This window comes from Streptomyces sp. NPDC031210 (genome assembly GCF_055570395.1).
The window spans coordinates 105,392-146,905 of record NZ_JBVIHH010000016.1 but is presented as its reverse complement, the minus strand read 5'-3'; the positions used below and the strand labels follow the sequence as shown (position 1 = coordinate 146,905).

Annotated in this window: 40 protein-coding genes and 1 pseudogene; 13 read left to right on the top strand and 28 right to left on the bottom strand. The window is 73.1% G+C overall.

All coding sequences use genetic code 11. From position 1 onward, the window contains the following. Positions 1–113 precede the first annotated feature (113 nt). From ACZ45Z_RS26830 to ACZ45Z_RS26815, 4 genes are all read right to left on the bottom strand, one after another. Positions 114–863 (bottom strand): MIP family channel protein, encoded by a 750-nt coding sequence (locus ACZ45Z_RS26830; protein WP_468367378.1) that lies wholly within the window; start codon positions 861–863, stop codon positions 114–116. 123 nt (positions 864–986) lie between these two features. Then, positions 987–1,721, bottom strand: coding sequence for an SseB family protein (locus ACZ45Z_RS26825; RefSeq protein ID WP_468367375.1), 735 nt, complete (start codon positions 1,719–1,721; stop codon positions 987–989). Positions 1,722–1,780: 59 nt separating this feature from the next. Further along, positions 1,781–2,953 carry a type VII secretion-associated serine protease mycosin gene (gene mycP / locus ACZ45Z_RS26820; RefSeq protein WP_468367372.1) on the bottom strand — a complete coding sequence of 391 codons (1,173 nt, stop codon included), beginning with the start codon at positions 2,951–2,953 and terminating at the stop codon, positions 1,781–1,783. Then, positions 2,950–4,305 carry a hypothetical protein gene (locus ACZ45Z_RS26815; RefSeq protein ID WP_468367369.1) on the bottom strand — a complete coding sequence of 452 codons (1,356 nt, stop codon included), beginning with the start codon at positions 4,303–4,305 and terminating at the stop codon, positions 2,950–2,952. The genes mycP and ACZ45Z_RS26815 overlap by 4 nt, the downstream gene beginning before the upstream one ends. A gap of 203 nt (positions 4,306–4,508) precedes the next feature. Between ACZ45Z_RS26815 and ACZ45Z_RS26810 the strand changes: the two genes are divergently transcribed. After that, complete coding sequence (locus tag ACZ45Z_RS26810) at positions 4,509–5,765, top strand: amino acid deaminase/aldolase (protein ID WP_468367366.1); 1,257 nt, start codon at positions 4,509–4,511, stop codon at positions 5,763–5,765. 52 nt (positions 5,766–5,817) lie between these two features. On the opposite strand, the gene ACZ45Z_RS26805 is transcribed toward ACZ45Z_RS26810, so the two are convergent. From ACZ45Z_RS26805 to ACZ45Z_RS26790, 4 genes are all read right to left on the bottom strand, one after another. Further along, positions 5,818–7,107, bottom strand: a complete 1,290-nt coding sequence (locus ACZ45Z_RS26805) for an HAD family hydrolase (RefSeq protein ID WP_468367362.1) — start codon at positions 7,105–7,107, stop codon at positions 5,818–5,820. 118 nt (positions 7,108–7,225) lie between these two features. Then, positions 7,226–8,011, bottom strand: coding sequence for a 3-oxoacyl-ACP reductase (locus ACZ45Z_RS26800; RefSeq protein ID WP_468367359.1), 786 nt, complete (start codon positions 8,009–8,011; stop codon positions 7,226–7,228). A gap of 1 nt (position 8,012) precedes the next feature. Then, a complete protein-coding gene (locus ACZ45Z_RS26795; RefSeq protein WP_468367357.1) occupies positions 8,013–9,380 on the bottom strand; it encodes an aldehyde dehydrogenase family protein in 1,368 nt (455 codons plus the stop codon). 10 nt (positions 9,381–9,390) lie between these two features. Beyond that, the gene (locus ACZ45Z_RS26790; protein ID WP_468367354.1) at positions 9,391–10,758 is read right to left on the bottom strand and encodes a glutamine synthetase family protein; all 1,368 of its coding nucleotides are present in this window, start codon (positions 10,756–10,758) and stop codon (positions 9,391–9,393) included. Between the two features lie 94 nt (positions 10,759–10,852). Here ACZ45Z_RS26790 and ACZ45Z_RS26785 point away from each other — a divergent pair, with 94 nt between their 5' ends. The 3 genes from ACZ45Z_RS26785 (at position 10,853) to ACZ45Z_RS26775 (ending at position 13,890) form a co-directional block, all read left to right on the top strand. Further along, positions 10,853–11,584, top strand: a complete 732-nt coding sequence (locus ACZ45Z_RS26785) for a FadR/GntR family transcriptional regulator (protein ID WP_468367351.1) — start codon at positions 10,853–10,855, stop codon at positions 11,582–11,584. Between the two features lie 100 nt (positions 11,585–11,684). Then, a complete protein-coding gene (eat, locus tag ACZ45Z_RS26780) occupies positions 11,685–13,157 on the top strand; it encodes an ethanolamine permease (RefSeq protein ID WP_468367349.1) in 1,473 nt (490 codons plus the stop codon). Between the two features lie 37 nt (positions 13,158–13,194). Continuing rightward, a complete protein-coding gene (locus tag ACZ45Z_RS26775; RefSeq protein WP_468367346.1) occupies positions 13,195–13,890 on the top strand; it encodes a gamma-glutamyl-gamma-aminobutyrate hydrolase family protein in 696 nt (231 codons plus the stop codon). Between the two features lie 13 nt (positions 13,891–13,903). Here ACZ45Z_RS26775 and ACZ45Z_RS26770 read toward each other — a convergent pair whose 3' ends face one another. Next, the gene (locus ACZ45Z_RS26770) at positions 13,904–14,269 is read right to left on the bottom strand and encodes a hypothetical protein (protein ID WP_468367344.1); all 366 of its coding nucleotides are present in this window, start codon (positions 14,267–14,269) and stop codon (positions 13,904–13,906) included. A gap of 157 nt (positions 14,270–14,426) precedes the next feature. Between ACZ45Z_RS26770 and ACZ45Z_RS26765 the strand changes: the two genes are divergently transcribed. Further along, positions 14,427–15,479, top strand: a complete 1,053-nt coding sequence (locus ACZ45Z_RS26765; protein WP_468367341.1) for a methyltransferase — start codon at positions 14,427–14,429, stop codon at positions 15,477–15,479. A gap of 10 nt (positions 15,480–15,489) precedes the next feature. On the opposite strand, the gene ACZ45Z_RS26760 is transcribed toward ACZ45Z_RS26765, so the two are convergent. Beyond that, positions 15,490–16,068 carry a helix-turn-helix domain-containing protein gene (locus ACZ45Z_RS26760; protein WP_468367338.1) on the bottom strand — a complete coding sequence of 193 codons (579 nt, stop codon included), beginning with the start codon at positions 16,066–16,068 and terminating at the stop codon, positions 15,490–15,492. Positions 16,069–16,170: 102 nt separating this feature from the next. On the opposite strand from ACZ45Z_RS26760, the gene ACZ45Z_RS26755 reads away from it, so the two are divergent. Both ACZ45Z_RS26755 and ACZ45Z_RS26750 read left to right on the top strand, forming a co-directional pair. Then, a complete protein-coding gene (locus ACZ45Z_RS26755) occupies positions 16,171–17,292 on the top strand; it encodes an arylsulfotransferase family protein (RefSeq protein WP_468367336.1) in 1,122 nt (373 codons plus the stop codon). A 3-nt stretch (positions 17,293–17,295) separates the two neighbouring features. Continuing rightward, complete coding sequence (locus ACZ45Z_RS26750; RefSeq protein WP_468367334.1) at positions 17,296–18,594, top strand: uracil-xanthine permease family protein; 1,299 nt, start codon at positions 17,296–17,298, stop codon at positions 18,592–18,594. 161 nt (positions 18,595–18,755) lie between these two features. Here ACZ45Z_RS26750 and ACZ45Z_RS26745 read toward each other — a convergent pair whose 3' ends face one another. After that, positions 18,756–19,733, bottom strand: coding sequence for a LysR family transcriptional regulator (locus ACZ45Z_RS26745; RefSeq protein ID WP_468367331.1), 978 nt, complete (start codon positions 19,731–19,733; stop codon positions 18,756–18,758). Between the two features lie 111 nt (positions 19,734–19,844). Between ACZ45Z_RS26745 and ACZ45Z_RS26740 the strand changes: the two genes are divergently transcribed. Continuing rightward, a complete protein-coding gene (locus ACZ45Z_RS26740; RefSeq protein ID WP_468367328.1) occupies positions 19,845–21,011 on the top strand; it encodes a TDT family transporter in 1,167 nt (388 codons plus the stop codon). Positions 21,012–21,084: 73 nt separating this feature from the next. Here ACZ45Z_RS26740 and ACZ45Z_RS26735 read toward each other — a convergent pair whose 3' ends face one another. After that, the gene (locus ACZ45Z_RS26735; RefSeq protein WP_468367325.1) at positions 21,085–21,825 is read right to left on the bottom strand and encodes a helical backbone metal receptor; all 741 of its coding nucleotides are present in this window, start codon (positions 21,823–21,825) and stop codon (positions 21,085–21,087) included. Between the two features lie 61 nt (positions 21,826–21,886). Next, entirely contained in the window at positions 21,887–22,333 is a 447-nt protein-coding gene (locus ACZ45Z_RS26730; protein WP_468367322.1) for a hypothetical protein, read from the bottom strand. Between the two features lie 178 nt (positions 22,334–22,511). On the opposite strand from ACZ45Z_RS26730, the gene ACZ45Z_RS26725 reads away from it, so the two are divergent. Both ACZ45Z_RS26725 and ACZ45Z_RS26720 read left to right on the top strand, forming a co-directional pair. Further along, positions 22,512–23,426, top strand: coding sequence for a 5'-3' exonuclease (locus ACZ45Z_RS26725; RefSeq protein ID WP_468367485.1), 915 nt, complete (start codon positions 22,512–22,514; stop codon positions 23,424–23,426). A 55-nt stretch (positions 23,427–23,481) separates the two neighbouring features. Further along, on the top strand, positions 23,482–24,339 hold the full coding sequence (locus ACZ45Z_RS26720) for a siderophore-interacting protein (RefSeq protein WP_468367319.1): 858 nt from the start codon (positions 23,482–23,484) through the stop codon (positions 24,337–24,339). A 77-nt stretch (positions 24,340–24,416) separates the two neighbouring features. Here the strand turns inward: ACZ45Z_RS26720 and ACZ45Z_RS26715 are convergent, their stop codons facing one another. After that, positions 24,417–25,058 (bottom strand): MerR family transcriptional regulator, encoded by a 642-nt coding sequence (locus ACZ45Z_RS26715; RefSeq protein ID WP_468367316.1) that lies wholly within the window; start codon positions 25,056–25,058, stop codon positions 24,417–24,419. Positions 25,059–25,254: 196 nt separating this feature from the next. Between ACZ45Z_RS26715 and ACZ45Z_RS26710 the strand changes: the two genes are divergently transcribed. Both ACZ45Z_RS26710 and ACZ45Z_RS26705 read left to right on the top strand, forming a co-directional pair. Next, positions 25,255–26,178, top strand: a complete 924-nt coding sequence (locus ACZ45Z_RS26710) for a hypothetical protein (protein WP_468367483.1) — start codon at positions 25,255–25,257, stop codon at positions 26,176–26,178. Then, entirely contained in the window at positions 26,175–26,621 is a 447-nt protein-coding gene (locus ACZ45Z_RS26705; RefSeq protein ID WP_468367314.1) for an ABA4-like family protein, read from the top strand. Before ACZ45Z_RS26710 ends, ACZ45Z_RS26705 begins: the two co-directional genes overlap by 4 nt. A gap of 107 nt (positions 26,622–26,728) precedes the next feature. On the opposite strand, the gene ACZ45Z_RS26700 is transcribed toward ACZ45Z_RS26705, so the two are convergent. From ACZ45Z_RS26700 to ACZ45Z_RS26650, 11 genes are all read right to left on the bottom strand, one after another. Then, positions 26,729–29,545: a DEAD/DEAH box helicase gene (locus ACZ45Z_RS26700; protein WP_468367312.1), complete on the bottom strand. Its 2,817-nt coding sequence runs from the start codon at positions 29,543–29,545 to the stop codon at positions 26,729–26,731. 177 nt (positions 29,546–29,722) lie between these two features. Continuing rightward, positions 29,723–30,685: a twin-arginine translocase subunit TatC gene (tatC, locus tag ACZ45Z_RS26695; RefSeq protein ID WP_468367309.1), complete on the bottom strand. Its 963-nt coding sequence runs from the start codon at positions 30,683–30,685 to the stop codon at positions 29,723–29,725. Positions 30,686–30,751: 66 nt separating this feature from the next. Then, a complete protein-coding gene (gene tatA / locus ACZ45Z_RS26690; protein WP_468367306.1) occupies positions 30,752–31,048 on the bottom strand; it encodes a Sec-independent protein translocase subunit TatA in 297 nt (98 codons plus the stop codon). Between the two features lie 205 nt (positions 31,049–31,253). After that, a complete protein-coding gene (locus ACZ45Z_RS26685; protein WP_468367303.1) occupies positions 31,254–31,457 on the bottom strand; it encodes a hypothetical protein in 204 nt (67 codons plus the stop codon). Between the two features lie 76 nt (positions 31,458–31,533). Then, complete coding sequence (locus ACZ45Z_RS26680) at positions 31,534–31,794, bottom strand: hypothetical protein (RefSeq protein ID WP_468367301.1); 261 nt, start codon at positions 31,792–31,794, stop codon at positions 31,534–31,536. A gap of 61 nt (positions 31,795–31,855) precedes the next feature. Then, positions 31,856–32,806 carry a helix-turn-helix transcriptional regulator gene (locus ACZ45Z_RS26675; protein WP_468367298.1) on the bottom strand — a complete coding sequence of 317 codons (951 nt, stop codon included), beginning with the start codon at positions 32,804–32,806 and terminating at the stop codon, positions 31,856–31,858. 12 nt (positions 32,807–32,818) lie between these two features. Next, on the bottom strand, positions 32,819–33,787 hold the full coding sequence (locus ACZ45Z_RS26670) for a helix-turn-helix transcriptional regulator (RefSeq protein ID WP_468367295.1): 969 nt from the start codon (positions 33,785–33,787) through the stop codon (positions 32,819–32,821). 115 nt (positions 33,788–33,902) lie between these two features. Next, positions 33,903–34,277: an FKBP-type peptidyl-prolyl cis-trans isomerase gene (locus ACZ45Z_RS26665; protein WP_468367292.1), complete on the bottom strand. Its 375-nt coding sequence runs from the start codon at positions 34,275–34,277 to the stop codon at positions 33,903–33,905. 92 nt (positions 34,278–34,369) lie between these two features. After that, complete coding sequence (locus tag ACZ45Z_RS26660; protein ID WP_468367289.1) at positions 34,370–35,395, bottom strand: FKBP-type peptidyl-prolyl cis-trans isomerase; 1,026 nt, start codon at positions 35,393–35,395, stop codon at positions 34,370–34,372. A gap of 137 nt (positions 35,396–35,532) precedes the next feature. Continuing rightward, positions 35,533–36,894, bottom strand: coding sequence for a Pup--protein ligase (gene pafA / locus ACZ45Z_RS26655; protein WP_468367286.1), 1,362 nt, complete (start codon positions 36,892–36,894; stop codon positions 35,533–35,535). Between the two features lie 9 nt (positions 36,895–36,903). Then, positions 36,904–38,163: an MFS transporter gene (locus tag ACZ45Z_RS26650; RefSeq protein ID WP_468367283.1), complete on the bottom strand. Its 1,260-nt coding sequence runs from the start codon at positions 38,161–38,163 to the stop codon at positions 36,904–36,906. A gap of 123 nt (positions 38,164–38,286) precedes the next feature. Here ACZ45Z_RS26650 and ACZ45Z_RS26645 point away from each other — a divergent pair, with 123 nt between their 5' ends. Beyond that, positions 38,287–39,372, top strand: coding sequence for a LacI family DNA-binding transcriptional regulator (locus ACZ45Z_RS26645; protein WP_468367280.1), 1,086 nt, complete (start codon positions 38,287–38,289; stop codon positions 39,370–39,372). 80 nt (positions 39,373–39,452) lie between these two features. On the opposite strand, the gene prcA is transcribed toward ACZ45Z_RS26645, so the two are convergent. From prcA to ACZ45Z_RS26630, 3 genes and pseudogenes are all read right to left on the bottom strand, one after another. Then, positions 39,453–40,325 (bottom strand): proteasome subunit alpha, encoded by an 873-nt coding sequence (gene prcA / locus ACZ45Z_RS26640; RefSeq protein WP_468367278.1) that lies wholly within the window; start codon positions 40,323–40,325, stop codon positions 39,453–39,455. 69 nt (positions 40,326–40,394) lie between these two features. Further along, the gene (gene prcB / locus ACZ45Z_RS26635; RefSeq protein ID WP_468367275.1) at positions 40,395–41,240 is read right to left on the bottom strand and encodes a proteasome subunit beta; all 846 of its coding nucleotides are present in this window, start codon (positions 41,238–41,240) and stop codon (positions 40,395–40,397) included. After that, positions 41,192–41,370 (bottom strand): annotated as a pseudogene (locus ACZ45Z_RS26630) (endonuclease domain-containing protein); the annotation flags it as partial. The pseudogene ACZ45Z_RS26630 and the gene prcB, both read right to left, overlap by 49 nt. Positions 41,371–41,514 lie beyond the last annotated feature (144 nt).

Below are 41,514 nucleotides of genomic sequence, written 5' to 3'. Positions count from 1 at the left end.
CTTTCCCCCCCCCCCCCCCTCCCCCCCCCCCCCCCCCCCCCCCCCCCCCCCCCCCCCCCCCCCCCCCCCCCCCCCTTCCCCTCTCTCTCCCCCGGTCGCCGTCGGGGGCGCGGTCAGACGCGGGCGTCGGGTGAGGGCTGGTCGGGCGCGGACTCGTCGGCGATGATGCGCGGCTCCAGCGGCGGGTGGGTGACCTGGTGGACCACGGCGGCCAGCGCGCCGCCGATCAGGGGCGCGACGATGAACAGCCAGACCTGCGTGATGCCCGCGCCGCCGGCGAAGAAGGCCGGGCCGATGCTCCGGGCCGGGTTGACGGAGGTGCCGTCCAGGGGGATGCCGATGAGGTGGACGGCGGCGAGCGCCAGGCCGATCGGCAGGCCGTCGAAGCCGATGACGGCGACCTTGTGGGTGACGGCGAGGACGACGAAGACGAACAGGAAGGTCATCACCATCTCGGCGACGAACGTGCCGCCGAGGTTGAGGTGCACCGCGGAGCGGTCGCCCCAGCCGTTCGTGCCGAACGCCTCGTGGGTCTTCAGACCCGGGACCTGCTTGGCGACCAGGAAGAGCAGGGCGGCTCCGACGATGCCGCCGAGCACCTGGGCGATCCAGTATTCGACGGCCCTGCGGACGGTGATCCGGCGGGCCAGCAGCATGCCCAGCGTCACCGCGGGGTTGATGTGGCAACCGGAGATCGGCCCGAGGGCGTAGGCAAGCGCCAGCATGGTGAATCCGAAGGCCAGGGCGATGCCGAAGGTCCCGATGTATTCGCCCGCCAGCACTGCCGCGCCGACGGCGAAGAACACCAGGAGCAGGGTGCCGAGGAATTCGGATACGACCGTGCGGGTCTCCGTGGTCTCCATGGGCTCTCCTCGCGTGGATCTTGAGCTCTCCTCGAATTGTGCGGCCGGGGAGCCGAACGCGCCCGTCGGGGCGGGGAGGGGACAAGAGGAGCGCGTAGGCGCCCGGGGAACCTGGGGCCCGGGTCAGCGGCGGTAGAGCGGTTCCCCGGTGTCCGTGGTGCCGGGCGGCAGCAGCGCCAGGTCCAGGCCGCGTACCAGCCGGCCGCGCAGCACCTCGTCGGCGGCCAGGGCCCGCGCCAGGCGCTGGGCGACCTCGGTGGCGGGGGCGCCCGGGGCCAGGCCGACGGCGAGGGTGGCGTCGGTCTCCTGCGAGGGGACGAGGCGGGCGGTCCGGACGGCCGGTTCGGCGGCGAGCAGGGCCCGCAGCGCCTCGGCGACGGCCGGGTCGGCGAGCGGGTCGGCGCTGTCCCGGCCTTCGGCCAGGGCGCGCAGCGCGGCGCCGGTGAGCTGGTAGGTGACCGGCCCGGCCAGGTCGACGACGACCGTGTCGGCCTTCTCGTGCGAGGCGGCGAGCAGCGCCTGCTTCAGGGGTACGGCCACCGGGCGGGCGTCCGGGCGCCAGCGCCCCAGGGTCTCCAGGGAGGTGAAGGCGGGCAGCGCGCGGCGGCCGTCGGGGGCCTGGAGGGTGGGTACGGCCATGTCGCTGGTCTTCTCGCGGCGCAGCCCGTCCGGGCCGGTCTCGCTCTCCCCCAGGAGGGCGACGACCGGTACGAGGACGCGGGCGCCGGCCAGGGCCCGCAGGAGCGCGGGCTCGGTGGTGCGGTCGCGGTCGTACGCCGCCAGTGCCGCGGCCAGGGCCGGGTCGGCGGAGCCGTCGTCGTCGGAGAAGCCGGGGTCCGGGATGTTCTTCTGAGCCACCTCGTGAGCCTACCGGCCGGGGTTTTCCGGGCGGGGGTGGGTGCGGGCCGGCCGGTGGGTCAGTAACGGCGGGCGGGGCGGCCGCGCCAGAGGAGGACGGCGGTGGCCAGGAGGGCCAGGCCCGCGGCGCCGGCGGTCCAGGGGAGCCAGGCGACCGGGCCCGCCGCGTCGGGCTCCGCGGTGGGGCCGGGGCCGAAGTAGCGCGCGGTGTGGGCGGCGGGGGACGGCTTGCGGGGGGCGGGCTCGATGCCGTCGGCGGCCCGGAGGGCGGCGGCCGCGTCGACCAGCCCGGCGCCGAAGTCGTCGTCGCGGCCGCCGTCGGGGGTGTCCTGGGCGGTGTCGGTGAGCAGCCGCTTGATCTGGGCGGGGGCCAGGTCGGGGTGGACGGCGCGGATCAGGGCGACGGAACCGGAGACCAGGGCGGCGGCGGGGCTCGTTCCGAAGCCGCGGTAGTAGGCGCGGTCGGGGTTGGCCATGACGACCTCTTCGCCGGGCGCGCAGACGGTGGCGTACCAGTGGCGGGTGGAGAACGGGGTGCGGTCGCGCTGCTGGTTGATGGCGGTGACCGCGATGACGCCCGGGTAGGCGGCGGGGTAGGAGACGTGGTTGCCCTTCTGGCCGCCGTTGCCGGCGGAGGCGACGACGGGGATGCCCTTGCCGAGGGCGTACTGGATGGCGGCGTCCTCGCGGGGTTCGGGGTGGGCGGACTCGCTGTCGTCGCCGAGCGACATGTTGATCACGTCGGCGCCGTGGTCGGCGGCCCAGCGGATGCCGTCGGCGAGTGCGCCGCCCTTTTCCGTGCGGGCGCGCTGGCGCTGCGGGTCGTCGTCTTCGAGGATCACCCGGACGGGGAGGATGTCGGCTTCGGGCGCGATGCCGAGCAGTCCGTCCTGGCGGCCGGCGCCGTGTCCGTGGCCGGCTATGACGCTGGCCATGCCGGTGCCGTGTTCGGCCCAGTCGTCGTCACCGGGGCCGGCGCCGAAGCCGACCAGGTCCTTCTCCGGCAGCACCTGTCCCTTGAGGTCGGGGTGGCCGGCGTCGACGCCGGTGTCCAGGACGGCCACGGTGACGCCCTCGCCCTTGGTGGTGCGCCAGGCGTCCTGGGCGTGCATGGCCTGAAGGGCCCACTCCTGGGCGCGGACGGTGTCGGCCCGCGCGGGCGCGGCGGGCAGCGCGGCGAGCGCGGCACCCGCCAGCGTGAGGGCGGCGGCGCGGAGGGCGGCCCTGGTCATGGCGCCTCCTGCGGTGCCTGGGCGGGGCTGCCGGACGCCTTGCGGAAGATCGCCTCGACACGGTCGGCGACGCCCTTGGCGTCGTGGCCGAGGCCGGATTCGGCGGGTGGGGTGGTGGCGCCGGGCCGGGTGGCGGCCTCGGCGGGCTGCGGGGCGCGGACGGCGCGGCCGTCGGCGAAGCCGGAGACGGCGAAGACGATGACGGGGATGTCGGTCAGGACGCGGACGGTCCAGCTCGCCCGCTGGTCGGCGCCGAAGGCCGCGGCGTCGGTGCCCTTGGGGGCGTACGGCAGGGGCATCAGGTCCTGGCGGAGGCTCAGGCTGCGGGTGCTGAAGCGGGAGTTGAGGGCGAGCATGCCGGGCTGGTCGGCCTTGGTGGTCTGGGCGCCGACGGTGATGAAGGCGGTGCGGGTGGCGTCGGTGTAGGTGGCGCGCAGCAGGCGGGTGCAGCCGGCCGGGGCGAGTGCCTTGGTCAGCGGCGGGTCCAGGGCGCCCGAGCAGCCGCTGTCGGGGGCGACGGCGACGCGGGTCCAGTACCGGTCGGCGCCGCCGGGTCCGGCGCCCAGGCCGTGCAGCGTGCGCGGGAAGAGCGTGTCGACCGGGGTGTCGCGCCAGGCGTTGCGGCCCTTGGCAAAGATCGTTTCTGCGGCGGGGGCCACGGCGGCGTCGTCGGTGAGAACGCTGCCGGCGGCGGCACCGCCGATGAGGCCGATGCCGAGGACGAGGCAGGCCGCGACGGCGATCAGGCGCCCGCCGAAACGGCGGCCGGGCGCGTCCGCCGGTCGGCGCGGGGGCGTGTGGAGCGGGCCGCCGGGTGCGGCAACGCCCTGGTGCGGCAGGGGAGTTCGGGGCCAGTCGGGGGGCGGGGTGCCGGGGCCGGGTGGCGGCGGGGCGGCGGGTGCGGGGCGCGCGGCGGCGGCGCGCTCCGGGGCCGGCTGGGGGGTGTTCGTGCCACGGCCGGGGCCGCCGTTCCACAGTCCCTGGCTGTTGGCCAGGTGGAAGGCGGCGGTGTCGCGGAAGGCGGCGGGGCCGGTGGGGGGCGGGGGCGCGGCGGGGGCGTCGGCCGGGCCGGGGGCGCCGGGCGCCCGGTCGGGGCGGGGCGGCGGTGGCGGGGCGGCGGCGGGCTCCGTGCGGGGCCGGGGCGGGGCGGGCGGCGGCGTCGCGGGGCGCGGCGGGGCCGTGGGCGCGCCGGGGGCGGCGGGCGGCGGGACGGAGGGATCTGCGGGGACCGGCCGCAGGACCGTGGTGCGCGGATCGTCGTCCGGGGTGGCGGCCTCGGCGGGCCGCCGGGGCGGCCTCGGGGGTATGGGCGGTGTATGCCGCGCGTCGGCGTAATCGGCGTCGGTGCTCACCCGCGCTCCCCCTCGCGCCGCTCGTCCCCGTGCCCGACCGGCAATCGGGGCAGGGTGGTTCGTATCCGGACAACAGCCGCTGACCTGCTGGGCTGCGGTGTCGGGTCACTCTACGGGCTGGCGCGACCGGTCCTCCAACCCGTGTCCGCTCTGTCGCGATCTCTCCCCTACCCCGTGGTAGCGGTGTCTGGCAGGCTGCGGCCATGGCCCAGCATCCCGCCGACGCGTATGGCGACAAAGCCCTTCCCCGCGCCGTCCGCTCCCGGCGAGCCGGGGAGAACCCCCTCGACCGGGCGACCGCTCACCTCGACGCGCCGCTGGCCGTCGTCGATCTGGCCGCTTTCGACGCCAACGCCGCTGATCTGGTGCGCCGTTCGCGGGGCAAACCGATCCGGGTGGCGAGCAAGTCGGTGCGCTGCCGGGCCCTGTTGGAGCGGGTGCTGGCGCGGGACGGCTTCGCCGGGATCATGAGTTTCACGCTGGGCGAGTCGCTGTGGCTGGCGCGTTCGGGTTTCCCGGACATCCTGCTGGCGTATCCGTCGGCGGACCGGGCGGGATTCGCCGAACTGACCGCGGACGCGGGCCTGGCGGCCGCCGTGACGGTGATGGCCGACGACACCGCGCAGCTTGACCTGATCGACGCGGCCCGGCCGCCGGGCGGCGGCGCGGAGGTGCGGGTGTGCCTGGAGTTGGACACCTCCTACCGGCCGCTGGGCGGGAAGGTGCGCGTGGGGGCCCGCCGGTCGCCGCTGCGCGAGCCCGGCGCGCTGGCGGCGCTGGCGCGTGCGGTGGTGCGCCGACCGGGCTTCCGGCTGGTGGGTCTGATGGCCTACGAGGGCCATGTGGCGGGTGTGGGCGACGAGGTGGCGGGCAAGCCGGTGTTCTCGCGGGCCATCCGCGTGATGCAGGCGGCGGCGCGCAAGGAGCTGGCGCAGCGGCGCTGGGCGGCCGTCCGGGCGGTGCGGGAGGTGGCGCCGCGGCTGGAGTTCGTCAACGGCGGCGGCACGGGCAGTGTGCAGCACACGGCGGCGGAGGCGGCGGTCACGGAGATCGCGGCCGGGTCGGGGCTGTACGTCCCGCGACTGTTCGACAACTTCCGTTCGTTCCACGGGCGTCCGGCGGCGCTGTTCGCCCAGCCGGTGGTGCGCCGGCCGGGCCCGGGGGTGGTGACGGTCCTGGGCGGCGGCTATCCGGCGTCGGGCGCCCCGGGCGGTGACCGGCTGCCGGAGCCGTATCTGCCGGCGGGGCTGCGCTACGACCCGCAGGAGGGCGCCGGCGAGGTCCAGACGCCGCTGCTGGGGCCGGCCGCCGACGGGCTGCGGATCGGCGACAAGGTGTGGTTCCGGCACGCGAAGGCCGGTGAGCTGTGCGAGCGGTTCGCGCAGCTTCGGCTGATCGAGGGCGACCGGGTGGTGGAGACGGTCCCGACGTACCGCGGGGAGGGGAAGACCTTCCTGTGACGGCGGGGGCGGCGGCAGCGGGCCGCGCCGGCGACGGCGCGGCCCGTCACCGTCAGCCGTGGACGCGGTCGCTCTGGTCGGGCACGACGGTGCCGTCGGCGCGGCGCATCGGGCCGAGGCCGCCGTCGGTGTTGGTGTAGCCCTCCGTCGAGCAGGGGTAGCCGCCGGACTTGCGGGGCAGCGGCTCGATGAACATGGGGTTGACGACCCAGTGGCCGTCCGCGTTGTCGTAGGCGCGGCACATGAGTTCGGTCTTGTTGCGGTTGATGGTCAGGTGCGCGCCGGTGGCGTCCTTCACGAACGTCACATCGGTCTCGGCGTCGCCGGCGCCGAAGGTGATGCGGTGGCCGGGGTCCTGCTGGCGCCACGCCTCGGCGCCCTTGACCTTGAAGACCTCCTGGTTGATCCAGCAGCGCTTGCCGTCCATGTAGGGCAGCACCTCGCCGCGGCCGTCCTTGACGTCGCCGCAGCCGCGTACGCCGGTGGTCAGCCTGCCGCCGGCGACCAGGTTGCGGATGCCGATGGTGTGCGCCTTGTCGATGCCGGCGCCGCCCGACCACGCCTCGACGATCGGCTCGGCGGAGGCGGAGATGACGTAGACGTCGAAGCCCGCGGCCTTCAGCGTGCGGATGAGGTCCTTCTGCTGCCGGTAGTAGCGGACGTAGCCGGCCATCTTGTGGGTGCCGACGGTCTGCTCGTGGCCGATGGGCGCGGCGAGGTTCTCGGCGCGGGCCTTCCTCGCGTACGAGGTCAGGGTGGCGGGGCTGTTTCCGGCGAACAACTGGGTGATCCAGACGTATTCGGGCACGGTGCGCCGGTGGTTCCAGACCCCGGTGAAGGCCCGCTCGCCGGTGGAGGTCTCGGCGTCCTCGTAGACGTCGAGGATCTCGTCGGCGCAGGCGGTGTTCTTCGAGGTGGGCAGGGGCTTGCCGGCGGGTACGGACGTGCCGCACGCCGTGGTCAGGGCGCGGTGTGCGGCGGGCGTCATCCACTTGCTGGTGGCCTGCCAGCTCTTGGGGCGCAGCAGCTTGTCGTGGCGCAGCGCCCAGGCGAGGGTGGCATCGGAGACGTCGTTCTTGACGACGGTGTTGTCCCAGTCGAAGGCGGCGACCGGGCGGGCGTCGTCGCCGGCGTCCGGGTGGGCGCACGGTCCGTGCTCGTCGATCATCTTCTGGAGCTCGGCGCGGTTGTCGCCGTACCAGGTGAGGTTCTTGGAGAGCCGGGGGCAGTTGTGGGGGGCGGGCGTCCCGGTGGGGGCGGCCGTGGCGGGCACGGTGGCCGCGAGGGCCGAGAGGGTCGCGGCCCCGGCGAGTCCCAGGGCGAGGGCGTGCCTTTTGCGCATGTGTTCTCCGATATGAGGGGGGAATGCACCGGGACCGGCACGCGGCGTGCCGGTCCCGGTGTGATCTTCGGACCCTACCTGCGGGCCCCGCCGGAACAGGCGAGGCGGGGGTCCGCGCTCAGACGGGGGTGACGTAGGCGCCCGCGATGCCGCCGTCGACGAGGAATTCGGCGGCGTTGACGAAGGAGGAGTCGTCGCTGGCGAGGAAGGCGACGGCGGCGGCGATCTCCTCGGGCTCGGCGAACCGGCCGACGGGGACGTGCACCAGGCGGCGCGCGGCCCGCTCGGGGTCCTTGGCGAACAGTTCCTTCAGCAGCGGGGTGTTGACCGGCCCGGGGCACAGGGCGTTGACGCGGATGCCCTCGCGGGCGAACTGCACGCCCAGTTCACGGGACATCGACAGCACGCCGCCCTTGGAGGCGGTGTAGCTGATCTGGGAGGTGGCGGCGCCCATGACGGCGACGAAGGAGGCGGTGTTGATGATCGAGCCGCGGCCCTGGCGCTGCATGTAGGGCAGGGCGTGCTTGCAGCAGAGGTAGACGGAGGTGAGGTTGACCTCCTGGACGCGCCGCCAGGCGTCGAGTCCGGTGGTGAGGATGGAGTCGTCGTCGGCGGGCGAGATGCCGGCGTTGTTGAAGGCGATGTCGACCGAGCCGTAGGTGTCGAAGGCGGTGCGGTAGAGCTCCTCGACCTGCTCGGAGTCGGTCACGTCGACCTGGACGAAGGTGCCGCCGACCTCGTCGGCGGCGGCCTTGCCGGCCGTGGCGTCGATGTCGGCGCAGACCACGTTCGCGCCTTCGGAGGCCAGCCGGCGGGCGGTGGCCAGGCCGATCCCGCTGCCGGCTCCGGTGATCACTGCGGTACGGCCCACCAGGCGGCGGCAGACGGCATTCTGGTCGGTCACTTCAGTGCTCCTCGGTAGCGATGAAGACGTTCTTGGTCTCGGTGAAGGCGGACAGCGCGTCGGGGCCCAGCTCGCGGCCGAGTCCGGACTGCTTGAACCCGCCGAAGGGGGTCCAGTAGCGCACGCTGCTGTGGGAGTTGACGGAGAGGTTGCCGGCGGCGACGGCCCGCGAGACGCGGATCGCGCGGCCGACGTCGCGGGTCCACAGGGAGCCGGAGAGGCCGTAGTCGGTGGCGTTGGCGAGCCGGATGGCGTCGGCCTCGTCGTCGAAGGGGAGGGCGACGGCGACCGGGCCGAAGATCTCGTCGATGGCCGTACGGTCTTCGGGGCGGCCCTCCAGGACGGTGGCCGGGTACCAGAAGCCGCGACCCGCGGGGGTCTCGCCGCGGATGGCGGCCGGGGCGTCCTCGGGGACGTAGGACCGTACGCGCTCGCGCTGGGCGGCGGAGATCAGCGGGCCCATCCGGGTGGCCGGATCGGCCGGGTCGCCGACGACGAACGCCTTGACCGCGGGCTCCAGCAGCTCCATGAAGCGGTCGTAGACCGAGCGCTGGATGAGGATGCGGCTGCGGGCGCAGCAGTCCTGGCCGGTGTTGTCGAGGAAGGAGCCGGGGGCGGCGGCCGCGGCGGCCTCGATGTCGGCGTCGGCGAAGACGATGTTGGGGCTCTTGCCGCCGAGTTCGAGGGTGAGGCGCTTGGTCTGCTCGGCGCAGCGGGCGGCGATGTGCCGGCCGGTGGCGGTGGAGCCGGTGAAGACGACCTTGGCGACGCCGGGGTGGTCGACGAGTGCGGTGCCGGTGACCGGTCCCTCGCCGGGCAGGACCTGGAAGAGGCCCTCGGGCAGTCCGGCGTCCAGCGCGTACTGGGCGAGCCGCAGCGCGGTGAGCGGGGTGGTCTCGGCGGGCTTGAGCAGGACGGCGTTGCCGGCCGCGAGCGCGGGGGCGGCTCCCCAGGCGGCGATCGGCATGGGGAAGTTCCAGGGGGCGATGACGGCGACGACGCCGAGCGGCTCCTGGAGGGTGATGTTCAGGCCGCCGGCGACCGGGATCTGGGTGCCGGTCAGGCGCTCGACTCCGCCGGCCGCGTAGTGCAGCAGGTCGCGGACGTTGCCCGCTTCCCACTCGGCGTTGGCCAGCGGGTGGCCGGCTTCGCGCAGTTCGAGTTCGGCGAGCGGCGCGAGGTGGGCGTCGACGACGTCGGCGAAGCGGCGCAGGAGGCGGGCCCGGTCGCCGGGTGGCAGGGCGGCCCACTTCTCCTGGGCGGCGGCGGCCCGCCGGACCGCCGCGTCGACCTCGGCGGGCGAGGTGGTGGGGACGGTGGCCACCACTTCCTCGGTCGCCGGGTTGATGATGTTCAGCTCGTGCAACACGTGCTCGTCCTTACATGCGCTCGAAGGAGCGGAACCGCTCCCAGTCCGTGACGGCCGCGTCGTAGGCGTTCTGCTCGACGCGGGCCATGTGGCGGTAGTGGTCGACGACCTCGTCGCCGAACGCCGCCCGGGCGATCGGGCTGTTCTCCCAGCGTTCGGCGGCCTCGCGCAGGGTGGTGGGCACGTGGGCGGCGTCGCCGGTGTAGGCGTTGCCGGTGGTCGCCTCGGGAAGTTCCAGCTCGTGCTCTATGCCGTACAGCCCGGCCGCGACCATGGCGGCGACCGCGAGGTAGGGGTTCACGTCGCCGCCGGGCAGGCGGTTCTCCAGGCGGTGCGAGCGGCCGTGGCCGATGACCCGGAGCGCGCAGGTGCGGTTGTCCGGGCCCCAGGCGACGGCGGTGGGCGCGAAGGAGCCGGGGCGGAAGCGCTTGTAGGAGTTGATGTTGGGCGCGTAGAAGAGGGTGAAGTCGCGCATCGCGGCGACCTGGCCGGCGAGGAAGTGCCGCATGGTCCGCGACATGCCGTACGGGCCGTCGTCGTCGGCGAGGACGGGCCGGCCGTCCTCGTCCTGGAGCGAGAGGTGGATGTGGCAGGAGTTGCCCTCGCGCTCGTCGTACTTGGCCATGAAGGTGAGCGCCATGCCCTCCTGGGCGGCGATCTCCTTGGCGCCGGTCTTGTAGATGCTGTGCTGGTCGCAGGTGGTGAGCGCCTCGTCGTAGACGAACACGATCTCGTGCTGGCCGAGGTTGCACTCGCCCTTGGCGGACTCCACCGTCATGCCGGCGGCGCCCATCTCGTTGCGGATGCGGCGCAGCAGCGGCTCGACGCGGCCGGTGCCCAGGACGGAGTAGTCGGCGTTGTACTGGTTGGCGGGGTGCATACCGCGGTAGCCGCGCGCCCAGGCGTCCTCGTAGGTGTCCTTGAAGACCATGAACTCCAGCTCGGTGCCGGCGTAGGCCCGCCAGCCGCGTTCGGCGAGCCGGTCGAGCTGGCGGCGCAGGATCTGGCGCGGGGAGGCGGCGACCGGTGAGCGGTCGTGCCAGGCCAGGTCCGCGGTGATCATCGCGGTGCCGGGGTTCCAGGGGGTGCGGCGCAGGGTGGCGGTGTCGCCGTGCATGGCGAAGTCGCCGTAGCCGCGTTCCCAGGAGGACATCTCGTAGCCCTCGACGGTGTTGAGGTCGACGTCGACGGCCAGGAGGTAGTTGCAGCCCTCGGTGCCGTGGTCGAGGACGGTGTCGAGGAAGTAGCGGGCGGCGAACCGCTTGCCCTGGAGCCTGCCTTGCATATCGGTGAAGGCGAGGACGACAGTGTCGATCTCCCCGGCGTCGACGAGGACTCTGAGTTCCTCGACGGAGAGCGGGGGCGTGCGGTCTGCCACGGTGTTGCCTCCTGTCACTGCGTCCGGAAGTCCGGTCAGCGCATCCGGAGGTCATAAGGTAGGCACACGAACCATTGCTTGGGAAGGGGTTCCGATGGACGGTGCGGCGGACCGGCTGGCGCCAGTGCTGCGACCGGTGCGGGCGGGCAACGGTTTCGAGGAGGCTTTGGAGCAGATACTCCAGATCGTCCGGTTGGGCCTGGTGCCGCAGGGCGAACGGCTGCCGGCGGAGCGGGAGTTGGCCGAACGGCTCCAGATCAGCCGGGTGACGCTGCGCGAGGTGCTGAAGGTCCTCCAGGACGAGGGTCTGGTGGAGAGCCGACGCGGACGCTACGGCGGCACGTTCGTGCGGGTGCGCAACGAGAAGCCGGGCGAGGCCGAGCTGCGGCGCCGGATCGAGAAGATCGACGTCGAGGACACCCTGCGCTTCCGGGAGGTGCTGGAGGTGGGGGCGGCCGGGCTGTGCGCGGCGCACGGGCTGTCCGGCGCGCAGGCGCAGCGGCTGCGCGAGGCGCTGGCGGCGACCCACGAGGCGCCGCTCGCGGACTACCGCAGGCGCGACACGCTGCTGCATCTGACGCTCGCGGAGCTGTCGGGGTCGCCGTCGCTGGCGGCGCAGTACGCCGCGGTGCGGGCGGGCGTGAACGATCTGCTGGACTGCATTCCGCTCCTGGTGCGCAATCTGGAGCACTCCCAGAGCCAGCACAGCGCGCTGGTGGAGGCGGTGCTGGAGGGCGACGCGGACGGGGCGCGCGAGGTGATGCGCGAGCACTGCTGCGGGACCGCCGCCCTGCTGCGCGGTTTCCTGGCCACTCCGCCGGCGTAACGAGTCTTTTACGCACGGGTCTTGCGCCCAGGCTCCCGGACAGCAAAGGTATGCGGCTAAACCTTTACTCCGGATTCCCTCGGCGAGGCAGGAGCGGCTCATGGCCGACAGCACCGATTCGCAGACCGCACCGACCGCCCCCTCCCCGGGCGGCGCCCCGTCGCCCGAGGACGGCTACCTGGAGCGGCGGACCCTGCGCCGTGGCAGCGCGGGCCCGCTGCTGCTCACCGGCCTGGGCGTCGCCTATGTCGTCTCCGGCGACTTCTCCGGCTGGAACAACGGCCTGGCGCAGGGCGGCTTCGGCGGCCTGGCCATCGCCGCCGTCCTGATGGGCCTGATGTACACGTGTCTGGTCTTCGCGCTGGCGGAGCTGGCCTCGATCCTGCCCACCGCGGGCGGCGGCTACGGCTTCGCCCGGCGCGCGCTGGGCACCTGGGGCGGCTTCCTGACCGGCACCGCCATCCTCATCGAATACGTCCTCGCGCCCGCCGCGATCTCCATCTTCATCGGCGACTACGTCGAGTCGCTGGGCCTGTTCGGCCTGCACTCGAGCTGGCCGGTCTACCTCGCCTGCTTCGTGCTCTTCATAGGGATCCACCTGTGGGGCGTGGGCGAGGCCCTGCGCTTCAGCCTGATCGTCACCGCCATCGCGGTGGCCGCCCTCCTCGTCTTCGCCCTCGCCGCGCTCACCGACTTCCACGTCGACTCCCTCAACGACATCCCGGTCGAGGCCGGCGCGTTCGGAGCCAACTCCTGGCTGCCGTTCGGCATCCTGGGCATCTGGGCGGCCTTCCCGTTCGGCATGTGGTTCTTCCTCGGCATCGAGGGCGTGCCGCTGGCCGCGGAGGAGACCAAGGACCCGGCCCGTTCCCTGCCCCGGGCGATGGGCGCCGCGATGGGCATCCTGCTGCTGCTCGCGCTGATCACCTTCGTCGCCGCGACCGGGGCCCGCGGCTCCGCCGCGATCCAGTCGGCGGGCGATCCGCTGGTCCAGGCGCTCCAGCCGGACGGCAAGCCGACCACGGTCAGCCGTATCGTCAACTACGCCGGTCTCGCGGGCCTGGTCGCGTCCTTCTTCTCGCTCATCTTCGCCGGGTCCCGGCAGCTCTTCGCCCTCTCCCGGGCCGGCTACCTCCCGCGTTTCCTGTCCCTCACCAGCCGCCGCAAGGCCCCCTACCTCGGCCTGCTGGTCCCCGGAGCGCTGGGCTTCGCGCTGGCGGCGGCCACCGGCGACGGCGCCCGGATGCTGAACGTCGCGGTCTTCGGTGCCACCATCTCCTACGCGCTGATGTCCCTGTCGCACATCGTGCTGCGCCGCCGCGAGCCCGCCCTGCACCGCCCCTACCGCACCCCGGGCGGCATGGTCACCTCGTCCGTCGCGTTCGTCCTGGCCTGCTCCGCGCTGGTGGCGACCTTCCTCGTCGACAAGGAGGCCGCCTTCATCGCGCTCGGCGTCTACGTCGTGGCGCTCGCCTACTTCGCCTTCTACTCCCGGCACCGCCTGGTGGCCTCGGCGCCGGAGGAGGAGTTCGCGGCGCTGGCGGCGGCCGAAGCGGAACTCGAACGCGACTGAACCCCACCCACCCCGACAACCCCAGGAGGACGACCCGATGTCCCAGCCCCTCATCGGCATCAGCACCTATCAGGAAGAGGCCCGGTGGGGGGTCTGGACGCTGCCCGCCGCGCTGGTGCCCGCCGGATATCCCCGGCTGGTGCGGCGCTCGGGCGGCCTGCCGGCGCTGCTGCCGCCGGGCGAGCCGGCCACCGCCGCCGCGGTGGTCGCCCGGCTGGACGGGCTGGTGATCGCCGGCGGCGCGGATGTCGAGCCCGTACGGTACGGGGCCGAGCCGCATCCCCGGACCGGCCCGCCCGCCCGGGACCGGGACGCCTGGGAACTCGCCCTGATCGAGGCGGCGCTGGCGGCCCGCGTACCGCTGCTGGGCATCTGCCGGGGCCTTCAGTTGCTGAACGTGGCGCTCGGCGGCACCCTCGTCCAGCACCTCGACGGGCACGCGGGCCCGCCCGGCGTCTTCGCCCACCACGAGATCAAGCCGGTCGCCGGGACCCTGCTGGAGCGCACGCTGCCCGAGCCGGTCTCCGTCCCGACGTATCACCATCAGGCGGTGGACCGGCTCGCCGACGGACTGGTGGCCTCCGCCCACGCGGCGGACGGCACCATCGAGGCCCTGGAACTACCGGCCGCCGACGGCTTCGCCCTGGCCGTGCAGTGGCATCCGGAGGCCGGGGACGACCCGCGCGTCATGGACGCGCTGGTGGCGGCGGCCCGGGCGGGCGTCCCCGGATGAGTGCCCGCCCGCCTCAGACTTCGCGGGCACCGCAGTAGTACGGGATCCAGCCGCGGATGCCGCTGTAGGAGATCTTCATCCAGACCTTGCTCCGGTGCCCGCAGAGGTTGTACGAACCCCCCGTCTCGGTCGAGCCGACCTTGCAGGCCCGCTTGCCCTTGGGGAAGAGCCCGAGGGCGGTGCCGCCCACCTCCTTGGTCTTGCGAATCCGCACGCTCTCCCGCGCCTCCGCGTAGACGCAGTCGGCCGCCGCGGGCGCGGCGGCCACGGCGGTGGTGTGCGCGGCGGCGGGTGTGGCGGCCGTGGCGGTCCCGCCGGTCATCGCGGTGCCGATCAAGGCCGCCGAGGCCACGGCGGTGCCGAAGTGCTTGAGCCTCATACGTTTCCCCCTGTTGGTCGATGCGGACCCGGCTGTACGGATCCCTGTGGTCCCCTCGCCTCCGCGAAGGATTCGTACACACTAGCGAGGTGGGCGGGGGCGGGCAAAAGCCATTCGGCCGTCGCGAACTCCCTGACGAGGAAGCAACCATGACGGGGTGACAGCAGCCCGCCCGGTCGAGGAGAAGCCGTTGACGCGCCACCGGACGCCCAAGCGCCTGATGGAGATCGCCACCGGCGTGTGGGCCGCCAAAGCGCTCGCCGAGGCGACCCGGATGGATCTCTTCTCGCAGCTCTCGGCCACGCCCGGCGCCACCGCCACCGAGGTCGCCGCCCGCAACGGCCTCGCCGAACGGCCCGCCGAGCAGTTGCTGACGGCCTGCGCGGCGCTCGGCCTGCTGCGGCGCGCGGACGCCGGGTACGCCACCACCCCGGAAGCGGAGGAGTTCTTGGTGCGCGGCCGGCCCGATTACTTCGGTGACGCCATCATGTCCCTCGACCGCCGCTACGCCGGCTGGATGCGGCTGGAGGAGGCGCTGCGCACCGACTCCCCCACCAATTTCGACGCCGGGGCGACGGAGTCGATGTTCGATCCGCAGGACACCGCGCTCAAGGCGACCTTCTGGAAGAGCATGTACGCGCTGTCCGCCACCAGCGCCCGGGCGCTGGCCTCGGCCCACGACTTCTCCCCGGTGCGCCGGCTGCTGGACGTGGGCGGCGGCGGGGCCGCGTACGACATCGAACTGTGCCGCGCCTACGACACCCTCCGCTGCACCGTCTTCGACCTGCCGTTCGTCTGCGAGCTGACCCGCGAGCGAGTGGCCGGCGCCGGCCTCGCGGACCGTATCGCCTGCGTGCCGGGGGACTTCCTGCGCGACGCCCGACTGCCCGGCGGGCACGACGCCGTGCTGCTCTCCCAGGTCCTGCACGACTGGGACGAGGAGACCAACCGGCTGATCCTCGCCAAGTGCTTCGCCGCGCTGCCCTCCGGCGGCCGCCTCCTGATCAGCGAACTGCTGGTCGCCGACAGCAAGGACGGGCCGCTGCTGCCCGCGCTGATGAGCCTGAACATGCTGGTGAGCACGTGGGGGCGCAACTACACCGCGGCGGAGTACGGGGCCTGGCTGACGGACACCGGGTTCGCGGACGTGCGGACGGTGCGCTTCGAGGGGCCGGGCGCGGACGGCGCGGTGGTCGCGGTCAAGCCGTGACGGCACCGGCTCAGCCGCGGAAGTCGTCCGCCACGCCGACGAGCAGGACCCGCGTGCCGGGGGCCAGGGACCGCCAGCGGTGGGTGACCCCGCCGGAGCAGTAGAGGGTGTCGCCCGGCCCGAGTTCGTGCCGGTCACCGTCCGTCTCCGCCTCCACCGCGCCCTCGATGACGTACAGCAACTCGTCGTGCGGGTGACGGAATTCGCGCTGCCAGTCGTGCCGGCCGGTGAACTCCAGGGCGTGCAGTTGCTGCCGGCCGCGGACCAGCGGGCGCACCCGGCCCTCGTCGCCGTCCTCGGGGACGGCCGCCGAGCCGGCGCGGACCACGTCGACGGTGCGGGGCGGGTCGGCGCTGGCCAGCAGGCGGACCGCGGTGGTGTCCAGGGCGTCGGCGATCCGCTGGAGCGAACGCATGCTGGGGCGGGCCCGGTCGTTCTCGACCTGGCTGAGGAAGGGCGCCGACAGGCCGGTGCGCCGGGCGAGTTGGGCCAGGGTCATCTCCAGGGCGCGCCGGCGCCTGCGCACGCCCCCGCCGACCCGCGGGGACGCGCCCCCTCCGCTGTCCGGGACGGCCGCCGGTCCGCTCATCTGCCCGCTCCTTATCGCCACGTTCACAGTGCGGCAACATGGCGTCCCTAACGTCTACGCTGTTTGATCCCATCAAACAAAGTTTGACAAGGGGAATCCACCATGACCGCAGTCGATCAAAACACACGCCGGCGCCGCGGCACCGGCCTGATCGCGCTCGACGAACGGGCCGCGTACGACGGTTACACCCTCTACGCGCCCCTGACCGGCGGCGGCGAGGTGCTGCTCATCGACCTGCGCGGCACCGTCGCACACCGTTGGAAGCTGCCGCACCGCCCGGGGCGCCACGCCCGCATCCTGCCGGGCGGCAACCTCGCCTACAACGCCACCCTCCCCGGCCAGGACGCGCTGTTCCCGATGTGGCACAAGTACCGCGGCGGCCTGATGCGGGAGATCGCCCCGGACGGCGCGGTTCTGCGCGAGTTCACCGATCCGCTCCAGCACCACGACGCCCATCACCACGGCGACGGCCGCATCCTCTACACCGCCGTGGAGCCGTTGACCGGCGCGCGGGCGGCGGCGGTACGCGGCGGCGTCCCCGGCTCCGCGCCGGACGGCACGGTGTACGCCGACACGATCCGGGAGGTCGACGGGGCCGGCCGCCTCCTGTGGTCCTGGCGCGCGAGCGACCACCTCGACCCCGCCGCCTACGCCCTGCACCCCGCCTACTCGCGCGAACACTGGCCGCTGATCAACTCCGTGTTCCCCCTCGCCGACGGCAATGTCCTCGCCAGTCTGCGCAGCGTCTCGGCCGTGGTCGTCATCAGCCGGGAGACCGGCGAGATCCTCTGGCGTACGGAACCCGGCCTGGTCGCCCAGCAGCACCACGCCACCGAACTGCCGGGCGGCAACATCCTGATCTTCGACAACGGCGTCTTCCGGTCCGGGTGCGACGTGCCGTTCTCCCGCGTCATCGAGGTCGAACGACCGTCGGGAAAGGTGGTGTGGGAGTACCACGACCCGGCGCGCGAGGCGTTCTTCGCGCCGTTCATGGGCAGTGCGCAGCGGCTGCCCAACGGCAACACCCTGATCACCGACTCCCCCACCGGGCGGCTCTTCGAAGTGACCGCCGAGGGGCGGCTGTGCTGGGAGTACGTCGTCCCGCGGTTCGGCGCCTACCGCGAGCCGGAGGTCGGCGAGCTCTTCCCGTCCCTGAACAACGCCGTCTTCCGCGCCTACCGCTACGACGCCGGGCAACTGCCCTGGCTGAACCGGCAGGTGTGAGCCATGACCGCGCCCGGCCCCGCGCCGGCCGTCGCCCCCGTCGACGAACGGCTCCCGCCCGCCCGGCTGGTGCCGCTCGCCGCGCAGCACGTCCTGGCGATGATCGCCGCGCCGCTCTCCACGGTCTTCCTGATCGCGGCCGGCCTGCGGCTGCCGGCCGACCGGACCGCTTCCCTGCTCAGCGCCACCCTGCTGCTGTGCGGGGGCGGGGCGCTGCTGCAGTCCCTCGGCGTCCTGCGGACCGGCGCCCGGCTGCCGTTCATGATGCTGCCGGGCGGCGCCGCGGTCGCGGTCTTCCTCCAGATCGCCCGGGAGCACGGTGCGGCCACCGCCTCGGGGGCCGTCCTGATCTCGGCGGCGCTGCTGCTGGCCGTCCTGCCGCTGTACGCACGGATCGTGCGGTTCTTCCCGCCGCTGGTGATGGGCACCACCGTGCTCGTCATCGGCCTCACCATGGTGCGGGTCGCGGCCCCGATGGCGGTCGGCGGCAGCCGCCTCGCGCTGGTGACCATCGCGGCGACCGCCCTGTGCTTCCTGCTGCTGCGCGGCGCCTGGCGGCAGTTGTCGGTGCTCGCCGGCATCGCGGCCGGCACCGCCACCGCCGCGCTCACCGGCGCCTCGTTCCCCACCGTCCCCGGCGAGGCGGTGCTGGCCCTGCCCCGCCTCCTGCCCTACGGCGTCCCGCACCTCGATCTCCTGGCCGCGCTGCCCCTGATGGTCTTCACGCTGGCCTCGCTGGCCGAAGCGACCGGTCAGACCGTTTTGAACAGCGAGGCGGTGGGCCGTACCCCTGACCCGGCCCGCGACGTGCCGCGCACCGCACGCGCGGACGCCGTCGTCTCGCTCGGCGCCGGACTCCTGGGCGGTTCGGTGATGGTGACCAGCGCGGAGAACATCGGCATCGTCCAACTCACCGGCGTCCGCAGCCGCTTCGTGACCGCGTGCGCCGGCGGGCTGCTCGTCCTGTGCGGCCTGTTCGCCCCCCTCACCCGGCTGCTGGCCGCCCTGCCCACCCCGGTGGTCGGTGGCGCGTCCCTGGTCATCTACGCGGTGATCGCCGCCCTGGGCCTGGACATGCTCCGCCGCACCGACCTCGCGGACCGATCGGCCGCCACCGTCGTCGCCCTGACCCTCCTGGCGGGCCTCCTGCCCCTGCTGGCACCCCAGTTGTACGAGCCGCTGCCCGACTGGGCGCGGCCCCTGCTCGGCAGCGGCGTCCCGGCCGCCGCGCTGACCGCGGTCGTGCTGTCGGCGCTCCTGCGGCGGCTGGGGCCGCGGGCGGCGGCGCCGGAGAGCGGCTGAGGGCGGCCCAGGGCGGGGGCGGTGGAGAGCCGCTGAGGCCGGGCGGGCGGTCCGGGCGGCCGATGCCGTTCCCCGTGGACGGTCTGTGGGAAGTGACGGCTTTCCCGTCCCCACCGGCTCAGGCTGCGCCTCCCACCGGCTCAGGCCCCGCCCGTCACCGCTCAGGCCCCCCGCGTCAGCCCCAGCAGGTCGCGGGCCGGGCCCGCCGGGCGCCGGCCGGCGGGCCAGACGGCGCGCAGGTCCCGCCCCAGCCGCAGGTCCCCCACCGGGATCTCGACCAGGCGGCGGGCGCTCAGTTCCTCGCCGACGGCGAGTTCGCTGAGGACCGAGGGGGCCGCCTCGCTGACCGCGGCGGATTTCACGGCGGTGGTGGAGGACAGTTCGAGCAGCGGTGCCGCGAGGCCGCCGTGCCGGGCGAGCGCCGCGTCCAGGACCTGGCGGGTGCCGGAGCCGCGTTCGCGCAGGATCAGCGGGGTCGCGGCCAGTTCGGCGGCGGTCAGTTCCGTACGGCGCCGCGCCCACGGGTGGGAGGGTGCGGCGACGACGAGGAGGCGGTCGTGGCCGATGACCGTGCCGTCCAGCCCCGCCGGCACCTCCAGCCCCTCCACGAAACCGAGATCCGCCTCCCCGGACAGGAGGCGTTCGGCGACCGCGCTGGAATTGCCGGCCAGGAGCGAGACGGCGGTCCCCGGTCGCTGGGCGCGCAGCGCGATCAGCCATCCGGGCAGCAGGTATTCGGCGATGGTCATGCTGGCCGCGACGCGCAGCCGGGAGTCGCGGCGCCCGCGCAGCGCCTGGGCTCCCGCGTCGAACGCCTCGGCCGCCTCGACCACCCGCCGGGCCCAGTCCGTGACCAGCGCGCCCGCGTCGGTGAGGCGGGAGCCGCGGGGCGAACGGTCGACCAGCGCGACGCCCAACTGCCGCTCCATCGAGCGGATCCGGCTGCTCGCGGCGGGCTGGCTGACGCCCGTCGCGCGGGCCGCCCGCCCCAGGCTGCCCAGGCGGGCGACGGCGAGCAGCAGTTCCAGCGCGCCGAGGTCGGGGACGCGGTGCGCCAGCGGCACGAACGACTCGGGCGTACGGCCCTCGGATGCGCCGCTCCCGCGTGCCCCCGCACCGGAGCGTTCCGACTCACCCATAAATCCCCCACCTGAGGTCCCCCGCACACGACCTGCCCATAACCCCAGCTTATGCCCTCATAGACGCGACGTCCCTGGCGGGCCGGGGCCCGGACCGCGACGCTCGACCCCATGGCAACCCTCGCGCAAGCACCTTCCCGTCCCGTGACCGCCGTTATGACCGGCGCCGGGCCCGGCGCCGGACCGGGCGCCGACGACCGGACGCGCTCCGTCCGCCATCTCGGACCGAACTGGTACGCCCCCGTCATGGGCACCGCCATCGTCGCCAACGCCGGGGCGGCCCTGCCGTTCGCCGGCCCCGGCCCGCGCGCCGCCTGGGTGGGCGTCTGGGCGCTGTCGGCCCTGATGCTGGTGGCGGTGCTCGCCGCCCGCACCGCGCACTGGGCCCGCCACCGCGACCAGGCCCGCCGTCATCTCCTCGACCCCGCGGTCGCGCCGTTCTACGGCTGTCCGCCGATGGCGCTGCTCGCGGTCGGCGGCGGCACCCTCGCCGTCGGCCGGGACCTCATCGGCGAACGGGCCGCCGTCGCCGCCGGCGGCGTGCTGTGGCTCCTGGGCACCGCCACCGCCCTGGCCGCCGCCGCGGTCATCCCGTATCTGATGGTGACCCGGCACCGCGTCGAGGCTGGCGGCGCGTCCCCGGTGTGGCTGCTGCCGCTGGTCGCGCCCATGGTCGCGGCGGCGCTGGGCCCGGCGCTGGTGCCGCGTCTGCCGCCCGGTCAGTGGGCGTCGGCGATGCTGCTGGCCTGCTACGCGCTGTTCGGGATGTCCCTGCTCGCCACGCTGCTCGTGCTGCCGGCGGTGATGGCCCGCCTCCTCCACCACGGCCCGCTGCCGCTGCCGCTGACCCCGGCCCTCTTCCTCGTGCTCGGCCCGCTGGGCCAGTCCACCACCGCCGTGGCGCACCTCGCCGACGCGGCCCCCGGCACGGTCGGCGCCTCGTCCGCGCACGCCATGGGGGCGTTCGCGGTGCTCTACGGCGTCCCGGTGACGGGCTTCGCCCTGCTGTGGCTGGCGCTCGCCACGGCGATGGTGGTACGCGCCGTCCGCCTCGGCCTGCCCTTCACCATGACGTGGTGGGCCTTCACCTTCCCCGTCGGCACCTGCGTCACCGGCAGCGCGGCCCTGGCCCGCCACACCGGCCTCACCGCGTTCTCCTGGCTCGCGGCCGGCCTGTTCGCGGCCTTGCTGACGGCGGTCGCGGTGACCGGTACGCGTACCGTCCTGGGGCTCGTCCACGGCCGACTCCTGGCACCGCCGCGCCCGGCGGCGGGCTGAGGCGGGGCCTTCGGATCCTTACGCCGGGATCCCGTTGGCGCCGTCGGGTCGTGGTCCCCTCGCCCCCAACGGCCTACGCCCCGGCCGCCGCCAGCGCCTCGGCCAGGACCGTGGGGGCCTCGGTCAGCGACGGGCCGTACCAGGTCAGGTGGCGGCCGCTGACCAGCGCCGACGGGAGGCCGGGGAACGCTTCGGGGCCGTCCTCGGCGGTGAAGCGGTAGGGCTCGTCGGGCAGGACGACGAGGTCGGCGGCGCAGGCGTTGAGTTCACCGACCGGGATACGGGGATAGCGGTCCGCGTGCCCACCGTAGACGTTGCGGACGCCGAGGCGGGCGAGGAGGTCGCCGGCGAAGGTGTCGCGGCCCAGGACCATCCAGGGCCGGCGCCAGACCGGGACCACCGCGGGGCGTTCCGGGCGGCGGGGCGGCAGGTCGCGCCAGGCCGCTTCGGCGGCGTCCAGCCAGTCGGGCCGGGGCAGCCCGCAGCCGCGTACGAGCACCCGCTCCAGCTCGGTCCACGCCTGGTCCAGCGTCCGGATCTCGGTGACCATGACCTCCAGCCCCGCCGCGCGCAGGGCGGCGAGGTCCTGCGGGCGGTTCTCCTCCTCGTTGGCGATCACCAGATCGGGCGCGAGGGCCGCGATCCGGGCGGTGTCGGGGTTCTTGGTGCCGCCGACGCGGGTGACGGCGAGCTGGGCGGGGTGGCTGCACCAGTCGGTGGCGCCGGCCAGCGCCTCGGGCGCGCAGGCGGCCACCGCCTCGGTGAGGGAGGGCACCAGCGACACCACACGCCGGGGACGACTGCGAGGGGTCATGCGCCCACCGTACGCCGCCGGCGCCCCGCAGAGCGCGGTCCCCGCACACCCGCGCGGCGACTCAATCCCCCGCCGCGGAGCGGGCGTTGGCCCTGCGCCGGAGCAGATAGGCGGCGCCGCCGGCCAGCGCCAGCAGGGCCAGCCCACCGGCGGCCTGGCTCGCGTTCACCCCGTCGATCCGGCCGTCGCGCACCGTGACGGTCTCGGTGAAGGTCTCGCCGTCCGGCTCGCACGCGATGGTGACCGGGTAGCGGCCAGGAGCCGCTCCCGGCGTGACCACCGCCTCGGCGGCCATGCCGCGCTCGTCCGGCCGCAGGACCACCGAGCCGAAGAGCACCGAGTCCGCCCGGGCGCCCCCGGTCGCCTCGCACCGCCTGCCGTCGCTGATGCTCACGCGCTGACCGGCCGCCATCGGATCGGGATCGACCTGCGCCTCGGCAACGGGCGCCGCCAGGGCCAGGATCGCCGTACTGAGCAGGGCGGCGGCGGATACGCGCGCAGGGTTCACGGTCGCCTCCCGCGCCGGCCACGGCCGGGGCGGCCGCGCGGATGAACCGGCACATTCGGCAGCCAACCACCGGGCGGGCGGTGGCGCGAGGCGGGCGCGGCCGGTCGGCGGACGGGCGTACGCCACCCGGGGAACGCCGAGCCCATACGGCATCATGCGAGGTGTGACTCGACGCCTGATGCTCCTCGACACCGCTTCTCTCTACTTCCGCGCCTACTTCGGGGTACCGGATTCGGTCAAGGCCCCGGACGGCACCCCGGTGAACGCGGTGCGCGGTCTGCTGGACTTCATCGCCCGGCTCGTCCAGGACCACCACCCCGACGAGCTGGTGGCCTGTATGGACTTCGACTGGCGCCCCCAGTGGCGGGTCGAGCTGATCCCTTCCTACAAGGCGCACCGGGTCGCCGAGGAGGCCCCCGCCGGCTCCGCCGAGCCCGATGAGGAAGAGATCCCCGACACCCTCTCCCCGCAGGTCCCGATCATCGAGGACGTCCTGGACGCGCTCGGCATCACCCGTATCGGCGCGGCGGGTTACGAGGCGGACGACGTCATCGGCACCCTCGCGGGCCGGGCCACGGGCCCGGTGGACATCGTCACCGGCGACCGCGACCTGTTCCAGTTGGTCGACGACCGGCGCGGCATCCGCATCCTGTACCCGCTCAAGGGCGTCGGCTCCCTCCAGGTCACCGACGAGGCGCTGCTGCGGGAGAAGTACGGCGTGGACGGGCCCGGTTACGCCGATCTGGCGCTGCTGCGCGGCGACCCCAGCGACGGCCTTCCGGGTGTCGTGGGCATCGGCGAGAAGACCGCCGCCAAGCTGCTGGAGGCGTACGGGGATCTGGCCGGCATCATCGCGGCCGCCGACGACCCGGCGTCGAAGCTGACCCCGGCCCAGCGCAGGCGGCTGACCGCGGCGCGCCCGTATCTCGCGGTCGCCCCGAAGGTCGTCAAGGTGGCCACCGATGTGCCGGTGCCGGCCGTGGACGCCACCCTGCCCACCGCACCGGCCGATCCGGAGCGGCTGGCGGCGCTGGCCGCGCGGTGGGGCTTGGGCGGAGCTTTGCAGCGGTTGCTCACGACGCTGCGGGCATGAGCTGTTAAGTTAGGTTAGGTAAGCCTAACAACGACCGCTTTCAGGGGAGACCGCCGTGGCAGCAGAACGTCCGGCCCGCCGCACACCCACACTCCACCGCGCCCAGGTGGTGCGTACCGAGCGCCTCACCCCGCACATGGTCCGGGTGGTGCTCGGCGGAGACGGCCTGGCCGGTTTCAGCGCGGGCGAGTTCTCCGATCACTACATCAAGCTGGTCTTCCCGCTGCCCGGCGTCGAGTACCCCCAGCCGTTCGACATCACGCGCATCCGGGCCGAGTTCCCCCGCGACCAGTGGCCCAAAACGCGTACGTACACGGTGCGTTCATGGGACGCGGAGGCCCGCGAGCTGGCCGTCGACTTCGTGGTGCACGGCGACGCGGGGCTGGCCGGGCCCTGGGCGGCCACGGTCAAGCCGGGCGAGGAGATCTCCTTCCTCGGTCCCGGCGGTGCCTACCTCCCCGACGCCGGCGCCGACTGGCATCTGCTCGCGGGCGACGAGAGCGCCCTGCCGGCCATCGCGGCGTCGCTGGCCCGGCTGCCCGAGGGCGCCACGGCACACGCCTTCATCGAGGTGGCGGGCCCCGAGGAGAGCCAGGAGCTGCCGGCGCCGCCCGGCACGCAACTGACCTGGCTCTACCGCGGCGACGCCCCCGTCGGCCGTCACCTGGTCACCGCCGTACGGGACTTGGACTTCCCGGCCGGCCGGGTGCAAGCGTTCGTGCACGGCGAGGCGGGCTTCGTGAAGGAGCTGCGCCGCCTGCTGCGCGTCGAGCGGGAGCTGCCCCGCGAGGCTCTGTCGATCTCCGGCTACTGGCGCGCCGGCCATGACGAGGACGGCTGGCAGGCGTCGAAGAAGGACTGGAACCAGCAGGTCGAGGCCGAGCAGGAGCCGGCGGCCGCGGCCGCTTCCTGACCCCCCGGGCCGCCCCCGGCACCTCCCGGGGCGCGGCCCCCTCCCCTCCCCCTTACGGCGGCCCGTCCCGCTCCCCCTTACGGCACGTCCTGCGCGCCCTCGCCATACCGGCGCGCCGACTCCTCCACGTGCGCCAGCCGCCGCATCGCCATGAGCACCGTGTCCCCGAGCACCGTGCCGACCACCACGCTCTCGACCAGCCGGTCGACCTCCGCATGGCGTCCGACGAACGCCAGGTCGGCGGCGGCGATCCGCTCGCACGCCACGGCGTAGTCCTCCAGCACCTCCTCGTACGCGCCGTGCCCGATGCCCCGGAAGGTGGCCAGCGCGATCGCCAGCGTCTCGGCGGCCGGATGCTCCGGCCCGACCCGCCAGCCCCTGGAACGGATCAGCTCCGCGACCGTGCGCCGGGCCTCCTCCAGGTCCGCCGGCTCACCCGTGGCCGGCGGGGTGATGGCCTGCTGGGCCGCGCCGAGCACCTTGTGCACCGGCTGCTGCGGTGAGTCCACGGCGGCCAGCACCTCGCGGACCGCCGCGACCGAGAGCCCCCCGACGTCCATCAGCCCACGGATCAACCGCAGCCTGCGGACGTGCGTGTCGTCGTAGCTGGCCTGGTTCGGGCTGGTCAGCCGGCCCCCGTGGAGCAGCCCCTCCCGGACGTAGAACTTGATCGTCGGGACCGCCACGCCCGTCTCACGGCTCAGTTCGCCGATGCGCATCCACCACTCGCTTTCCGTCCCGGGCCCGCGTCCCGGCCTCGCTGCCTGCTCCGGGCGCCTTACCGATCCCGGTCTTGCCAATCCACCCGCCATCATAGATAGTCCAGCTATCAGATAGCAGTAAGCGCTACTATCTACTCTGTGCTGGGGGATCCGCATGTCCAGATACCGTTCCCTGCTCGCCTTCTCCTGGGCGATGGCCGCGCTGGCCGTCGTCTCGGCCGTGGGACTGATCGTCGACGACCGGGTCCTGGTCGGCGCGCCGATCTGGTTCAAACCGCTCAAGTTCTCGGTCTCGTTCGTCCTGTACGCCCTCACGCTCGCCTGGATGCTGTCCCGGCGCGCCACCCCGAGCCGGACCGGCCGGTGGGCCGCCCGCGTCGTCGTGGTCACCGGGCTCCTCGAAATGGCCGTCATCACCGGGCAGACATTCCGCGGCCGGCGCAGCCACTTCAACGTCGAAACCCCCCTGGACCAGCGGCTGTTCCTCATCATGGGCATCACCATCGCCGTACTGTGGACGGCCAACCTGGTCATCGCCGGGGTGTTGTTCCGCGCCCGGCTCGGCGATCCGGCCACGACCTGGGCCATCCGGCTCGGCCTCCTGATCGCGCTGACCGGTCTGCTGCTCGGCGGCCTGATGGTGGGGCCCACGCCGGAGCAGAGCGCCGAGGGAGCGCTGCACACCGCCATCGGCGCGCACAGCGTCGGCGTCCCGGACGGCGGGCCGGCCATGCCGCTCACCGGCTGGAGCAGCACCGGCGGCGATCTGCGCATCCCGCACTTCGTCGGCATGCACGCCCTCCAGGCGCTCCCGCTCTTCCTCTACGGCCTGGAAGCGCTCGCCGGACGGGTCGCCCGGCTGCGCGACGGGCGGGTACGGCTGCGCCTGGTCGTGGTCGCGGCCGGCTTCCTGACCGCCCTCCTCGCGCTGGTGACCTGGCAGGCCCTGCGCGGCCAGGCGCTGATCCGCCCCGACGCGGCGACGCTCACCGCCCTCGCCGTCGTCATCGTCGCCACGGCCGCCGGCACGTACGCGGCGCTGCGGCGGCCCGCCACCCCGGCCGGCCACCAGCCGCACGCCCCCTCGCAGACCACCGCCCAGGAGTTCCCGGCATGACCACCGACACCCTCTTCGACCTGGCCTTCTGGCTGGCGGCACCGTTCTGGGCGCTGCTCGTCCTGGCCCCCGGCCGGCGGCTGACCGACCGGATCGCCGCTTCCCCGCTCCCGATGGTGCCGGTCCTCGCCGTCTACGTGGCGCTCGCCTTGCCCGTGTTCCCGCAGCTCTGGGCCGCGGTCAGTCGGCCCGACCTGGCCGGCTTCCAGAGGCTGGTGGCCCTCGGCGGCGGGGCCGGCGCGATCTGGGCGCAGGTGATCGCCTGGGACCTGTTCCTGGGCCAGTGGATGTACCGCGAGGCCCGGAGGCTCGGCATCCACCCCCTGGTGATGGGGCCGTTGCTCGTCCTGACGATCCTGCTTTCCCCCCTCGGCGTCCTGCTCTTCCTCGGCCTCCGCGCGACCTACCGCACCCGGGCACGAAGGACCGCCACGCCCCACTGACAGCGGCGACGAGCCGAGGGACGCCGGCCGGCGGCGCGCCGCGCGCTCCCGCACGGCGACCGCGGCCCGACCGTGGCCGGCGCGGTCGCCCGCGCCGGTCCGGCGCCTCAGCCGACCGAGGAGTACGCCACGACGCCGCGCAGCACCGCGTCCATGGCCTTGCGGGCCGTGCGCGGTACGGAGCCCTCGGGCGGTGCCGCGGCCGCGATCTGGCCGAGGACATCGACCACTTGCTTGCACCAGCGGACGAAGTCACCGGCCGGCATGTCCGCCTCCTGGAGCACCTCGTCGAGGCCGGCGCCGGACGCCCAGCGGTACACGGCCCAGGCGAAGCCGAGGTCCGGCTCGCGCTGGCCGACGCCCTCGGCCTGATTGATCCGGTGGCTCTCCTCCAGCGCGTCCAGCCGCCCCCAGATCCGCACCATCTCCCCGAGCGCGTCACGCGCCTGGCCGGACGGCAGCTTGGGCGCCACCGCGTCGTCCGCCTGGCGCGCTTCGTAGACCAGCGCCGAGGCGCAGGCCGCCAGCTCCGCCGGGCCGAGGTCCTCCCAGACGCCGTCCCGCAGGCATTCGCTCGCCAGCAGGTCCAACTCCCCGTAGAGCCGGGCCAGTCGGCGGCCCTCCTCGGTGACGGTGTCGCCTTCGAGGTAGTCCAGCTCGGTCAGCAGCGCGTAGATCCGGTCGAAGGTGCGGGCGATGGTGTTCGTCCGGCCCTCGATCCGGCGCTCCAACTGACGGGTGTCCCGCAGCAGCCGGTGGTAGCGCTCGGCCCAGCGGGCGTGGTCCTCGCGCTCGTCGCAGCCGTGGCACGGATGCGCGCGGATCTCCGTACGCAGCCGCGCGATCTCACGGTCGTCGACCACCTCGGCACGCGGCTTGCGGTGGCGGGACGGCACGAGATGGCCGGCCTTGGTGCGCAGCGCGGACGCCAGGTCGCGGCGCGACTGCGGGCTGCGGGCGTTGAACGACCTGGGGATCCGCATCCGGTCCAGCGCGGCGACGGGCACCGGGAAGTCGATCGACGCCAGCCGCTTGACCTGCCGCTCCGCCGTCAGCACCAGCGGACGCGGCCCGTCCTGGGAATCGAAGCCGCGGTGACCGTTCGTCCGCCCCGGCGGCATGCCCGGGTCGAGGACCAGCGCCAGACCGGCGTACTTGCCCGTCGGCACATGGATCACGTCGCCGGGCTTGAGCTTCTCCAGCGCCGCCGCGGCCGCGACCCGGCGCTGGGCCGCGCCCTGCTTGGCGAGCTCGGTCTCCCGGTCCTTCAACTCCCGCCGCAGCCGGGAGTATTCCTCGAAGTCGCCGAGGTGGCAGGTCATCGAATCGCGGTAACCCGCCAGTCCCTCCTCGTTCTTCTGCACCTGCCGCGATATCCCGACGACCGACTTGTCGGCCTGGAACTGCGCGAAGGACATCTCCAGCAGTTCCCGCGAGCGGTGCCTGCCGAACTGCGAGACGAGGTTGACCGCCATGTTGTACGACGGTTTGAAGGAGGAGCGCAGCGGATAGGTGCGGGTGCCGGCGAGGCCGGCCAGCGCGCCGGGATTCATCCCGCGCTGCCACAGCACCACGGCGTGGCCCTCGATGTCGATGCCACGGCGCCCGGCCCGGCCGGTGAGCTGGGTGTATTCGCCGGGGGTGATGTCGGCGTGCTGCTCGCCGTTCCACTTGACGAGCTTTTCCAGCACGACCGACCGCGCCGGCATGTTGATGCCCAAGGCCAGCGTCTCGGTCGCGAAGACCGCCTTGACCAGGCCCTTGACGAACAGTTCCTCGACGACCTCCTTGAAGGTCGGCAGCATGCCGGCGTGGTGGGCCGCGATGCCCCGCTCCAGGCCCTCCAGCCACTCGAAGTAGCCCAGGACGTGGAGGTCCTCGTCCGGGATGCCGGCGGTCCGCGCCTCCACGACGCGGCGGACCTCCTCGCGGCCCTCCTGGTCGTTGAGCCGCAGGCCCGAATGCAGGCACTGCTGGACGGCCGCCTCGCACGCGGCGCGGCTGAAGATGAAGGTGATCGCGGGCAGCAGGCCCTCGTTGTCGAGCCGGTCGATCACCTCGGGGCGGCTGGGCGTCCAGATCCGGGCGCGCTGGCGCCGCTCGCGCTCGCGGTCGGCCTCGCGCATGGTGCGGCCGCGCCGCTTGTCGCCGCCGAACGTCGGCCGGCTGTTCTCCATCCGCGCGAGCCGCTCCAGGTCGGGGTTGACCTCGCGGCGGCCGCCGCCCTGGCCGTCCCGCTCCTCGAACAGGTCGTACATCCGCCGGCCCGCCAGGACGTGCTGCCACAGCGGGACCGGGCGGTGCTCGGAGACGATCACCTCGGTGTCGCCGCGGACGGTGTCGAGCCAGTCACCGAACTCCTCGGCGTTGGAGACGGTGGCCGACAGCGAGACCAGGGTCACCGACTCCGGGAGGTGGATGATCACCTCTTCCCAGACGGCGCCGCGGAAACGGTCGGAGAGGTAGTGCACCTCGTCCATGACCACATGGCCGAGCCCGCGCAGCGACTGCGAGCCGGAGTAGAGCATGTTGCGCAGCACCTCGGTGGTCATCACGACCACCGGCGCGTCGGCGTTGATGCTGTTGTCGCCCGTCAGCAGGCCGACCTTGGCGGCGCCGTAGCGCCGCACGAGGTCCTGGAACTTCTGGTTGGACAGTGCCTTGATAGGCGTGGTGTAGAAGCATTTGCGGCCCTGCTCCAGGGCCAGGTGGACGGCGAATTCGCCGACGATCGTCTTGCCGGATCCGGTGGGAGCCGCGACCAGCACGCCCTTGCCCGCCTCCAGGGCCTTGCACGCGTCGATCTGGAACGGGTCCAGCTCGAAGTCGTACATCTCCCGGAAGGGGGCGAGTGCGGTGGCCTGCTCGGCCGCCCTGAGCTTGGCGGCGGCATAGCGCTCAGCAGGGGACATGTCCTCGGTCATCGTGCTTACGAGCCTACCGGGCACCTCTGACAACGACCCGATCTTTATCGAGGCCCGCTGCCCGCCAACCCCGGTCCCGGGCCCGGACGCGGCGACGGCCCCCGGCGCGAGGAGCGCGGGGGCCGCTACAGCGACACACAGTCATATCCGGTTACCGTCAGGCACGAAGCGTGCGGCTCACGTCACGTCGTCGTACCCGCCGCGCCGCGTCGGCTCGCCGCCCGCCTCGCCGCTCGCCTGGCCGGGGAGCATCCGCCCGGAGGAGAGGGGCTCGATCTCACCCACTGCGGCGGGCGTCAGGTCGAGTTCCGAGGCTTCGTCGTCGTCCAGCTCCGCGTCCGGGTCGGCACGCTTGCGGCGGCGGTCGTTGGCCAGGCAGATACCGACGGCGCCGAAGTACAGCACCACGATCGGCACGGCCAGCAGGCCCATCGTCAGCGGGTCACCGGTGGGTGTGGCGAGCGCCGCGAAAACCGTGATGCCCAGGACCATGAACCGCCACCAGCCCAGGATCCGGCGGCCGGTGAGCACCCCGCCGAAGTTCAGCAGCACCAGGAGCAGCGGCAGCTCGAACGCGAGGCCGAAGACGACGACCATCCGCGTCACGATGTCGAGGAACTCGTCGGCCGGGAAGAGGTTCGCCCACTCGCTGGGGGTCAGCCCGACCAGCGCGCCGGCGGTGGTCGGCAGGACCGCGTACGCGAGGTAGGCGCCACCGAGGAAGAGCGGGACGCCGGCGCCGACGAAGCTCAGCGCGTACTTCTTCTCGTGCCGGTGCAGACCGGGCGCGAGGAAGGCCCAGAGCTGGTAGAGCCAGACCGGGCTGGCCGCGACGACACCGGTGGTGAGCGACAGCTTGAGCAGGATCGTGAAGGGCGCGAGCAGACCGTTGGCGGTGATCTCCGCGCAGGGGTGGGCGCGCGGCGCGCCGGCGGCGACGCCCTTGGGGCAGCCGACCGCGTCGATGACGGGCCCGGTGATGAAGTGGGCGAGCGGCTCGTACTGCCACATCGCGATGACCGTCACCACGCTGATGGCCAGCACCGATTTCAGCAGCCTGTTGCGCAGCTCACGCAGATGCGCCGCGAGCGGCATCCGCCCCTCGGGGTCCTTCTCCTGCTTGCGGGCGGACTTGAGCAACCCACTTCCTCGTCTCGTGCGTCAGCCGCCACCCGACCGGGTCGCGTGCGGCTGGATCGGCTCGGGTCAGCTCTGGTTGGTGCGGTGCGGCTCGGCCACCGGGCGCGAGCTGCTCACATCACCGGGAGCCGCCTGGATCGTCCGAGGGGCCTGCTGGGCGGCGTCGGCGGGAGCCTCGGTCGTGGCACCGTTCGCCCCGGCCTCGCTCTCGCCCTCCTTCTTCATCGCCTTGGCCTCGCTCTTGAGGATGCGAGCGGACTTGCCGAGCGAACGCGCCATGTCCGGGAGCTTCTTCGCGCCGAACAGCAGCACAATGACGACGAGGATCAGAATAATCTCGGGGGCCCTCAGGTTGCTGAACATGTGCGACTACCTTCTCGCCGGGGCGGCGTCTGCTGTGGTGCCTGCCGATGGGGTCGGACTGGCGTCCTGGTGCTACCTCGATCGTAACGTTCGGTGGTGAACGCTGGGCAATCCCCTTGCATACTCCGGATTGCCCCCCTGCCTCGCGGTCCGGACCGCTGAAGCAGCGTACCTCTCACGTCTTCGCCGCAGCAGGGGACGACCGTCAGCGCCGGCCTACCTCGTGGGCCCGGGAGGCCAGCGGCGTCGCCGCCCGTTCCAAGTCCCGCGCGGCCCGCTGGATCCGGTCCGAGGCCGCGGCGACCTGGCGGGCCAGCCGCCGGACTTCCACGAACACGCGGACGGCGAGGACGCCGAGCACGGCGAGGCCGAGGAAGCCGAGGGCGATAGCGATCATGGGCCAGAGCATGTGGCGAGCCTAACGGGCGGGCGGGTTCGGTCGTCGGGATCCAGCGGCGGCGGCGACGTCTGCGTGGCCGGGGCCGTCAGCCGGTGTGCAGCCGCAGCGTGCGGACCCCGCCGCCGGTGAGCAGCTCGATGATCCGCTCGCCGGCCGGCCTGCGCACCGCGCGGCCGCAGTCGGGGCAGGTGAAGGAGTAGAAGGTGGTGCGGCTGCTGGCTCCGATGGCGAGCCGCAGCGCGTCGGAGGCCAGCTCGAAGCGGCCCCGGCAGTCCGGGCAGGCCGCCTTGAAGAGCACCGGCGCGGTCCTGGCCGCCCTCGTGGTCCTCGCCCTCGTGGTCGTCATCCTTCGCTGCCTCCTCCTTACGGGGACGGGTGCGCCGCGCCCGGCGGCAGGTGCCCGGCGCTCATTCGCCGTACGCCCGGAGTGCCTGGGCGGCGGCCTGCCGCGCGCTGTCGGCGAGCTCCTGCGGCGCCACGATCCGGCCGTCCCCGCCCAGCCGCAGCGCGAGCCGCCGCAGCGAGGCCGGGTCGGGCGTGCGCAGGGTGATGCGCAGCCCCCCGTCGGGCAGGTCCTCGGCGCTGTCGTGCGGGTAGTACTCCGCGACCCAGCGACCGCCGGGTCCGACCTCGATGGACACCTCGGGGTCCTCGGCGGCCGGCTGCACCAGGCCCTCCGACAGGTCGCGCAGTTCGACCGGCGGCGGGTCGGAGGGCGCGTCCAGCAGTTTGATCTCGGCCACCCGGTCGAGCCGGAAGGTGCGCCGGGCCTCCGACAGACGGCACCAGGCCTCCACGTAGGTGTGGCCGACGGCGAAGAGCCGGATCGGGTCGACCTCCCGCTCGGTCAGCTCGTCGCGGGCCGGGGAGTAGTAGCGCAGCCACAGGCGGCGCCGTTCGGCGATGGCGCGGTCGACGTCGGCGAAGACGCCGCCCTCGGACTCGAAGGTGACCGAGAGCCGGGAGCTGGCGCCGGCCGCCTCGCCGGCGGCCGCCTCCAGCTTGGCGGTGGCGCGCAGCAGCGCCTGCCGGTCGCCCTCGCGCAGCCCGGGCAGGGTGGCCACGGCGCGGGCCGCGACGAGCAGCGCGGTGGCCTCGTCGGCGGCCAGGCGCAGCGGCTCGGCGACGTCGTCGGGGTTGTGCCACCAGATGCGGTCGCCGTCGGTGTCGATGTCCAGCAGGTCGCCGCCGCGGAAGCTCGTACCGCACATGGGCAGCACGTCGAGGTCGGCGATCAGCTCGTCCTCGGTGATGCCGAAGGCGCGGGCCACGTCGGTGACGCGGGCGCCGGGGCGCTCGCGCAGGTAGGTCACCAGGGACAGCATCCGGCGGGTCTGGTCGATCGCGTTCGTCGCCATGGGTTCTTCCTCTCAGCCCTTGGCCACGGCGCGCAGCCGGTCCACGACTTCGGCTCGGAGTTCGGCCGGTTCCAGTACCACCACGTCGGGCCCGAACTCCACGAGCCAGGCGTCGAGTCCGTGTCCGTTGGGGATCTCCAGCTCGTCCCAGCCGTCGCCCAGCGCGCGGACGGTGAGCGCGCGGGCGCGCAGCGGATAGCCGTGCTCGGCCCGGAGCTTGATCTTGGCGGTGCCGGTGGCGGTCTCGCCCGCCCAGCTCTCGACGGTCTCGCGGACGGTGACGTGGTCGGGCACCGTGGCGGTGAACGCCCCTTGCCGGGAGCGGACCTTGCCGGTGATCCGGGAGAGCCGGAAGACCCGCTCGGCCTGGCGGTCGCGGTCCCAGCCCGCGAGGTACCAGTGGCCGCGCCAGCACTCCAGGATCCAGGGTTCGACCTGCCGGCGCTCGGGGCGGGCGGCGTTGGACTTGCGGTAGTCGAAGATCACCGGGCGGCGGTCCCGGCAGGCGAGCATCAGCGGCTCGAAGGCCGCCTCGTGGGCCGGGATGCGCGGTTCGAGGGCGCTGTGCGGCTGTCCGGCGTCGATGTCGTCGCCGGCCGCGGCCAGCGGCATGCCGGCGGCCCGCAGCTTCTGCAGCGCGCCACTGGCGGCGCCGGCCAGCCGGGCCTGCTGCCAGATCTTGGCGGCCAGCCCCAGGGCCGCGGCCTCCGCGGCGTCCAGGGTGATGGGCGGCAGGCGGTTGCTGTCGCGGCGGGCGAGATAGCCGACGTCGCCGTCGATGGCGTCGACGGTCTCGATCACCAGGCCGAGCTCGCGCAGATCGTCCTTGTCCCGCTCGAACATGCGGTTGAACGAGTCGTCGTTGCCGGCCTCGATGTAGGCCTCGATGGACGACCGCAGTTCACGCTTGGTCAGCGGGCGACGGGTACCCAGCAGGCACAGCGCCAGGTTCATCAGCCGCTCGGCCTTGGCAATGGCCATCGACGCCCTTTCTCGTTGAACTCCCCGACCGTTGACCGTACCGCTCAGGGTGCCCAGGACAAAGCCGAGAGCCCCCGCCGGTGGGCGGGGGCCCTCGGTCCGTTCAGCGCCGGTCTCAGACGGAGACCAGGTCGCAGACGAAGATCAGCGTCTCGCCCGGGGCGATCAGGCCGCCACCGGCGCCGCGCTCGCCGTAGGCGAGGTGCGCGGGGATGGTCAGCCGGCGGCGGCCGCCGACCTTCATGCCCTGCACGCCCTGGTCCCAGCCGGCGATGACCTGGCCGGCACCGAGCTGGAACTGCAGCGGCTTGCCGCGGTTCCAGCTCGCGTCGAACTCCTCGCCGGTGCTGAAGGCGACACCGACGTAGTGGACGGAGACGGTGTCCCCGGCCTTGGCGACCGGCCCGTCGCCCTCCTTCAGGTCCACGATCTCCAGCTCGGTGGGAGCCGGGCCCTCAGGAAAGTCGATCTCGGGCTTGTCGATGCTCACGAATGTGCTCCTACTTACGAATCTTTACGATTACCGCGTCAGTCTCGCAGATCTTGACGGTCGTGACGCGTTGGCTGCCCGGACGGCCGACGTCAGACCGTGCCGACGATGTCGACCGAGAAGACCAGGGTGTTCTTGGCCAGCTCGTGGTCCGGGGTCCCGCCGTAGCCCAGCTTCGGCGGGATCACGATCTCGACCCGGTCACCGACGTGCTTGCCGACCAGCGCCTTGTCCCAGCCCTGGACGACCTGCCCGGTGCCGATCTGGAAGGCGGTCGCGCCACCGTGGTCCCAGGAGGAGTCGAACTTCTTGCCGTCCTCCCACTTCACACCGGTGTACTGCGCGACCAGCCCGTCGCCGGCCTTCACCTTCGGGCCCTTGCCCTTGATGAGGACCTGCTCCTCGAGCCCGGTCGGCGCCTTCTCACCCTTGGGGACGGTGATCGTCGCGGCCTTCTCCCCCTCGGCCTTCACCTCGGGCAGCCCCTCCTCGGTCGCCTTCTGCTCGCCCTCGGCCTTCGCCTTCTTGTCCACCTTCTCCGCGCCGACCACGTCGACGACCCACACCAGGCCGTCCTCCGGCTTGATGCCCGACTGCGGGTTCAGACCCTCGCCGATCAGCGCCTTGGCGGTGCCCTCGACCTCGAACCGGCTGCCGACCTTCTGCCCGGCCACCGCCGAGACGACCTTCGGCGGCAGCATCTGCTGCGTCATCTGGTCGCTGACCTCGGTGACGACCTGGGTGCGCGGCTTACCGGCCTTGCCACCGGGCTGCGGCGTCCAGCTACTGCCGAGGTTCTGCCCCTTCATCGACTGCGCCGAGAAGTCCAGCCGGACCAGGTCACCCTTCTTGACGACCTGGCCCTTGCCCTCGGTGAGGGTCTTGGTGACGGCCTTGTCGGCGGGCTTGGCGTCCTTGGGCACGCTGATCTTGGGCTTGGTGCCCGCAGCGCCCGTCACCTTGACGACGGCTTCGCCGGACGAGTCCTTGCCGTCATCGGAGCCGCACGCGGCGGTGAACAACAGCAGAGGCACGGTCAGCGCCGCCGCGGCGGCACGGCGGGTGTTCTTCGCGAACGTGCGGGGGCTGGGGGTTCGTCCCCCGGGAGAGTTCAGCATCTGTCCAACTCGGGCTCGTGGGGTCGGTGGGCAATGCCCGCCACTCTACGACCTGTCCCCCCGGGCGTTTCCCGGCGCAACACAGCAATGTGCCGGGAGCATTCCCGCTCCCGGCACACCACCGTAATCCGGCACCGTCACATCCCGGCGATGAGCTTCTCCACTCTGTCGTCCACCGACCGGAACGGGTCCTTGCACAAGACCGTGCGCTGCGCCTGGTCATTGAGCTTGAGATGCACCCAGTCGACGGTGAAATCGCGGCGCTGTTCCTGAGCCCGGCGAATGAAGTCGCCGCGCAACCTGGCCCGAGTGGTCTGCGGCGGCACCGACTTGCCCTCGAAGATCTTCAAGTCGTTGCAGATGCGCGCGGCTTGCCCCTTGCGCTCCAGGAGGTAGTACAGCCCGCGGCGGCGGTGGATGTCGTGATATGCGAGGTCTATCTGCGCCACGCGCGGATGGGACATGGTGATGTTGTTCTTTGTGCGGTACCGCTCGATGAGCTGATGTTTCATCACCCAGTCGATCTCCGTGGAGATACGGTCCAGCTCCTGGTCCCGGATCGCCTCCAGAGTGCGGCCCCACAGCTCCAGGACCTTCTCCACCGTGCCCGTGCGGATTCCGCGGCGCTCGCAGAAGTCGACGGCCTTCTCGTAGTACTCCTGCTGGACTTCGAGAGCCGATGCCTCGCGCCCGCTGGCCAGGCGCACCTTGCGCTGACCGGTGATGTCGTGACTGACCTCACGGATCGCCCGGATCGGGTTCTCCAGCGTCAGATCGCGCATGACCGTGCCCGCCTCGATCATGCGCAGCACGAGGTCGGTGGCACCGACCTTGAGCAGCATGGTCGTCTCGGACATGTTGGAGTCGCCGACGATGACGTGCAGCCGGCGGTAGCGCTCGGCGTCGGCGTGGGGTTCGTCGCGGGTGTTGATGATCGGGCGGGAGCGCGTCGTCGCGGAGGAGACGCCCTCCCAGATGTGCTCGGCGCGCTGGCTGACGCAGTAGACGGCGCCGCGCGGAGTCTGCAGCACCTTGCCCGCGCCGCACAGCAACTGACGGGTGACGAGGAACGGGATGAGGATGTCCGCGAGCCGGGAGAACTCGCCGTGGCGGGCGACGAGATAGTTCTCGTGGCAGCCGTAGGAGTTTCCCGCCGAATCGGTGTTGTTCTTGAAGAGATAGACGTCGCCCGCGATTCCCTCCTCGTGCAGGCGGCGTTCGGCGTCGACGAGCAGTCCTTCGAGAATGCGCTCGCCGGCCTTGTCGTGGGTGACCAGCTCGGTCACGTTGTCGCATTCGGGAGTTGCGTATTCCGGATGCGAACCCACGTCCAAGTACAGGCGGGCGCCGTTCCGCAGGAAGACATTGCTGCTGCGGCCCCATGACACAACACGGCGGAAGAGGTACCGCGCCACTTCGTCAGGCGACAGTCGGCGCTGTCCCCTGAACGTGCACGTGACGCCGTACTCGTTCTCCAGCCCGAAAATGCGGCGGTCCATGACTGAACATTACGCCTGACGGCCTGCTCTGAAACCGGGTTCGACGGCCCCGTTTCGATCATTTTCCGCCGCGACCGCATCGGCCCTACGCTGCACGGGTTCCCCGAGAAATCGCTTCGTCGACAAAAGGACGGCCAGCGCGGCGACGCCGGCGGCGCCGGCCACCGCGAACCCGGCCGGCGAACCGCCGCTCTCCACCGCCGGCCCCACCACCGACGCACCGACCGCCGACCCGACGCCGAAGGTCGTCACCAGCCACGAAAACGCCTCGGTCACCGTCCCCTTGGGCGCGTGCCGGTCCACCACAACGAACGCACAGGCCAGCGCCGGCGCCAGGAACACACCCGCCACCCCGGACAGCACCGTCATCCCGAGAACCCCGGGGGCCAGCGCCAGCGGCAGGTAGCCCAGCGCCAGCAGGGCGATCAGCAGCCGCAGCCGGCTCTCCGGGCGGCCCGGCCACTCGCGGGCGCCGTAGGCGATGCCGCCGATCAGCGCGCCGACGCCGAGCGCGGAGAGGAGGTAGCTGGAGACCATGCCGCCGCCGTGCTCATCGGCGTACGCGACCGCCGTGACGGCTATGGAGCCCAGCGCCAGACCGACGAAGAAGAACGCGCCGATCAGGACCAGCAGCCCGGCGGAGCGCAGCGCACCCAGCCAGTGCGCCTCACGCGGTCCGCTGCGCCACTGCCGGGACGGCTGGGAGACGACGACGGAGAGCGCGCCGAGCATTCCGATGAGGTTGATCACCAGCAGCGCGGCGCGTTCGGACCAGGTCGCCACGCACAGCGTGACCAGCAACGGTCCCACCGCGAACATGACTTCCTGGGCCACCGCGTCCAGCGCGTACGCGGCGTGCACCCGGTCCTCGCGCTTGAGGACTCCGGGCCACAGGGCGCGCAGGCCGCCCTCCAGGGGCGGGGTGAAGAAACCGGCGATCACCATGGCGGCGTAGGCCAGCCACAGCACATCCAGGCCGACGGCGGCGAGCAGGGCCATACCGGCGGCGGAGAGCACGGAGGCGGGCAGCATCACCCGGGGCTGGCCGTAGAGGTCGACGGCGCGGCCGAGCAGCGGCTGGCCGATGGCGTTGAGGACGCCGTAGACCGCGCAGAGCGCGCCGGCCAGGGCGTAGCTGCCGCCCTCGGCGCGGATGAAGAGCACCACGGCCAGGGGCGCGGTGGCGTTGGGCAGCCGGCCCGCCAGAGTGCCGGCCAGCAGGCGGGCGGCGTGCCGGGTCCTGAGCAGCTCCGCATATCCCGCGGCCATCCCTGCCCCTCTCCGCCCGGCCCAGCCAGGACGTGTTACGTATAACCTTCGCCGTTATACGTACCATGACGGCAACCCGCGGGTCCACCCCGCGGCGGCTCAGGACAAGGAGTGAACGCACCGGTGACCAGCAACGAGGCCCCGACGCCGGCCCGCCGCCAGGTACCCGGCCCGGCCGCACCGGCCGCCGGCACCCGCACCACCAGCCGGGACGTGGCCCGCGCCGCCGGGGTCTCGCAGGCCGCCGTCTCCCTCGTCCTGGGCGACAAATGGCGCGGCCGGGTCTCCCCCGGCAAGGCCGAGGCGGTCCGCACCGCCGCCCGCGCTCTGGGCTACCGCCCCAACCTCGCCGCCCGCAGCCTGCGCATGGGCCGCACCCGCACCGTGCTCCTCGTCGTCCCCGCGCTCACCACCGAATTCTTCGCCCGCGTCTACACCGGAGCCGCCCGCGTCGCCGCCGACCACGGTTTCGGCGTCGTGCTCTACCCCTCCCCCGAGGGCATCGGGCCGGCCCGCGACCCGTTCGACTCCGCGTCGGCCACCCTGGACGGCGTCATCGCCTCCTCCATGGCCGCCGAGGCGCTCAGCGCCCTGCGCACCGCGGGCCTACCCCTGGTGATGCTGGACAGCGATCCGGACGACGACCGGGCCACCGCCACCGTCAACCTCGATATCGCCGACGGCGTACGGCAGTTGGCGACCCATCTGGTCGCGCTCGGCCACCGGCGCATCACCCACCTGGCGGCCGGCGTCGACTCCTGGACCTTCGCCCTCCGGGCCCGCGCCCTCACCGAGGCGCTGGAGGCCGTCCCCGGCACCACGCTGCGCCGCCACCCGTCCGCGCTCGGCGTCGACGCGGGCCTGCACGCCGCCCACGCCGCCCTGACCGCCCCCGGCCCGCGCCCGACCGCCCTGCTGTGCGACGACGACCTCATCGCCGCCGGCGCCTGCAAGGCCGTGCGCAGGCTGGGCCTGCGGGTCCCGGAAGACATCTCGGTCACCGGCTTCGACGACCTGACCCTGGCGGTCGCGGTCGAACCGGAGCTGACGACCGTACGCCTGCCCGCCGAGGACTTCGGCGAGGCCGGGATGCGCGCCCTGATGACCACCCTGGAGGGCACCCGCCCCGAAACCCCCACCCTCCCGGTGGAACTGATCACCCGGGGCTCGACGGCGCCCCCGGCGGGCGGCGCGGGAGCGGCGGGGTAGGCCCGGCAACGCCGCGCGCCCCGGCGTGATGCTCGGCCGGGGCGCGCGGGTCGGGCCGGAGGCCCGGGAACGGTTTCCGCTCAGTCCTTCGAGTCGGACTCCTCATCGGAAGCATCCGAGGCGGCCGGGCCGTCGCCGGTGGCGGAGCCCTTCTTGGACGCCTTTCCGGAGGAGGTCCGGCCCGCACCCGATCCCTCGGAGGCGCCCGGCGTCTCCCCGGCGTCCGCGTCGTCGTCCGCGGCGTCGGCGGCGCCCTCCTCCTCCAGCAGGCGGGAGAGCTGCCGGCCCAGGATCCGCCTGAACTTGCGCTGCTGCGGCCGCGTACGGTCCAGCGTCGCGACCTCCAGTTGCTCGGCCGTCAGCCGCCGCTCGCCGCCGTTGTTGTCCCGCGACAGGGAGTCGACGGCCAGCTTCAGCGCCTCGGCCAGCGTCATGCCGTCCCGGTGGTGCTGGTCGAGGTAGGTGCTGATCTGGTCGGCGTTGCCGCCCACCGCGACCGAGCCGTGCTCGTCGACGATCGAGCCGTCGTGCGGCAGCCGGTAGATCTGGTCGTCCTCCGGGGCGTTGCCGACCTCGGCGACGATCAGCTCGACCTCGTAAGGCTTCTCCGCGGCACTGGAGAAGATCGTGCCGAGCGTCTGGGCATAGACATTCGCGAGACCGCGCGCGGTCACGTCCTCGCGGTGGTAGGTGTAACCCCGCAGATCGGCATAGCGGACGCCACCGATCCGCAAATTCTCGAACTCGTTGTATTTACCGACCGCCGCGAAAGCGATGCGGTCATAGATCTCGCTGACCTTGTGCAGGGCGCGGGAGGGATTCTCGGCGACGAAGACCACGCCGTCGGCATACTGCAGCACCACGACGCTGCGGCCGCGCGCGATGCCCTTGCGGGCGTACTCGGCGCGGTCGGCCATGGCCTGCTGGGGTGAGACATAGAACGGCGTCGACACCGGCTATCCGTCCCTTTCTGTCAATGGCTCTCTCAATGGCGCGTGCATCGGCGGAACGCCTCCGTCCCCTCAGAGCAGCGCGGCGCGCGGGCCGTCCGGCTGCTCCAGCCGGCGCTCATGAATGGCACGGGCGATCTCGGCGACATCGGCTTCGGTGAGCCTCTTGAAGCCCTCCTCGGTGATCACCGTGACGATCGGGTAGATCCGCCGGGCGAGGTCGGGCCCACCGGTCGCCGAGTCGTCGTCCGCCGCGTCGTAGAGCGCCTGGACGACGGCCGTGGCGGCCTGGTTCTCGGTGAAGTCCTCGCGGTAGAGCTTCTTCAGCGCCCCGCGGGCGAATACCGAGCCCGAACCCGTCGACGCGAAGCCGTGCTCCTCGGAGCGGCCGCCCGTGACGTCGTACGAGAAGATGCGGCCCTTTTCGCGGTCGACGTCCCAGCCGGCGAACAGCGGCACCACCGCGAGGCCCTGCATGGCCATCCCGAGGTTGCCGCGGATCATCGTGGAGAGGCGGTTCGCCTTGCCCTCCAGGGAGAGTTGGGCGCCTTCGACCTTCTCGAAATGCTCCAGCTCAAGCTGGAACAGCTTGACCATCTCGACGGCCAGACCCGCCGTGCCGGCGATGCCGACCGCGGAGTACTCGTCGGCCGGGAACACCTTCTCGATGTCGCGCTGCGCGATGACATTGCCCATCGTCGCCCGCCGGTCACCGGCGAGCACCACGCCGCCGGGGAACGAAGCGGCCACAATGGTCGTGCCGTGCGGGGCCTCGATGGCACCCTGCACGGCGGGCAACGGGCGGTTGCCCGGCAGCAGATCGGGAGAGTGCTCGCCGAGGAAGTCCATGAACGACGAGGATCCAGGCGTCAGGAAGGCCGCTGGCAGACGCCCGGTGCTACGAGTGTTGGCTTCCACACGTTTCCTTCCAGATACTCGGCCGCCGCCTCGAAACGTCCGGCCGATCCTTGACTTGACCCAAGGCTGCGTTGCAGTTGAAGCACAGTACGCCCCGGACCTTACCCGCCTCGCGGCGGTGATCCACATGAGTTCGGCAACCGCCCTGGACGGGCCCCTCAGGCGGCCGGGCGGCGCGGCCGCCCCAGCGCACCGGGTACCGGGGGGGGGGGGGGGGGGGGGGGGGGCCCCGCGGCGACAGAGGGCGATGCGCGGCGGCCTGCTGTCATCCCTC

Coding starts and splice junctions, on each gene's coding strand:
- ACZ45Z_RS26830 (WP_468367378.1), bottom strand. CDS start 863: ATGGAGACCACGGAGACCCGCACGGTCGTATCCGAATTCCTCGGCACC.
- mycP (WP_468367372.1), bottom strand. CDS start 2,953: ATGACCAGGGCCGCCCTCCGCGCCGCCGCCCTCACGCTGGCGGGTGCC.
- ACZ45Z_RS26810 (WP_468367366.1), top strand. CDS start 4,509: ATGGCCCAGCATCCCGCCGACGCGTATGGCGACAAAGCCCTTCCCCGC.
- ACZ45Z_RS26805 (WP_468367362.1), bottom strand. CDS start 7,107: ATGCGCAAAAGGCACGCCCTCGCCCTGGGACTCGCCGGGGCCGCGACC.
- ACZ45Z_RS26785 (WP_468367351.1), top strand. CDS start 10,853: ATGGACGGTGCGGCGGACCGGCTGGCGCCAGTGCTGCGACCGGTGCGG.
- eat (WP_468367349.1), top strand. CDS start 11,685: ATGGCCGACAGCACCGATTCGCAGACCGCACCGACCGCCCCCTCCCCG.
- ACZ45Z_RS26775 (WP_468367346.1), top strand. CDS start 13,195: ATGTCCCAGCCCCTCATCGGCATCAGCACCTATCAGGAAGAGGCCCGG.
- ACZ45Z_RS26770 (WP_468367344.1), bottom strand. CDS start 14,269: ATGAGGCTCAAGCACTTCGGCACCGCCGTGGCCTCGGCGGCCTTGATC.
- ACZ45Z_RS26760 (WP_468367338.1), bottom strand. CDS start 16,068: ATGAGCGGACCGGCGGCCGTCCCGGACAGCGGAGGGGGCGCGTCCCCG.
- ACZ45Z_RS26755 (WP_468367336.1), top strand. CDS start 16,171: ATGACCGCAGTCGATCAAAACACACGCCGGCGCCGCGGCACCGGCCTG.
- ACZ45Z_RS26750 (WP_468367334.1), top strand. CDS start 17,296: ATGACCGCGCCCGGCCCCGCGCCGGCCGTCGCCCCCGTCGACGAACGG.
- ACZ45Z_RS26745 (WP_468367331.1), bottom strand. CDS start 19,733: ATGGGTGAGTCGGAACGCTCCGGTGCGGGGGCACGCGGGAGCGGCGCA.
- ACZ45Z_RS26740 (WP_468367328.1), top strand. CDS start 19,845: ATGGCAACCCTCGCGCAAGCACCTTCCCGTCCCGTGACCGCCGTTATG.
- ACZ45Z_RS26735 (WP_468367325.1), bottom strand. CDS start 21,825: ATGACCCCTCGCAGTCGTCCCCGGCGTGTGGTGTCGCTGGTGCCCTCC.
- ACZ45Z_RS26725 (WP_468367485.1), top strand. CDS start 22,512: ATGCTCCTCGACACCGCTTCTCTCTACTTCCGCGCCTACTTCGGGGTA.
- ACZ45Z_RS26715 (WP_468367316.1), bottom strand. CDS start 25,058: ATGCGCATCGGCGAACTGAGCCGTGAGACGGGCGTGGCGGTCCCGACG.
- ACZ45Z_RS26710 (WP_468367483.1), top strand. CDS start 25,255: ATGGCCGCGCTGGCCGTCGTCTCGGCCGTGGGACTGATCGTCGACGAC.
- ACZ45Z_RS26705 (WP_468367314.1), top strand. CDS start 26,175: ATGACCACCGACACCCTCTTCGACCTGGCCTTCTGGCTGGCGGCACCG.
- ACZ45Z_RS26700 (WP_468367312.1), bottom strand. CDS start 29,545: ATGACCGAGGACATGTCCCCTGCTGAGCGCTATGCCGCCGCCAAGCTC.
- tatA (WP_468367306.1), bottom strand. CDS start 31,048: ATGTTCAGCAACCTGAGGGCCCCCGAGATTATTCTGATCCTCGTCGTC.
- ACZ45Z_RS26685 (WP_468367303.1), bottom strand. CDS start 31,457: ATGCTCTGGCCCATGATCGCTATCGCCCTCGGCTTCCTCGGCCTCGCC.
- ACZ45Z_RS26680 (WP_468367301.1), bottom strand. CDS start 31,794: ATGACGACCACGAGGGCGAGGACCACGAGGGCGGCCAGGACCGCGCCG.
- ACZ45Z_RS26675 (WP_468367298.1), bottom strand. CDS start 32,806: ATGGCGACGAACGCGATCGACCAGACCCGCCGGATGCTGTCCCTGGTG.
- ACZ45Z_RS26670 (WP_468367295.1), bottom strand. CDS start 33,787: ATGGCCATTGCCAAGGCCGAGCGGCTGATGAACCTGGCGCTGTGCCTG.
- ACZ45Z_RS26660 (WP_468367289.1), bottom strand. CDS start 35,395: ATGCTGAACTCTCCCGGGGGACGAACCCCCAGCCCCCGCACGTTCGCG.
- pafA (WP_468367286.1), bottom strand. CDS start 36,894: ATGGACCGCCGCATTTTCGGGCTGGAGAACGAGTACGGCGTCACGTGC.
- ACZ45Z_RS26650 (WP_468367283.1), bottom strand. CDS start 38,163: ATGGCCGCGGGATATGCGGAGCTGCTCAGGACCCGGCACGCCGCCCGC.